Genomic DNA, 55597 nt, shown 5'->3' with positions numbered 1-55597 from the left:
GAACACCTCGTTGACGACCTCGGTGATGCGGGCGTCGGGCCGGTCGACCTTGTTGACCGCCACGATCGGGCGCAGGCCGATCTTGAGCGCCTTCGAGACCACGAACTTGGTCTGCGGCATCGGGCCCTCGGCCGCGTCGACCAGCACGATCACGCCGTCGACCATCGACAGGATGCGCTCGACCTCGCCGCCGAAATCGGCGTGGCCGGGGGTGTCGACGATGTTGATGCGGGTGTCCTTCCAGACCACCGAGGTGGCCTTGGCCAGGATGGTGATGCCGCGCTCCTTCTCGAGGTCGTTCGAGTCCATCGCCCGTTCCTCGACCCGCTGGTTCTCGCGGAAGGAGCCGGATTGCTGGAGCAGCTTGTCGACCAGGGTCGTCTTGCCGTGGTCGACGTGGGCGATGATGGCGATATTGCGCAGCTTCATGGGATGTCCGAAGCAAACAAAGCCCGGCACGCCGCGCGCCGCCAGAATGGCAGCCGGACGCATCGAGCCGGGGGAAATCTGTTGCGTTGCAATAGAAGGTGTGGCGCCACTTCGCAAGAGGCTCCCTAGGCAAGAGGGGGCCGTCTCCGAGTGGGTCACTCCGCCGCGGCGGAGAGCGGGTCCGGTCCGCGATCGACGGAATGGGCGTGCCGCTCCAGCAGGATGGCGCGGCGCTCCGCGATCGCCCGTCGCGCCTGATCGAGGCCGAGGGTGAAGGCCGCCACCCCGGCATTGTCGATGGCGCCGGTCCCGGCGCGGGCGAGCGCGGCGGCCAGGATCTCGTCGGCCTGCCGCTCGAGGTCGGCGAGTTCCAGCTCGTCCTCGACGTCGCGGCTCGCCCGCACGATGGCGAGCAGCTGGCGCAGGAGCGCCATGTCCCGGGCCCGCGACCGGTTGGCGGCCCGCGACACCAGCGTCGCGGCGGCCGAGCCCAGGATCGAGACGCACATGACCAGGAGATAGAACCAGTCGCCGTAGCGCTCGAAGAAGCTCTCGACCTCGCCCTCGTAATAGGCCTGGGCGCCGGGATGCACCGGCAGCGACGCGCTCTTCGAGGTGTCGGGCGCCTCGATCTGGTTGGCGAGCGGCACCTCGGCGGCGAGGCCCGGCCGGTTGACGAAGAGCAGCCGGGTCAGCTCGGAGACGGTCGAATCGGACAGGTGCGCCTGGGCCACGAGCCGGTGGCTGACCCCGACGGTGGTGAAGGCCTCGGCGGGCCGCGGCGGCGTGCCGCCGAAGGTGCCGCGGGCGATCTCGACGCTCTCCAGCGCCGGCCAGCGCCGGGCCAGCACCGCCGCCTCGCCGATCGGGATGAAGCTCGGGGTACTCCCCGCCGAGTTCCCGCTGCCCGAGTTCCCGCTTCCCTTGGCGATGCCCGCCACCACCTCGCTGGCGGTGCGGCCGGTGAGGGGGCTCACCACCATCACGGCGTCGACCCGGCCCTCCCGCAGGGCCTCGCCGGCCTCGCGCCCGTCGCCGAGGGGCACGGTCGTGACGGCGTCGGCCGGCACGTCGTAATGCTCCAGGATGCTGGCGAGCAGCCGGGTGTTGCCGGCCGGGTTGCGCACGATCCCGATCCGCTTTCCCCGCAGGTCCGGCACCGCAGCGAGGCTCGGGTCGGCGGCGAGCAGCAGCACCGCGTCGCGGTGCAGGATCGCCACCGTCTGGGTGCTCGCCGGGATGCCGACGTCGGAGCGCACCACCGCGAGGTCGGCCTTGCCGTGCTCGGCCGCTCCCGCGCTCTCGGCGACCCCGCTCGTCGTCACGGGGCGCAGGCGCACGTCCTCGTGGGTGCGGGCGAGGGCCTGGGCGACCGCCGCGACCAGGCGCGCATCCTCGCTCCCCGCCGGCCCGACGGCGACGCGCAGGGTCGTCGGCTGCCCGAGCCACTGATAGGCGAGGAGCGCCGTCGCCACGAGGGCGAGGAGAGCCGCGAGGACGATGGGAACGTGGCGCCGCATGGGGCATCACCTTGCGGCGGAAGGCCGGGGGCCGGCAATCCGGCCGATTGGCGCGGGGTGGCGCCGCGTCGCCGGGCGCCGCGTCAGAGCCCCGCCAGCCGGTCGATGGCGAATTTCGCGTTGGCGACGATCCTGTCGCGATGCTCGCCGGGCATCGCCGCCTCCGTCAGGAGCCGGATGCAGGCCCGGAGCGTCTCCAGAGGGCGCCCGGTCCACGAGGTCGCGACCGCGTATTCGTCGAGCAGGGCCCAGTCGTAGACGCTGCTCTCGATGTCCCGGCCGGCGGAAGGCCGCGCGACGGCGAGGCCGCGCGCGGCGAAGGCGCAGGCCTCCTCGTATCGCCCCTGGCACCGCGCGTACAGGGCGGCGCCATGCAGCGCCTCGGCCCGCGACGGCAGGGTGGCGGCGGCCTGCGCGAAGGCCCCGATGACGTCGTCCGGCGCAGCCCCGAGCGCCGCCTTCAGCCGGGCGGCGCCGGTGAGGGCCAGATAGACCTCCTCCCGGTCGGGCCCGCCATACTCGCCGCGTGCCGCATAGCGGTCGTGGGCGGCCGCCAGATCCCCGGCGGCCTCCAGGATCCGGCCGAGCTCGTAGCCGCAGGACGGGTCCCGGAGGTCCCGGGCGGTCGCCAGGCGTGCGGGGCGGAACGCCCCCTTGTCGCAGCGCTCGACCAGCTTCGGCCCCAGCATGTTGTAGACGCTGTGGCTCCCGGCACTGCCGGATCGCGCGAATTGTTCGAGCGCGGCCATGCCCGCGAAGGTCGAGCGCGACGTTCCGACGAAGGACCGGGAGGCGAGCGCGATCTCGAAATCCGCGAGGGACAGGTCGAGGAAGTTCGAGTGCCGGGCCTCGAACCGCTGCGACAGGTCGGATTTCCAGGTGATCTCGATCTCGTAGCCGTCCTCTGCCAGCCTGCGGATCCGGTCCTTCCCGACGGCGAGCGCCGCCTCGTCGCACAGGATGAAGGCCTTCAGCCGGCCGCCCGGGACGCTCGCGCGGAGCTTGCGCAGGATGGTCTCGGCCGATGGCCGGTTGTCCTCGTTGTGCCCGACCTCCGGGTCCAGCCGGTGGCTGACGTGGTAGTCCCAGTCCGGCTCGATGCGCATCTGCACGACATGGGTGATGCCGAGCTGATCGAAGACGACGTCCCGCAGCCTCAGCACGTCGTCCGACATCCGCACCCGCGGCACCAGGGCCCGGAAGAACCGGACGACGACGCTCTCGGAATCGAGCCGGTCGGAGACGGCCGCGCCCGCGATCCGGCTCTCGCCGTGATGGAAGAACTCCCAGCCGCCCTCGTCTCCCTGTGCGTCACCCGCGACGATGGTGACGCCGATCGTGTCCGCGAATTCCGCCAGGCGGGCCACGTCGAACGCCGTGGCAATCGGCACGCGTCGATGCACGAAGCTGATCTGATCGAAGATCACCAGATCGGGCAGGACGATGCGCGGCGGTCCTTCGGTCGCCGCCTTGAGGAACAGGCCGAGAAGGGCGATCTTCTGGTTGTTGATCCCGCCTCTGTTGTAAGCATAGCACAGTGCGAGCCCGGAGCCTGTGGAAGCACCAACCACGATCGATCCTCTCTCCGGGCGCAGACCATCTTTGCGAGACAGTCCGGCTCGAGGCCCGCGACGCATGCGGCCCCGACGGGACGGAGCGCCCGATTCACCATGGATCGGATCGATCGTCTATACTCTGCCGCGGGCGCGCCGCCGTTCTCCGTCGTGGCGGGGCCGGCACCGGTGGGGATGTCGCGCAGAGAACCGGATGTCGAAAAGTCGGGCCGCCCGGATTGTTCGATCGGTGCGGCCAGTCGAGCCGGTGCGCGGTCCGCCCGTTCCCTGCGTCATCCGGCGGGGAAGCCTGCCGGGCATCCGGTCTCCGCGATCGTCGGCTCGATCGGGCCGGCTGGACCGCGTCTTCGCCTCGTCCCGAATCGCCGGCCTTCCGGTGTACGGCCCGGTCGCCTCGCGACGGGGCGGTCCGGCCGCCCCTCAGGGAACGGATAGCCGCTCCGTCCCTCCCTCAGAGCGTGACCCGCACCCCCAGCGCGATCGCCGCCAGGATCCCCGCCAGGACCGCCGCCCCGACGGCCGGCCCCAGGGCTGCGATCACCAGCGCCCCCGGATGGTAGCCCGGGGCCGCGAGGTAGCGCTGATGCGCGAGCATGCCGTCCTGTTTCCGCTGCCGGAGCAGCGGCGCGGCACCGCGCGCCGCCGCTCCGGGCGTCCGACCCTGTTTCATGATGCCGTCCCCGCCCGCTTGTGCCGCCCTCTCGGGCGGCGCGAGACCTGTTGTGTGGGACCCATCAGGGCCTGCCCGGCGTGAAGAGGTGGTGAATCCGATCGCTCGGATTCTCCGTGTCGTGAATCGGGGGTTAGCGGGCCTTGATCGGGTCGAGCCCGGTTTCGGCGACCGTCGCGGCATGCTCCGGCGACGAGAGCCAGGCGATCAGGGCGCGGGCCGCCTCCGGGTGCTTGGCGCCCTTCGGGATGCCGGCCGAGAACACCGTCACCTTCTGCACCTCCGGCGGGATCGGCCCGACGATGGTGATGCCCTTGACCGGCTTCAGCTCGGCGATCTGCTGGAAGCCGAACTCGGCGTCGCCCCGGGCGACGACGTTGCCGACGCGCTCGGCGACGATCATCTTGCTCTTGGGCGCCAGCTCCTTCTCGAGCCCCAGCTTCCTGTACATCTCCTTCTCGATGTAGACGCCGCTGGCGCTGTCCGAATAGGCGATCGAGGTGGCGCCGAGCAGCGCCTTCTTGAAGGCGTCGAGGGTGGCGATGTCCGGCACCTTGGCCCCGGCCTTCACCGCCAGCGCGATGCGGGAATCGGCCAGCGCCACCTTGGTGCCGGGCTCGATCTTGCCCTCCTTGTCGAGGGCGTCGAGGGCGTAGCCGACCATGATGACCACGTCGGCCGGCTCGCCGCGGGCGAGGCGCACGGGGATCGCCTCCGGCGCCGTGCCCATCGAGGGGCCGTAGGCGGTCTCGACCTTGTCGCCGGTCTTCTTCTCGAAGCCCGGCACCAGGGCCTGGTAGGCGGCGGTGAAGCCGCCGGAGATCATCACCCGCACCTCCGCGGCCTTGGCCGGGGCGGCGAGGACGAGCCCTGCCACCAGGCCGGCGGCCATCCGGGCGAGGCGGCGGCGTGCTCCGCTGTAAGGGCGCGACGTCGTGGTCATGAATGCGATCCTCGTCATGATTCCTCCCGGGGGATGCCTCGTGCACTTGTCCCGGCGGCACCTCCCTGTTGGTAACCCGGGCGGAGTACAACCTCCACCGATTCTCGCGGGATGAAATTTTTGTATCAAACGTGTCTGGGATCGCTGTAGAGAGGGCCAGTCGAGGGAGCCCAAGGTAGGGGAATGAGCATGGCAGGTCCGGTCCACGGTCCGCAGGGGTCGAAGGTTGCCACGGTGTTGCGCGTCACGAGCGGCAACTTCCTGGAGATGTTCGACTTCTTCCTGTTCGGCATCTATGCGAGCCATATCGCGAAGGCGTTCTTCCCGGCCGAGAACGAGTTCGCCTCGCTGATGTTCACCTTCATGGCCTTCGGCGCCGGCTTCCTGATGCGGCCCCTCGGGGCGATCTTCCTCGGCGCCTATGTCGACCGGATCGGCCGGCGCCAGGGCCTCATCGTGACGCTCGGCATCATGGCGGCCGGCACCATCCTCATCGCCTTCGTGCCGTCCTACCAGACCATCGGCCTCGCGGCGCCGTTCCTGGTGCTGATCGGCCGCCTGCTCCAGGGCTTCTCGGCCGGCGTCGAGCTCGGCGGCGTGTCGGTCTACCTCGCCGAGATGGCGACCCCCGGCCGCAAGGGCTTCTACGTCTCCTGGCAATCCGGCAGCCAGCAGGTCGCCGTGATGGTGGCGGCCTTGATCGGCTTCGGCTTGAGCCGCGCCCTGATGCCGGCCCAGATGTCCGAGTGGGGCTGGCGCATCCCGTTCTTCATCGGTTGCCTGATCGTGCCGTTCCTGTTCTACATCCGGCGCTCGCTGGAGGAGACCCAGGAATTCCTGCACCGCAAGCACCGCCCGTCGCTGCCCGAGGTGTTGAAGTCGCTGGGCGAGAACTGGAAGATCGTCCTGCTCGGCATGCTGCTGGTGGTGATGACCACGGTGTCGTTCTACACCATCACGGTCTACACCCCGACCTTCGGCAAGAGCGTGCTCAAGCTGACCGAGACCGACAGCCTGATCGTCACCTTCTGCACCGCCCTGTCGAACCTGTTCTGGCTGCCGGTGATGGGCGCGCTGTCGGACAAGATCGGCCGCAAGCCGATCCTGCTGGCCTTCTCGGCGCTGACCCTGCTCACCGCCTATCCGGCGCTCGCCTGGCTGACCTCCAACATCTCGTTCACCAACATGCTGCTCACGCTGCTGTGGCTGTCCTTCCTGTATGGCAGCTACAACGGCGCGATGGTGGTGGCGCTGACCGAGATCGTCCCGGCCAACGTCCGCACCACCGGCTTCTCGCTCGCCTACTCGCTCGCCACCGCCTTGTTCGGCGGGTTCACCCCGGTCGTCTCGACCTGGCTGATCGAGAAGCTCGACAACAAGGCGGCGCCGGGCCTGTGGATGGCCTTCGCCGGCGCCTGCGGACTCCTCGCGACCCTGCTGATCTACCGCCGCGGCGCGGCCGCCGCCGCCGGGGTCCCGGGCTCCGCCCGCCCGGTGGCCGGCGAGTAGTCAGGTCAAGAGCCCGTCGAGGGAACGGATGACCCGGACCGGGGCGAGGTCCGGGTATTCGTCGGGCTGCCCCGTCCGATTGACCCAGACGGGGGTCAAGCCGTAGGCCGCCGCCCCGGCGATGTCCCAGCGGTTCGAGGACAGGAACACGATCCTCTCCCGCGCGACCCCGAGGGCGTCCGTCGCCAGGGCGTAGGCGGCCGGCGCCGTCTTGAAGGTGCCGGCGGGGTCGACCGACAGAACGGCGTCGAGGTGGCGGCCCAGATCCGCCGCCTTCACCGCCGCGTCGAGCATGCCGGTGTCGCCGTTCGACAGGATCGCGGTCTTCAGGCCGGCGCGGCGCAGATGTTCCAGGGTGGCGGGCACCTCCCGGTAGGCGTCGAGCGCGCGGTAGGCCTCGAGCAGGTCCGCCCGGACCTTGCTGCGGTCGACCTGTGAATGCCGGTCGACCTGCAGATGCTTGTCGAGGGCGTAGTCGAGGGCGCGCTCGGTCAGGGTCCAGAACGGCGCGTAGCGGCCGCTCAGTGACAGGACCCAGGAATATTCGAGCTGCTTCTGCCGCCAGGTCTCGGACAGCGACCGCGCCTCCGGACCGACGGCGCCGGCATGGCGCTGCACCGCGGAATGGACGTCGAGCAGGGTGCCGTAGGCGTCGAAGACCACGGCGTCGGCGCGGTCGAGCGGGGCGGGGAGGGGCATCGGAGCCTCGTGCGTCGTGGGCTGGATCGATGCCCGCTAACGCGCGTGGGGCTGCCCCGGCTTCACGATCGCACCCTGTTCGACCGGCCCCCGACGGAACGGACGGCCGTCCGGTTGTCCCGGGCCCCGCTTCGGCGGCCGCGGGACGACGCGGAGGGTCCCGGCGCCGCCGGGGTCGGCCGGAGAGGCACGAAGACTAGGCCCGCTTCCGGTCGCGCAAGGCTTGGATCGTGGTGGTCGGGGTGATCGCCTCGGGGTCGATCGGGCAGTGCAAGATCGCCGGCAGGCCGGAGGCCAGCGCCCGCGCCAGGGCCGCCGGGAAGTCCTCCGTCCGCTCGACCCGCTCGCCGTAGCCGCCGAAGGCCGTGGCGTAGGCGGCGAAGTCGGGATTCTTGAGCGCGGTGCCCGAGACGCGGCCGGGATATTCCCGCTCCTGGTGCATCCGGATCGTGCCGTACATGCCGTTATCGACCAGGATGACGAGCACCGGCAGCCCGTACTGGACGGCGGTGGCGAATTCCTGGCCGTTCATCAGGAAGTCGCCGTCGCCCGACACCACCACGACGGTGCGCTCGGGCAGCAGGCGCTTGGCGCCGATGGCGGCGGGTACGCCGTAGCCCATCGAGCCCGAGGTCGGGGCGAGCTGGCCGTCATGGGCCCGGAACGGCCAGAACCGGTGGATCCAGGTGGCGAAGTTGCCTGCGCCGTTGCACAGGATCGCGTCGGCCGGCAGCGTCTCGCGCAAGTGGGCCATCACGCCGCCCATCTGGAGGCTGCCCGGCGTGGTGATCCGGGTCGGGTCGCTCCAGGCGAGGTAATCGGCGTGCAGCGCCTCGGTGCCGGCGGCCCAGGGCAGGGCGCGGGGCGGCTGCACCGTCTCGATCGCCGCCGCGAAGGCGGTGGGGCTGGCGTTGATGGCGAGCGCCGGGCTGTAGACGCGGCCCAGCTCCTCGGGATCGGGATGGATGTGGACCAGGCGCTGGCGTGGACCTGGAATGTCCAGCAAGGTGTAGCCCTGCGACGGGATCTCCGACAGCCGCCCGCCGACGACGAGGAGCAGGTCGGATTCCTTGATCCGGGCGAGCAGCGTCGGGTTGACGCCGAGGCCGAGATCGCCGGCGTAGCAGCGATGGTCGGCCGGGAAATGTCCCTGGCGCCGGAACGAGCAGGCGACGGGGAGCGAGAACAGGTCGGCGAAGCGCGAGAAGCGCCGCACGGCTTCCGCCGTCCAGCGGCTGCCGCCGAGGATCGCGAAGGGCGTTTCGGCCTGCGCCAGCATGGTCTGGAGCGCGACCATCTGGGACAGGGCCGGATGGGTCTCGACCGGCCGGAAGGCGGGGGCGTCCGCGACCGTCGCGGTCTCGACCAGCATGTCCTCGGGCAGCGCGATCACCACCGGGCCGGGCCGGCCGGCGGTGGCGACGTGGAAGGCGCGGGCGATCAGCTCCGGCAGCCGGTCGGCGCTGTCGATCTCCGTCACCCACTTGGCGATGGTGCCGAACACCGCCCGATAATCGAGTTCCTGGAACGCCTCGCGCTCCCGCGCCGCCCGCTCGATCTGGCCGACGAACAGGATCATCGGGGTCGAGTCCTGCCGCGCGATGTGCAGGCCGGGGGCGGCGTTGGTGGCGCCGGGCCCGCGGGTCACGAAGCAGATGCCGGGCCGGCCCGTCAGCTTGCCGTGCGCCTCCGCCATCATGGCGGCCCCGCCCTCCTGCCGGCAGACGGTGAGGCGGATCTCGGCGTCGTGCAGCGCGTCGAGCACCGCGAGGTAGCTCTCGCCGGGCACGCAGAAGATGTCGCCGACGCCGTGGCGGGCGAGCTGGTCCACCAGGATCTGCCCGCCGGTGCGGGGGCGGGGGGCGTCGGTCATGGGTCTGTCCTCTGTCGGCATCTAAAAGCATCTGGCGGCGGCAGGAAAGGCGCAGGATCCTCCCGAATGGGAGAGGGGTCGAGGGGATCGGAGATCCCGCGTGAGGGTGCTACGCTTCAAGATTAAGCTCTGACCGTCCCGCTGACAGCGGGACGGTCAGAGTGCAATTCCGAGCCGCCTCCACCCTCGCCCCGATCCCTCTCCCACTCGGGAGCGGGGATCCCGCGCCATGTTCTTTCCCGATCTCAGCCAGCCTACATCACTATGAAAAACGTGATCACGGCGACGTTCACGACATATTGGACGATGACCAGACCGGCGGTCGTCAGGATGATGTCACGCTTGGTCGCGTCGATTCGACGTGTCGGGCGAGCTTCCATCTCGCGACAATCTGGTGCCCAGGATCCGGTATCCGCCGGACCCGTACTGGAAGGTGCGGCGGCGCCGCGGACAGTCTCGACGCCAGCCATCTCCATCCGTCACCCGCCCCAGGCCGGGTCCGCCAGCACGCTCTGCGTATGGTCCCCTACCTGCGGCGAGGCGGTTTCCGCCGCCATCGGCACGCCGTCGATGACGATCGGCGAACGCACGCTCGGGATCGTGCCGCCCTTCGCCCGCGGATCGGGCAGGTCGAGGCGCATCCCGCGATGGACCACCTGCGGATCGGAAAACACTTCGGCGAGGTCGTTGATCGGGCCGACCGGGACGTTGACGGCGCCGAGCCGTGCCAGAAGGTCGGCCTTGCTGTGGCGGCTTGTCTCGGCTGCGATGAGCGGGATCAGCACGTCGCGGCGGGTGACCCGGCCCGGATTGGTGGCATAGTCCGGGTCGAGGTGCCAGGCCGTGCCGAGCACGGTGCAGAACTTCTGGAACTGCCCGTCATTGCCGCAGGCGACGATGATGTGACCATCCGAGGTCGGGAAGACCTGGTAGGGCACGATGCTGGTATGCTCGTTGCCCATCCGGGGCGGCAGCATCCCGGAGACCAGATAGACCAGCGCCTGGTTGCCGAGCACCGAGACCTGCGTGTCGAGGAGCGCCATGTCGATGTGGCAGCCCTTGCCCGTGGCGTGCCGGCCCTGGAGCGCGGCGAGGATCGCCACGGTGCCGTAGACCCCGGTGAACACGTCCGCGAAGGCGACCGCGGTCTTGACCGGCTCGCCCTCGGGCTCGCCGGTGAGCGACATGATCCCGCCGAGGCCCTGGACCATGAAGTCGTAGCCGGCGCGCGGCGCGTAGGGGCCGTCCTGGCCGAAGCCGGTGACCGAGCAGGTGATGAGGCGCGGGTTGAGGGCGCTGAGCGCCTCGTGGTCGAGCCCGTACTTCTTCAGGCCGCCGACCTTGAAGTTCTCGATCACCACGTCGGCGTGGGAGGCGAGCTGGCGCACCACCGCCTGGCCTTCCGCCGTCTCGAAATCGGCCGCGATCGAGCGCTTGCCGCGATTGGTCGAGTGGAAATACGAGGCCGAGAGCGTGCCGCCCTCCGCCCCCTCGACGAAGGGCGGGCCCCAGGAGCGGGTGTCGTCGCCGACGCCCGGCCGCTCGACCTTGACCACGTCGGCGCCGAGATCCGCCAGGAGCTGGCCGATCCAGGGCCCTGCCAGGATGCGGGCGAGTTCGAGCACCTTGATGCCGGCGAGGGGTTTGTGCACGAAGACCGAGCCTCCCAGTGGCGCGCCTCCCGTTTGCGGGATGGCGCTCATGTCCATCGCCTGCTTACGACGCGGCTTGGCCGTCGGGAATGCCGCCGGCCTCCGGTCAGCCCTGCGCCAGCCGCCGCCCGGTGGCGGGGTCGAACAGGTGCAGGGCGGCCGGATCGATGGCGAGCCGCACCGTGTCGCCCTCCTGCGGGGCGGAGCCCGCCGGGACCTGCACCGCCACGTCGGTGCCGGCGAGCGGCCCGTGCAGCAGGCGGGTGGCGCCGAGCTCCTCCACGAAGGCGATGCGGAACGGCAGGCCGTCCCCGGCGATCCGCAGGTCCTCGGGGCGGATGCCGGCCTCGACGGCGGTGCCGGGGGCGAGGCCGGTCACCGGGATCACCGTCCCGTCGATCCGCACGCCCCCCGCCACGGCCTCGGCGGGCAGGATGTTCATCGGCGGCGAGCCCATGAAGGTCGCGACGTAGCGGGTGGCCGGGCGGCGATAGATCTCGATCGGCGTGCCGACCTGCTCGATCTCTCCGCCATTCATCACCACCAGCCGGTCGGCCATGGTCATCGCCTCGACCTGGTCGTGGGTGACGTAGACCGTGGTGACGCCGAGCTGGCGCTGCAGGCGGCGGATCTCGACCCGCATCTGCACGCGGAGCTTGGCGTCGAGGTTCGACAGGGGCTCGTCGAACAGGAACACCTGGGGCTTGCGCACGATCGCCCGCCCCATGGCGACGCGCTGGCGCTGGCCGCCGGAGAGCTGGCGCGGGTAGCGCGTCAGCATCGCGTCGAGGCCGAGCAGCCGCGCCGCCTCCCTCACCCGGGTCTCGATCTCGTCCTTGGGGGTGCCGCGGTTGCGCAGCCCGTAGGCCAGGTTGTCGTAGACGCGCATGTGGGGATAGAGCGCGTAGTTCTGGAACACCATCGCGATGTCGCGGTCGGCGGGCTCGACGTCGTTGACGTTTCGCGCGCCGATGGTGATCGCCCCCGAGGTCACGGTCTCGAGGCCGGCGATCATCCGCAGCACTGTGGACTTGCCGCAACCCGAGGGGCCGACGAGGACGCAGAAGGCGCCGTCCGGCACGTCGAGCGACACGCCGCGCACCGCGTCGACGCCGCCGGCATAGGTCTTGCGCAAGTTGTCGAGGGCGAGGCCGGCCATCAGACGCGTCCGATCGTACGGAAAGAGGTCACTTCTCGGTCTCCACCAGGCCGCGCACGAACAGCTTCTGCATCGCGAACACCACCACGACCGGCGGCAGCATCGCCAGCACGGCGGTCGCCATGACGATCTGCCACTCGGTGAGCTGGTCGGTGATCGAGGTCATCTTGCGCAGGCCGATCACCACCGTCTGCATGTCGTCGCGGGTGGTGACGAGGAGCGGCCAGAGATACTGGTTCCAGCCGTAGAGGAACTGGATCACGAACAGGGCCGCCATGGTGGTGCGCGAGAGCGGCAGCAGGGTGTCGAGGAAGAACCGCACCGGCCCGGCCCCGTCGATGCGGGAGGCCTCGACGAGTTCGTTCGGCACCGTGAGGAAGAACTGGCGGAACAGAAGCGTTGCCGTCGCCGAGGCGATCAGCGGCAGGGCGAGGCCCGCATAGGTATCGAGGAGCTGCAGGTCCGCCGCGACCTTGTAGGTCGGGTAGATGCGCACCTCGACCGGCAGCATCAGGGTGACGAAGATCGCCCAGAAGGCGGTCTGCCGGAACGGGAACTTGAAGTAGATCAGCGCGTAGGCCGAGAGCAGCGAGATCGAGATCTTTCCCAGCGCGATGGCGAGCGCCATGATCGTGCTGTTGAGGAGCATCAGCCCGACGGGAGCGCCGGCCATGCCGGATTCGGTCAGCGCCCGCCGGTAGGTCTCGAGGCCGTGGCCGCCCGGCCAGAGCGGCATCTGGCCGTTGGCGATTGTGGCGGCGTCGTGGGTCGAGCCGATCAGCGCCAGGTAGACCGGGAAGACCACGATGCCGACCCCGAGGCAGAGCACGAGGTGCGGGATCAGGTTGCCGAAGCGGCGGTTCTCGACCAACGGGGCCGCTCCCTGGCGGATGGTTTCTTGATCCCGGTGCCGCACGCGCGTGACGGGCGTGCGACGCTCGGGTTCCGGGGGCGCAGGCTTTCGTCGCGAAACCGGCGCCCAGTGTTGCGAAGCCGGCTTAGCACCCGTCAAGCTCTGACGGAAGCGCCGCCGATCTGTCAGGCCTTCAGGCCGGCCTGCGCGGCGAGCGCCGTGAGGTCGGCCTGCGGCCGGGCACCGAGATGGGAGATCACCTCGGCCGCCGCGACGGCGCCGAGGCGGGCGCAATCGGCATGGTCGAGGCCGCGGGCGAGGCCGGCGAGGAAGCCCGCCGCGAACAGGTCGCCGGCGCCGGTGGTGTCGACCACCTCGCGGACGGCCGAAGCCGGCACCGATCGGGTCTCGTCGCCCCAGACCACCAGGGCGCCCTCTTCCGAGCGGGTGACGACGCCGAGCAGCCCCGTCTCCCGGCGCAGCGCCGCCAGCGCCGTGTCGGCATCGGCGGTCTGGTACAGGCTCTTCAGCTCGTGGATGTTGGCGAACAGGATGTCGAGGCTGCCGTCGCGGATGAGCCCGAGGAACTCGTCGCGGTAGCGGTCGACGCAGAACGCGTCCGACAGGGTCAGCGCGACCTTGTTGCCGGCGCCGTGGGCGATCTGCGCGGCCTTGCGGAACGCCTCCTTGGCGGCCGGCGGGTCCCACAGGTAGCCCTCGAGATAGACGTGGCGGGCGCTCCTGACCGTCTCCTCGTCGACATCCGCGGCGGTGAGGCCCTGGCAGGCGCCGAGATAGGTGTTCATGGTGCGTTCGCCGTCCGGCGTCACCAGGATGAAGCAGCGGGCGGTGGCGGGACCCTCTTGCGCCAGGGCGACGCCGAACCGGACGCCGGTGGCGTTGAGGTCGTGGGAAAAGAGACGGCCGAGCTCGTCGTCGCGCACCTTGCCGATGAAGCCGGCGCGTGCGCCGAGCAGCGCCGCGCCGACCGCCGTGTTGGCGCCCGAGCCGCCCGAGATGATCGTGGCCGGTCCCATGACACCGAACAGGTGTTCGGCCCGCTCCTCGTCGATGAGCTGCATCGCGCCCTTGTGCACGCCCTCGCGGACCAGGAAGGCCTCGTCGGTGCGGGCCATCACGTCGACGATGGCGTTGCCGAGGACGAGGAGGTCGAGGGAGGCGGTCATGCAGGGGCTCGCGCGCAAGATGCTGGGCCGCCTGTCGCATCCGCTGCCCGGGGGGTCAAGCGCAGGGGCTCACGGCTCCTCGAACCGGGACGGGATGGCGGGTTCGATGCCCGGCGGATCGAGGACGAGGCCGCCGTCCTGCTGGAGGGCGGGCTCGACCTCGTCGCCGGCCCGGCGGTGATGGATGCCCGGGACACGGAAGGGGCGCCAGAGCTTCTCGCTCGCATCGGTTCGCCGGGTGCCGGGGGACAGAGCTTCGGCTTCGCTCCCGCATCGACGGGCCGCGTCCCGGGCGACGGCACGTCGACCGCGATGGCGGCAGGTCGGCCATGCGAGAGAGCCGGCCACGCCCCCGTCACTGCAGCGACTGCATCTCGCAATTCGCGTAGGCCACGCTGCCATCCGCATAGGCCTTGAGCTTGCGCGCATAGGCCTCGGCACCCGTGCGGTACGGCCCGAGCTGCGCGTTGTAGGCCTTGATCCCGTCATTGTAGGTGTAGGCCTCCCAGCCCGGGCAGCCGCCCTTGGCGTCGAGGCAGGCGGGCTTCGGCGGCGGGGCGGGCTTCGCCGGCTTCTCGCTCGCCGGCGGCGGCGTCGGCGCGGTGCAGGCGGCGTGGGCCGCGAGCGGCATCAGCATCAGGACGGCGGCGAGGGCGGTGCGGGGCACGGCGGATCTCCTCAAGGGGCGGGCTTCCGCGCCCGCGAAGGCCTCTCACGCCATCGTGTGGTCGGCGGCACGGGTCAAACCGCTGCTCGCGGCTTATCTGTGGCGCATTCCGCACCGCACCCGGTTCCCGCATGACCGTCCACTCCCGGATCGCCGCTCCCTCCGGCGCCACCCCGTCCGGACTCTCTCCCTCCAAGATCTCCACGTCCAAGATCTCCACTTCCAAGATCTCCTGGCCGTGGCTCGACCGGGCCGGCCGCCTGTCGCGGTTCAAGCTCGCGGTCTTCCTCCTCGCGCTGGCGCCCGGCCTGTGGTTCACCGGGGCCTACGCCCTCGACCAGCTCGGCGCCAAGCCGCTCACCGCCTACCTGCACGCCATGGGGGACTGGTCGGTGCGGTTCCTGATCCTCTCGCTCGCGGTCACGCCGATGCGGCGCATCGCCAACGCGCCGAAGCTGATCCTGGTGCGGCGGATGCTGGGGCTCACCGCGCTCGCCTATGCCGTGGTCCACTTCACGCTCTACGTCGCCGACCAGAAGTTCGATCTCGCCCGGGTGGCGAGCGAGATCGCGTTCCGCATCTATCTCACCATCGGCTTTGCGGGGCTGCTCGGGCTCGTCGTGCTCGGCGTCACCTCGACGGACGGGATGATCCGCCGCCTCGGCAAGGCCTGGCCGCGGCTGCACCGGCTGGTCTACCCGCTCACCGCCCTGGCGCTGCTGCACTTCTTCATCCAGTCGAAGATCGACGTCTCGAACCCGGTCTACTGGAGCGGGCTGTTCCTGGCTCTGATGGGCTGGCGGCTGATGCACCGGTTCAAGGTGCCGACCGCGCCGCTGCCGCTCCTGGGTCTCAGCGTGGCGTCCGGCCTCGCCACGGCGGGGCTGGAGGCTTTGTGGTACGCGCTCGCCACCAACGTGTCGGCGCAGGCGGTGCTGTCGGCCAATCTCGACTTCTCCTACGACGTGCGCCCGGCCTGGTGGGTGCTCGGCACGGTGCTCCTGACCGTGCCGCTCAACCTGTGGCAGGCGAGGGCGGCGTCGGCCGGCAAGGGGCCGGCGGCGAAGGGGCCGGCAGCGCGGCCCGCCCAGGCGGGCTGATCCTTCACGGCTGCAATGTTCTTGCAGCTGCCCGAGCGTGTTCCCGTTGTTCGGCAGCTCGGTTTGGATGATGCATCATTCGGCTGCTAGTCAGATCAAACCCCAGCCACCCTCGGCGTCATTCCTGGGTGTGCTGCGCGGCCTGGAACGCACGGAGGGCGTCAGGTCAGTTCGAAGAAAACGAATGGCGTCGATCCAACGTCGATCAAGCCGACGGATCAACCCGCGTCCAATCTTCCGACGATGTGAGCAAGTTACGCGAGTAGATAAATGGTGCCCGGGGACGGAGTCGAACCGCCGACACTGCGATTTTCAGTCGCATGCTCTACCAACTGAGCTACCCGGGCGCACCGGCCGCGCGAGGCGACGGTCCAAGCACCAGAGATCGTCCTCATGAGAAGGACGGCACCACCCTTACCGATGATAAGGAAGTGGTGCCCGGGGACGGAGTCGAACCGCCGACACTGCGATTTTCAGTCGCATGCTCTACCAACTGAGCTACCCGGGCCCGCCGGCTGCCTGGGGCAGCGGCGTTGAGCGGCGGTATAGAGACGCCCTGATCGCCTGTCCAGCCGTCTCGTGCGGGCGCGCGGGCGATTGTTTGCCGGCGCCGCCTCACGCCCCGCCGGCAGCGCGCCGACGGCGGGGGGCGCGGGCCGGGCCTGCCGGGTTGCGGGGGCGGCGGGTCTTCTTCGCCGGGGCCTCGCGGGCGGCAGCCGTCTTGCCCGCGCGCGCGCCGTCGCCGCCCGCATGGGCGTCGAGGAAGGCGCGGCAGGCCGCGAAGTCGGTCTCGATCTCGGGCGGCAGCGCCTCCATGCGCTTCTCGCGGGCGAGGGAGGCGGCGAAGCGCAGCATCGCCGGGGTCGGCGGACGGGTGGCGCCGTCGGCCGCCGGGGCCGATTCCGTTCCCGCGGGATGTCGGGGGCCCGCATGGGTGTTGAGGAAGACCCGGCAGGCGCCGGCCTCGCGGGTCGCCTCCGGGGGGAGGGGGATGCCTTTGCGGGCGGCCAGGGACTTCGCGAAGGACACCATGGCGGCGGTCGGCGCGCGGCCGCCGCCTCTGGCAGGCGCCTGGGCGTCCACCTCCAGGCGATCCGCGCCCGAGACCGCGCCGATCAGCGCCTCGACCCGCTCGCGGGTGCGCTGGCGAAAAACCTCGGCCCGGCGCACGGCTTCCGATCTCGTCGTCGCGCGGCCGATCTCGGCGAGTTCCGACTCGAACACCGCCCGCCCGACCGGGTCGCCATAGGCCGGAAACACCCGCCGCACCGCGGCCACGAAGGCGAGGCCCACCTCCGTCACGGTGATGGCCGGGTCCTTTCCCTTGAGCAGCGTGACGTAGTGGCTCTTCATCAGCTTCGGCAGCACCGCGTCGCGGGTGGCGGCGGTGCCGAGGCCCTTCGGCTCGGTCGGGTTGGCGGGGTTCTCCAGGGCGCGCTTCAGGGCCGGGTCCTCGACCTGGTCGATCAGCCGGCCCATCACCACCGGCAGCTCGCCCCGGGTGATGCGCCGGGGCGGCTCGGTCCGGGCGGTCTCGATCACCGGCTCGCCGCCCCGGCCGGCCTCGCCGTCGCGGACTGGCGGCAGGCGCCCGGTGGTCGGCTCGTCGTCGGCCCTGGCCTTGCCGGGCACGACCTCGTCCTCGTCGGCCTCGGTTCCGTAGAGGGCGCGCCAGCCCGGCACCTTCACCACGCTGCCGGTGATGGCGAAGCGCTTCTGTCCCAGGGGCGTCGCCACCTCGGCCGTGACCGTGGTGCGGGCGTCGATCCCGTCGGCCATGTGGGCGGCGAGGAAGGTCTTGGCGACGAGCAGCCACAGCCGCAACGCCTCGGGCGCCACGTCGCCCGGCCCCGGCACCTTGCGCAGGGGCACGATGGCGTGGTGCTCGCCCGGGTCCTTCACGTAATGGCCCTTGGGCCCGCGGCGGATCTGCGGCGTGTCGGGTGCGTGGGCGGCGATGTCCTTGTCGGCGGTCGCGATCGCGGCGATCACCGCGGCGGCGTCCTTGGCCTGCGACTCGGGGAGATGCACCGATTCGGTGCGGGGATAGGTGAGGTAGCCCTTGTCGTATAGCGCCTGCGCGTGGCGCGCCGTCACCTGCGGATCCCAGCCGAAGCGCTTGGCGCAGGCTCGCGCCAGGGTGTCCTTCGAGAAGAGCTTCGGGGGCGCCCGGCGCACGTCCTTCTGCACGACGGCGAGCGGGCCGGCCCAGCCCGTCGCGGCGTCGCGGATCGTCTCGGCCTCCTCGATCGCGAAGATCTTCTCCTTCGGCGCATGCCAGAGCGTCAGGCTCGCGCCGCTCTCCGTCGTCACCGGCAGGGCGATCTTGTAGAAGTCGCGCGGCACGAAATTGCGGATGCGCTCCTCGAGGTCGGCGAGGATCGCCAGCGTCGGCGTCTGCACGCCGCCGAAGCGCCAGGGCTCGCGGAAGGCCGGCGGGCGCAGGCGCAGGGACACCGCCCGGGTGCCGTTGAGGCCGAGATGCCAATCCTCGTATTGCCGGCACAGGGCCTCGAGATAGGCCGCATAGTCGCGCTCGCCCGAATCGTCTTCCCTCGCCAGGAGCCCGAAGGCGCGGCGGATCGAGATCTCGTCGAGGGCGCCGAGGCGCAGGCGATCGACCCGGCCGCGCCAGCCGAGATGCTCCAGGACCTCCCAGGCGATCATCGAGCCCTCGCGGCCCGGATCGGTGGCGATGATCACCCGCTCGACGCCGGTCAGCGCCTGGCGGATCGCCGCGAGCTTCGGCGCGTGCGACTGGCCCGAGCGGCCATGCCCCGGGGCGACCGGCAGGCGCTCCATGGCGATCGGCAGCGCATCGAAGCGCCAGGGCTTCCAGTCCGGCCGGATCTCCCCGGGCTCGGCCACCTCCAGGAGGTGCCCTTCCGCCGCGACGCAGACCGTGCTGGTCGAGCGGAAGAACCGCTGCACCTGGCGCATCGCCGAGGGCTTCTCGAAGAAGAACAGCGTCTTCCCCGAGGGGGCCTTGCCGGAAGAAGAGCCGGGGGAGGTGGCCTGCGCCATGGCAGCGGGACGCTCTTGAGCGGGCAGGGCGGCCCGAACGAAGCAAGAACATACCGGAGGCGCCCCGGCCCGGTCAACGCCGCTTTCGCGGCCTCCGCTTCGCGATCGATTCAGGCGGCCATGCCAGGATCGGGGTCCTTGGCGCCAGGGGAGAACGGCATGTCGCCCGGAAACAAGCGTAGCCGGGAAACGCCGCTTGCGCCGCCGCCGTGTCTCACATAAAGATATCTTTATGTTTCGCATCGGAGGTGAGGAGCTTCCAGGCATGACCGCCACCGTCCCCTTCGTCGACGCCCTGGGCGTGCTGCGGGCCGCCGCGGAGGAGACGCGCCTGCGCATCCTGGTGCTGCTCGGCGAGGGCGAGTTGTCGGTCTCCGACCTCACCGACATCCTCGGCCAGTCGCAGCCGCGCATCTCCCGTCACCTCAAGCTCCTGGTCGAGGCCGGGCTGGTGGTGCGCCATCGGGAGGGCGCCTGGGCGTTCTTCCGCCTGCGCGAGGGGGTGGCCGCTCTGGTGGCGCCGCTGATCTCCGCCCTCGATGCCGCCGAGCCGCCGCTCTCCGAGGACCGGGCCCGGCTCCAGGCGGTACGGGCGCAGCGCGCGGAGGCCGCCCAGAGCTTCTTCGCGCGGCTGGCGCCGCAATGGGACAGGGTGCGCTCGCTCCACGTGCCGGAGGCCACCGTCGAGGCGGCGGTGCTCGACGCGCTCGGCCCCGGCCCGATCGGCAGCGTCGTCGATCTCGGCACCGGCACCGGGCGGATGCTCGGCCTCCTGGCGCCGCGGGCCGCGCGGGCGACGGGGCTGGACGCCAACCACGCCATGCTGTCGGTGGCCCGCGCCAACCTGGAGCGCCAGGGCCTGACCCGGATCGACCTGCGTCAGGGCGACATCCACGCGCCCCCCTTCGGCCGGGCGAGCTTCGATCTCGTGCTGATCCACCAGGTGCTGCACTATCTCGACGACCCGGCGCGGGCCCTGCGCGAGGCCGCCCGCCTCGTCGCCCCGGGCGGTCGCCTCCTTGTGGTCGATTTCGCCCCCCACAGCCTGGAATTCCTGCGCGCGGACGAGGCGCATCGCCGCCTCGGCTTCGCCCCGGAGCAGGTCGCGGGCTGGCTCTCCGAAGCCGGCCTGACCGACGTGCGGCTGCGCCACCTCGCCCCGGCCGGGGGCGCGGAGCACCAGCTCACCGTCACGCTCTGGCTCGCCCATCACCCCGAAGCCGCGGCTGGTTTGCCCGACCGCGCCGTCGCCTGAATTCTCACCTCTCTCGATTGTCTGCCGAGGCCGCCGATGTTCGCCACCTCCTTCCGCCCGAGCCGCGAGAGCTGCCGCCCGATCCGCGTCTCGTTCGAGTTCTTCCCGCCGAAGACCGCCGAGATGGAGGCCACCCTGTGGTCGTCGATCGAGCGCCTGGCGCCGCTCGGCCCCAGCTTCGTCTCGGTGACCTACGGCGCCGGCGGCTCGACCCGCGAGCGCACCCACAACACCGTGGCGCGCCTGGTGCGCGAGACCGACCTGAAGCCCGCCGCCCACCTCACCTGCGTGGCGGCGACCAAGGGCGAGGTCGACGACGTGGTGCGCGCCTACCACGAGGCCGGCGTGCGCCACATCGTGGCCCTGCGCGGCGACCCGGCGGACGGTGTCGGCTCGGCCTACGCCCCGCATCCGGGCGGCTACGAGCGCTCCTGCGACCTCGTCGCCGGCATCAAGCGCGTCGGCGACTTCGAGGTCTCGGTCTCGGCCTATCCCGAGCGTCACCCCGAGGCCGGCTCCCTCGATCAGGATCTCGATGCGCTGAAGGCCAAGGTCGATTGTGGCGCCGACCGCGCCATCTCCCAGTTCTTCTTCGAGAACGACCTGTTCTTCCGCTACCTCGACCGGGTGCGGGCCCGGGGGATCACCATCCCGATCATCCCGGGCATCCTGCCGGTGCAGAACTTCAAGCAGGCCGCCAACTTCGCCCGCCGCACCGGCGCCTCGGTGCCGGACTGGCTCGCCGCCCGCTTCGAGGGGCTGGACGACGACGTCGCGACCCGCAAGCTGGTGGCCGCGGCGGTCGCCGCCGAGCAGGTGCTGGACCTCGTCGACCGCGGCATCACCGACTTCCACTTCTACACCATGAACCGCGCCGACCTCGTCTACGCGATCTGCCACCTCCTGGGCTTGCGCGCGGCGCCGGTGGCGGCGGAGAAGGCGGCGGCCTGATCTCCTCAAGTCGCTCCACTACCGAAAGTCTCCCGGGCCGCTCCGCGCGGCCCGGCCTGATTCTGCACCCTGTATCGACCCGATCCGCTGGAACCCCCTCCCGATGACCGATTTCCGCCCCGCCGACGGTGCCGACATCCTGACCGCCCTGCGCCGGCGCGCGGCGGAGAAAATCCTCGTCCTCGACGGAGCGATGGGCACGGTGATCCAGCGCCTCGGCCTGACCGAGGCGGATTTCCGCAGCGACCGCTTTCGCGAGCACGCCCACGACCAGAAGGGCAACAACGACCTCCTGATCCTCAGTCAGCCCGATGCGATCCGGCAGATCCACCTCGACTACTTCCTGGCCGGCGCCGACGTCGTCGAGACCAACACCTTCTCGGGCACCACGATCGCCCAGGCCGATTACGGGATGGAATCGGTCATCCACGAGCTGAACGCGCAAGGCGCGCGGCTCGCTCGCGAGGCGGCCGTGCTCGCCGAGAAGCAGGACGGACGCCGCCGCTTCGTCGCCGGTGCCATCGGCCCGACGAACCGCACCCTGTCGATCTCGCCGGACGTCAACAATCCGGGCTACCGCGCCGTGACCTTCGACCAGGTCCGCGAGGCCTATGCCGAGCAGGTCCGCGGCCTGATCGCCGGCGGCGCCGAGCTGATCCTGATCGAGACGATCTTCGATACGCTCAACGCCAAGGCGGCGGTGGCGGCGGCTTGGCAGGTGTTCGAGGAGACCGGCACCCGCCTGCCGACCATGATCTCGGGCACCATCACCGACCTCTCGGGCCGCACTCTCTCGGGCCAGACCCCGACCGCCTTCTGGCATTCCTTGCGCCACGCCGACCCGCTGACCTTCGGCCTCAACTGCGCGCTCGGCGCCCGCGAGATGCGCGCCCATATCGACGAGCTGTCGCGCACCTGCGACACGCTGATCTGCGCCTATCCGAATGCCGGCCTGCCGAACGAGTTCGGCCTCTACGACGAGAGCCCGGAGGCGATGGCCGGGCTCGTCGGCGAGTTCGCCGAGAGCGGCCTCGTCAACATGGTCGGCGGCTGCTGCGGCACCACGCCGGACCACATCCGCGCCATCGCCGGGGCCGTCGCCGGCAAGGCGCCGCGCCGGGTGCCCACCGTGAAGCCCCTGATGCGGCTCTCAGGGCTAGAGCCCTTCACCCTGACGCCCGAGATCCCGTTCGTGAACGTGGGCGAGCGCACCAACGTCACCGGCTCGGCGCGCTTCCGCAAGCTCGTCACCAATGGCGACTACGCCGCCGCCCTCGACGTCGCCCGCGATCAGGTCGCGGCCGGCGCCCAGATCATCGACGTCAACATGGACGAGGGCCTGCTCGATTCGCAGAAGGCGATGGTCGAGTTCCTGAACCTCGTCGCCGCCGAGCCCGACATCGCCCGCGTCCCGGTGATGATCGATTCCTCGAAGTTCCCGGTCATCGAGGCCGGCCTGAAATGCGTGCAGGGCAAGGCGATCGTGAACTCGATCTCCCTCAAGGAGGGCGAGGAGAAGTTCGTCGCGGAGGCGAAGATCTGCCGGTCCTACGGCGCCGCCGTGGTGGTGATGGCCTTCGACGAGCAGGGCCAGGCCGATTCGCTCGAGCGCAAGGTCGCGATCTGCACCCGCGCCTACAAGGTTCTCACCGAGCAGGTCGGCTTCCCGCCCGAGGACATCATCTTCGATCCCAACGTCTTCGCGGTGGCGACGGGCATCGAGGAGCATAACGGCTACGGCGTCGCCTTCATCGAGGCGGCCCGGATCATCCGCGAGACCCTGCCCCACGCCCATATCTCGGGCGGCATCTCGAACCTGTCCTTCGCCTTCCGCGGCAACGAGCCGGTGCGCGAGGCGATGCACGCGGTGTTCCTGTACCATGCGATCAAGGTCGGCATGGATATGGGCATCGTGAATGCCGGCCAGCTCGCGGTCTACGACGAGCTGCCCGCGGAACTCCGCGAACTGTGCGAGGACGTGGTCCTCAACCGCCGCGAGGACGCGACCGAGCGGCTGCTCGACGCCGCCGCCCGCTTCAAGGAAGGCGGCCAGGCCCGCGACAAGACCGCCGACCTCGCCTGGCGCGAGGCCCCGGTCGAGAAGCGCCTGGAGCACGCGCTCGTCAACGGCATCACCGAGTACATCGAGGCCGATACCGAGGAGGCCCGGGCCAAGGCCGAGCGCCCGCTCCACGTCATCGAGGGCCCGCTGATGGCCGGCATGAACGTGGTCGGCGACCTGTTCGGGGCCGGAAAGATGTTCCTGCCGCAGGTGGTGAAGTCGGCCCGGGTGATGAAGCAGGCGGTGGCCTACCTGATGCCGTACATGGAGGCGGAGAAAGCCGCCAATGGCGGCGTCGGCGGCCGGCAGGCGGCCGGCAAGGTGCTGATGGCGACCGTGAAGGGCGATGTCCACGACATCGGCAAGAACATCGTCGGCGTCGTGCTGGCCTGCAACAACTACGAGATCATCGATCTCGGCGTGATGGTGCCGGCGGCCAAGATCCTCGACACCGCGCGGCGCGAGAACGTCGACATCGTCGGTCTCTCGGGTCTCATCACCCCGTCGCTGGACGAGATGGTCCATGTCGCGGCCGAGATGGAGCGCGAGGGCTTCGACGTGCCGCTCCTCATCGGCGGCGCGACGACGAGCCGGGTCCACACCGCGGTGAAGATCCACCCGGCCTACGCCAAGGGCCAGGCGGTCTACGTGACCGATGCCAGCCGCGCCGTCGGCGTGGTCTCGAACCTGCTCTCGCCCGACACCAAGGCGCAGACCATCGAGACGGTCCGGGCCGAGTACAAGCGCGTCGCCGAGGCCCATGCCCGCTCGGAGGCCGACAAGCAGCGCTTAGCCCTGGCGCGTGCCCGCGCCAACGCCTTCAAGGCCGACTGGGCGGCCTACAAGCCCGTCAAGCCGACCTTCACCGGCACGCGGGTGTTCCGCAGCTACGAGGTGGCGGAACTCGTTCCTTACATCGACTGGACGCCGTTCCTGCAGACCTACGAGTTCAAGGGCCGCTATCCGGCGATCCTCGACGACCCCGAGCAGGGGCCGGCCGCCCGCGCCCTGTTCGAGGATGCACAAGCGATGCTGCGCCAGATCGTCGAGGAGCGCTGGTTCAACCCGAAGGCGGTGATCGGCTTCTGGCCTGCCAACGCGGTCGGCGACGACATCCGGCTGTTCACCGGCGAGAGCCGGACCGACACGCTCGCCACCTTCCACGGCCTGCGCCAGCAGCTCTCGAAGCGCGACGGCCGGCCCAATACCTGCCTGTCGGACTTCGTCGCCCCGGCCGGGAGCGGGCTGCCCGACTATGTCGGCGGCTTCGTGGTCACGGCGGGCCTGGAGGAGGTGCGGATCGCCGAGCGGTTCGAGCGCCAGAACGACGATTACCGCTCGATCCTGGTCAAGGCGCTGGCCGACCGCATCGCCGAGGCCTTCGCCGAGCGGATGCACGAGCGGGTGCGCCGGGAGTTCTGGGCCTACGCCGCCGACGAGACCTATGCTCCGGCCGACCTCGTCACCGAGCCCTATGCCGGCATCCGCCCGGCCCCGGGCTATCCGGCCCAGCCCGACCACACCGAGAAGGTCACCCTGTTCGACCTGCTCCAGGCCGAGCCGCGGATCGGCGTCAAGCTGACCGAGTCCTACGCGATGTGGCCGGGTTCCTCGGTCTCGGGCCTCTACATCGCCCATCCGGACGCGCATTACTTCGGCGTCGCCAAGGTGGAGCGGGATCAGGTCGAGGATTACGCCGCCCGCAAGGGGATGGACGTGATCGAGGTCGAGCGCTGGCTCGGCCCGATCCTGAACTATGATCCGGCGCGGTATCGCGCGGCGGCGGAGTAGGGCGCTTGCCTCCGGGGACAGCCCGTCGTCATGATGGGCGCAACCCCGGGGGGGCGCATGGACGAGATCGACAAGCCGGTACCGGGACGCTGGGACTGGCTTCAGGAGCGGGTGCAACCGCTCGATGCCGATGTCGAGGCGGTCCTGAAAGAGCCGGTCGAGACGTCGGCGGACATCCCGGAGAACGGGGATCGGCTCCGTCGTCTCGTCGGCCCGCTGGACGACGACATCGTGCAAGTTGCGATCGAGCAGCCGCTTATGCCTGTCGACGGGGCAGTGGAGGAGGACGAACCCACCATCTGACCCGGGCTTGACCGCCGCGCCCGCCCCGGCTCAAAGCTGGGCTTGAGGATGCGGGAAGGATCGGGGATGCGGACAGGACCAGGGAGGCTCGCCCTCGTCGCCGTGGCGGGCGCCGTCGCGGCGGTGGCCGGCTGCACCGAATTCTCCTACATCTCGAAGACCTATGTCGGCCTCCAGCCGCAGGTGGTCACGATCGGCTGCAACGACCCCTACGAGGTCTATGACCAGCGCCAGCAGCGCAAGGTCCTGATCGTCTCGAACAACCTGCGGGAGATTGCCGGCTGCGGCCTCGACGGCCGGGATCCGGCGCTGACCCGCCGCCGCCGCTTCTCCGAGGCTGCCACGACCTACCTCAAGGAGACGGCGCGGGAGACTTGCACCATCGTCGGCGAGACGGTGTTCACCGATCTCCAGACCGAGTTCGTCTATTCCTGCGCCGAGCCGGTCGAGAAGCCCGGCACCAAGGTGCCGCGCCTGCCGGGGCGGTACTGAGCCCTTACTCTCCCTCGTGCATCGGCGGATGCGGGAAGGTCCGCTCGGCCGCGTCGCCGGCCGCCGCCAGCATCGCCCGGGCGAAGCGGCGTGCCTCGGCCCGATCGAGGGCGATCGCCGCCGTGACCGGCGTGCCGTCGAGGTCGGCGAGGTCCAGTTCGAGCCGCACGCCCGCCTCGGTCGGCGTCACCCTCAGGGTCCAGTCGCGATCGCTCATCCGTCCGCATCAGTTCTTCGGGGCGAAACACCCCGGCCCCCGGCCCTATAGACCAATTTCCGGACAGGTCGATGGGTTCGCGGCGGTTGACGCTGCGACGGTCGCCGTGGTCGACCCGCGCCGGGATGTGAACCGAGGGAATCGGACCATGAGCGAGATCGTCTTCCGCACCGGCGAGGCCACCGTGCTGGCGGCCGAGGGCCAGTACACCGACGCGATGCCCGAGGTGCTGATCGGCTCGGTACGCGGGCCGGTGGGACAGGCCTTCGCCTCGATGATGGGGCAGGTCCAGGGCCATACCCGGATGTTCGTGGTGCGCGACCTCAACCAGCTGGTGCGCCCGGCCACGATGATGACCACCAAGGCGACGATCCACACCGCCGAATACGTCGAACTCCTCGGCGGCGTGGTCCAGGCCGCGACCGGCGACGCGATCGTCGACTGCATCATCGAGGGCATCCTGCCCCGCGACGGGCTCGACGAGCTGTGCATGATCATCATGATCTGGCTCGACCCGCGCTGCCCCGAGGACCCGAACCTCGACCGCAAGGACCTCTACCGCACCAATTACGAGGCGACGAAGCTCGCCATCGCCCGGGCGCTGAAGGGCGAGCCGACGGTCGACGAGCTGATCGCCAACCGCCATACCGTGCGCCACTACGCCCTCGACGGCGTGCTCGACGACGAGGCCTGAGGGGGCTTGCCGGCGGGCGTCTGCGCAGTTGACCGCAGCTTGACAGCGCCGCAAGGTGCGGCGCCCGCCACCACGACTCCGCGCGCGGGCTCCTCCGTCACGCCTTGAGGCTGAACGATGCGTCCATTCCGCGCCGCGTTGATCCTGTCTGCGGCCCTGTCCGCCGGTGCAGCCCTGTCCGGTCCGGGCCTCGCTCAGGCGCCCCAGAGACTCGCGCAGCAGGCGCCGGCGGGCGGGCGTGCCGCCGCCCCGGCGCAAGCCGCCATCACGGTCTGGGACGCCCGGATCGAGGCCGGCGACCTCACGGTGTCGGGCAGCGTCGGCAAGGCCGGCGTGGTCGTCACCCTCGACGACGACATCCCGGTCACCTCGGACAAGCGCGGGCGCTTCACCCTGAAGGTGCCCTACGTGCCGCAGAACTGCGTCGCGACCCTCAAGGCCGGCGAGGCCTCCCGCGAGATCGCGATCGCCAATTGCGGCGCCACCGGCGCCCCGGGCGCCAAGGGCGAGCCGGGCCCGACCGGGCCGCAAGGACAGGCCGGACTCGCCGGGCCGGCCGGACCCAAGGGCGACGCAGGCCCCAAGGGCGAGGCCGGGCTCAAGGGCGAGCCGGGGCCGGCGGGTCCGCGCGGCGAGGCGGGCCCCAAGGGCGATCCCGGTCCCAAAGGCGAAGCGGGTCCCAAGGGCGAAGCAGGTGCGAAGGGCGAAGCGGGTCCCCCCGGGCCGCAGGGTCCGGCCGGATCGGTGGGAACCGCGGCGGCGGCGAGCACCGCCCTGCCGTTCCGGATGCTGCGCACCGACGGTTGCAGCACGCCGCATTGCGAACTCGCCTGCGACGAGGGCGAGACCTTCGTCTCGGCCTATTGCCTGCGCGGCGGCACGCCGAACTTCACCCGCCGGGAGAGCGGCCAGGCAGTGGCGCTCTGCCCGCCGGACAGTTCCGGCATGGTCGGGTTCTGCGCCAAGCTGTGAGGTTCTGGAGCGGCGTCCGAGCGCGTTGCACCATGGGACACGACACAGCAGGTTGAGCGGTGCGGGAAGCGATGGCCGCCACGCAAGAACCCCTCCCCCTCTGCGGGGGAGGGTGCCCCGCGGATGCGGGGCGGGAGAGGGGCAGCGCGACGATGAAGGATGTGGCATCCTTCACAACGGCTCCGCTTTATCCGGAAGCGTGGTTCCCCTCTCCCGGCCTGCTCCGCAGGCTATCTTCCCTCGCAGAGGAGGGGAGGATTGGACGGGGAGCTTTACGATACAGGAAGTATCGATGCCGTTAGGTTAAGTCGGACAAGCTTCGGTCGATCGAACTTGGCCGCAAATCAGTCATGCACCGCGGCGTTGGCGTCGGGTGTCGCTCGATATCTTCGATTGTGATGCATGTTCTGCGACGAGCCGGTCCCCGCTTGATCGGAAAATGCTCTATCGCTCCCCGAGCCAGTCCAGCACCCCCTTCGCCGCCGCCCGGCCGCTGGCGAAGCTCGCCTGGAGCAGGTAGCCGCCGGTCGGCGCCTCCCAGTCGAGCATCTCGCCGGCGAGGAAGGTGCCGGGGCGGGACCGCAGCATGAAGCGCTCGTCGAGGCCCGAGAAGGCGACGCCGCCGGCCGTGGAGATCGCCCGCTCGATCGGCCGCAGGCCGGTGAGCCGCAAGGGCACCGCCTTGATCAGCGCCGCCAGGGACGCCGGGTCGGCCGGCAGGTCGCGCAAGGCCTCGCGCAGCAGGCCGGCGGCCGGCGGGTTCAGGCCTGCCGCCTTGCGTAGAACCGTGGCGCGGGACTCCTTCGGCCGCGCTCCGGCGAGGCGGCGGGCGAGGGTGGCGTCGTCGAGGTCGGGCCGCAGGTCGAGCGTCACTCGCGCTTCGCCCCGCGCCTCGATCGCCTCGCGGATCGGGCGCGAGAGCGCATAGACCGCGCCACCCTCGATGCCCTCGCGGGTGATGACGGCCTCGCCCCGCACCTGGGCAGGCCCGAGGCGGAGCGCGATGCGCTTGAGCGGGGCACCGGCGAAGCGCTCGGCGAAGACCGGCGACCAGGCGGCGGTGAAGCCCGCATTGGCCGGCCGCAGGGGGCTCACCGACACGCCCCCTTCCTCCAGCACCGGCACCCAGGTGCCGTCCGAGCCGAGCCGCGGCCAGCTCGCCCCGCCGAGCGCCAGCACCGTCGCGTCGGCCCTCAGGGTATCGGCGCCGTCCTCGCCGGTCAGCGTCAGCGAGCCCTGCGCATCCCAACCGGTCCAGCGGGTGCGGGTGCGCAGGGCGACCCCGAGGCGATCGAGCCGGGCGAGCCAGGCGCGCAGCAGCGGCGACGCCTTGAAGGCTTGCGGAAACACCCGGCCGCTCGAACCGACGAAAGTCGGCTGGCCGAGGGCCTCGCACCAGTCGCGCAGGGCCTGCGGCGAAAATTCCCGGATCGCTGCGTCAAGGCGTCGCTCCACGGGAGCGTAGCGGGCAAGGAAGCGCTCCAGCGGCTCGCTGTGGGTGAGGTTGAGGCCGCCGCGCCCGGCGATCAGCAGCTTGCGGGCCGGCGAGGGCATCCGCTCGATCACGGTGACCTGCAGGCCGGCTGTCGCCAGGATCTCGGCGGCGGAGAGGCCCGCGGGCCCACCCCCGATCACCGCCACGTGCATGCGCGCTGTCGTCATCCGCCGCCAAGGCCGCGACGCGGGCCGCCCTGTCAACCTGCCGCGCGGGCAGGGCGCAAAAATAAGAGCGTGGCCGTGACCGCCCGCTGCCCTTGATCCGCCGCCATCCGGGACATAAGTCGCTCCCATCGGCTGCGGGCCCCTCTGGCGAGTGACGCAACGCGCGCTCGTGATGTCGGAGCCGATGCTTTCTTCCTCGAAGCATCACGGTCCCGCGATGGTCGATTTCCTGTATATGTCGTGGCTCGGCAAGCCGATCTGGATGTGGCTCGGCTTCCACGCCGTCATCTTCATCCTGCTCGCCCTCGATCTCGGTCTCCTGCACCGCGACAAGAGCCGCGAGATCGGCGTGAAGGAGAGCCTGCTCCTCACTGCCTTCTACCTCACCCTCGGCCTCATCTTCGGCGGCTGGGTCTGGTGGTATATCGGCCCGCAGGCGGGCCAGGAATACCTGGCCGGCCTCGTGGTCGAGAAGTCGCTGTCGATGGACAACGTCTTCGTCATCGCGGTGATCTTCGGGTATCTCGGCATTCCCCGCAACGCCCAGCACAGGGTATTGCTCTGGGGCATCCTGGCGGCGATCGTGCTGCGCGGCCTGATGATCGGGCTCGGCGCCGCCCTCGTCCACCAGGCCGAGTGGGTGCTGACGATCTTCGCCGCCTTCCTGATCTATGCTGGCATCAAGATGCTGGTGTCCGGTGACGAGGAGGAGGGCGAGAACAAGTCCGCCGACCGTTTCACCGGCTTCATGCGCCGGCACATGCGGGTGACGGACGAGCTCGACGGCCAGAACTTCACCACCCGTCGGCCCGATCCGAAGACCGGCAAGCCGGTGCGCTGGCTCACCCCGCTCGCCCTGGCCCTGGTGCTGGTGAACGGCGCCGACGTGATCTTCGCGGTCGACAGCGTGCCGGCGATCTTCGCCATCACCACCGACACCTACGTGGTCTACACCTCGAACATCTTCGCGATCCTTGGCCTGCGTGCGCTCTACTTCGCGCTCGCCGCGATGGTCGACCGATTCGCCTATCTCAAGACCGCGCTCGCCCTGATCCTGATCTTCATCGGCCTGAAGATCGTGGTGGCGGATACGTTCGAGCTGATCGAGATCCAGCCCTGGGTCGCCCTGGTGGTGACCGTGGTCCTGCTCGCCGGCGGCATCGTCTACAGCCTGTGGCGGACCCGTGGCGCGGTCGAGGCGCCGGCCGAGACCCCGCCCCAAGCCGAGGCGCCACGCGAACGGCTCGGCAGCAGCCACGGGTGAGGAAAGGGGGGGGGCGCAGCGGCCCCCCTTCTCTTACGCCCGCTTGCCTGCCAGCAGGTCCCGCAGCGTCGTGATGGTCGAGGCATCCGCCACGCCGTCGATCCGGGTCGGCCGGAAGTGGCGCTGGAACGCCGTCACCACCGCCTTCGTCCGGGCGTCGAAGATGCCGGTCACCGGCACGTCGTAGCCGTAGAGCGCGAACATCGATTGCAGCGCCTCGATCGGCTGGCCGGCATCGCCCTCGGCGAAGAACCGCCCGTCTCGGATCGGGGCCGGGGGCACCCAATGGCCGATCCCGTCCCGGTGGAGGGGACCCCACGGGAAGCTCTCGCCGGGGTCGATCTTGCGCTCGGGCGCGATGTCGGAATGGCCGAGCACCCGGTCGGGGCGGATCGGCCAGCGCCCGAGGATGTCGCGGCACAAGGCCGACACCGCCGCCATCTGCGCCTCGGTGTAGGGCGCCACGGTGCCGTCCTCGGCGTGGCCCGGATGCGCGATCTCGATCCCGATCGAGCGCGAGTTCATGTCGCGCACGCCCTCCCAGGCCGATATGCCGGCGTGCCAGGCGCGGCGGGCCTCCGGCACCATCTGCACCACCCGGCCCTCCTCGAAGACGAGGTAGTGCGACGAGACCTTGGACAGCGGGTTGCAGAGCCGCAGCAGCGCCTCGGCGGCGCTCGCCATGCCGGTATAGTGCAGGATCAGGACGTCGACCGGCAGGGTCCGCTCGTCGTGGTTGGGGGAGGGCACCACCTGGGTGGCGACGGGACTGTCGGGGGAGAGGCTCATCGGCTCAGCTCAGGTGCCGCTCGGCGGCGATGCGGTCGTAGGCGGCGTTGATGGCCGCGAGGCGCCGGGTCGCGATGGCCACTGCCGCGGGCGGCAGGCCGCGGGCGATCGCCCGGTCGGGATGGTTCTCGGAGACGAGCGCCCGGTAGCGCGCCTTCAACTCGGCGTCGGTGAGGGTGCGGGGCGCGCCCAGGACCTCATAGGGGTCGTCGGCGAGGCGCACGTGCCGGGCGGTGATGGCGGCGAAGCGCGCCGCGTCGAAGCCGAAGATCTCCGCCACCGCGGCGAGGTAGCGCGCCTCGCTCTCGTGGATCGCGCCGTCCGCCTTGGCAATGTGGAACAGGCCGTCGAGCACGTCCTCGAGCAGGGCCGGCTCGTCGCGGAAGGCTTCGGCGACCTGGCGGGCATAGCCCTCGAAGCCGCTGGTGGTGCGCTTGGCGAGGTCGAACAGCCGCTCGACGCCGGCGCGCTCGTGCTCGGGCACCTGCACGATGTCGGCGAAGGCCGCGACCTCGGAGGGTGTCACCACCCCGTCCGACTTCGCCATCTTGGCGGCGAGCGCCACGAGCCCGGTGGTGAACACCACCTCGCGGGGCGTGGGCCCGAGCAGCGAGCCCTCGCGGTCGAGGAGGAAATGGCCGGCGACGGCCCCGATCAGCGCGCCGAGCGGACCGCCGGCGGCGAGACCGATACCGGCACCGCCGAGCTTGCCCCAGACACCCTGGCTCACGCGCGCCTCCGGGCCTGGGGCAGGGAGGGCGTTGGCGGGACGAAGGATGGTGGGATTCGGGCGCGCGTCATGCCGCCCTTGTAGCGCCCCGGACGCCGCCGCGGAATGTGGAAGCGCACCCGGCGAAGCATCCCGTCGGGCGGACGACCCCGGCGGGCGCGCCGCCGGGGTCGTCACGCGATGGCGCTCAGCGGCAGTAGACGTTGCCGTAGGGGTCGCGGTAGGTGCCGTAGGGGCACTGGGGGGCGGTGGCCGCACCGACCACGGCGCCGCCGGCCGCGCCGATCAGGCCGCCCGCGAGGGCGCCGCCGGCCCGGCCCGTGGCCGCCGCGCCGATCGCCGCGCCGGTCAGGCCGCCGAGGGCGGCACCGCCGGCCGCGCGGTCGCCGGGGGTGTTGCAGGCGCCGACCGAGAGCGCCAGGGCGCCGGCGAGCGTGGCGGCGATGAGCTTCTTCATGGTGTTGTCCCCTCGTGCATGTCGCGGTCTCTGGCCCCGGGCCTCATGCCCGCGCCGCTGCCACCCAGCTTAGCCGTACCGCAGCCGAACGCCAAATGAGCTTGGCCGTGCGATGGTTCCCGACACCCGGGCCGGTTGGGACACGAACCGTTCAGGTGCGGCGCCGAGGTCACACGGGGCGGGCCCTGCCGCCGGTCCGCCAAATGCTCTACAGGAAGCCGGACAATCCGGCCCGAATGCCCGCGAGGACCCGATGCAGCGCGCCACCACCATCGTCCGCAAAGCCGCCGTGCGCCCCGACGCCGTCGCCGACGAGGTCGCCCTCGACCACGCCGCCCGCTCGCGCCGCCACGCCGAGCTGACCGCGCAGGGCGGCCTCGCCTTTCGCCTCGACCTCGACCGCGAGACCACCCTCGAGGACGGCGACGCGGTGCGCCTGGAGGACGGGCGCCTGGTGCGCATCCTCGCCGCCCCGCAGGCCCTGCTCGCGGTCAAGGCCGAGAATCCGGTCCGCCTGACCCGCCTCGCCTGGCAGCTCGGCAGCAACCACGTCCAGGCCGAGGTGACGGCCGACGCGCTCTACGTCCTCGACGATCCCGTGGTGGCCGAGCTGATCCGCAGCCAGGGCTGCACCGCGGGCGCGCTCCTGCGCCCGTTCCGCCCGGAGAAGGAGGCGGCGGCCCACGACCACAGCACCTGCGGGCACGACCACGGCCACGCCCATCACGGCCACGACCATGCCCACGAGGGCCACGATCGCAAGGACCACGATCACGGGCATCACGACCATGCCCATCACGACCACGGCCACCGGCACGGACACGCGCACGACCACCCTGCGCATGAGCACGGCCACGAGCATGTCCACGGCCCGGACTGCAAGCACGGGCATTGACGCGCTTCCCACCTCCGACGGGGCCCGGCATGGACAAGGCCGGGCGGATCACCACCTCACGGCCATGATCGACACTGCCTCTCCCTCGCCCTGGCGCTTCTCCGTCGCCCCCATGATGGATGGGACGGACGGAGAGGCTTTTGCCTAGGGAAATCGCCGGTGCTGTCCCTTCATGCTGTACGAAATGCTGTAGTCGACCCCACGTATCCGCCCGACCCCGCAGGGGTTCCACCCGCCGTCCTCGCCTGGTCCCGCGGCCTCGCCAGCCTGTCGCCGGGCGTCGTCCCGTGCCGCGGCCTGCGCCCCGACGAGTGGCGCGACACGCACGCACGCCTCTGCGGCTTCATCGATCGGTGGGGCGTCCAGGCGCATGAGACCGGGTGGGACACCCTGAGGCTGTTCGGCGTGGGCCCGGACACCGGGACGCTGCGCGGCGACTTCTGCGGGATCCTGATCCCGCTGTCGGTGGACGTGCACGAGGTCACGCCCGAGTGGATCAAGCTCGGGAAGTGGACAGCCTACCGGCACGAGCCGGTGAAGATGCCGGGCATGGTGCCGATCTGGGATTTCGGGGGCCGCTCGCTGTGAACTAAGTTGAATGCGGGGACGCGCCACGAGTGGCAAGCCTGACACCATAGAGGTCTGGTTGGATCTCACGACCCGGTGAGGGGTGGAACCCGACCCATCTAGTTAGGTTGGGACCAACCTGCATCGTGGCTGGCACGGTGGAGGAAGACATGCTACCGACGCGCGATGACCATGGTAAACGCCGGGCGAGGAAAGCCATGACGGACCGCCAAGCGAGCCTTCAAGCCCTCGGCATATCGCTTGTTGAGGCTCCGATCCCGCAAGTCGATTTCAGCCGTTCCTCCTCATCGTATTCGACCCCGGTCTTTCCTTCGCTCTCCGGGTATGGGGAGTTCACGCCGGTGACTATCCGGTCTAATACGGTGCAGAACAAACATGCCGACATGGAACGAGATCAACTTAGAGATTGACTCGCTCCAGGGTCAGGGCTTTCACGACGCGCAGAATGCGGTCCGTCAAAAGTATATAGGCCAGCTCGCCGGAAGGCTAAAGCGGCCTGTTATAGCATATTATTCAGGGTTTTTACTCAGACGGGATGCATCCGGCCGGATGCATCCCGAGTGTGCGGTCAGCGACCTCGACATGAACGGTCTTATGGCCGTTGTTCACGGCCTTGATAGATCGCAGGGTCTTGACCTTGTCCTGCATACGCCCGGCGGAGGAATTGAGGCCGGCCGCGCCATGGTAGAATACCTTTACAAGATGTTTGGTACCGACCTGCGGGTGTTCATACCGCATATGGCAATGAGTGTCGGCACTATGATTGCCTGTGCCGCCAAGCAAATATTCATGGCCAAGCACTCATGCTTGGGACCAACCGATCCGCAGGTCAATGGTCTGCCGGCTATGGGCATATTGGCTGAAGTCGATAAAGCAATCGAAGACATCAAGAAAGATCCCATGCGCCAGATCGTCTGGCAGGCTGTTTTTGCTAAATACCCGCCAGCATTTATTCTTGACTGCGAGCGCTCAGTAAAGGGCGCTCGTGCAATGGTCAAAGGATGGCTGGCCGGCAACATGTTTGCACATTTGCAGAATCCTGAAATCGCAGCCGAAGCTGTCATTTCAGGTTTGATGAACTACAGTGAAAATACAGAGCATGGCGAGCATTATTTAATTGATAAGTGTAGGGCGATTGGCCTAAATGTCGCCGCCATCGAAGATGACCAAGATCTGCAAGAAAGTCTTCTTAGTGTCCATCATTCCTATATGGCGACATTTGCGCGGACCCAATCGGTGAAGATAATCGAAAACTCAGCCGGCAATGCCTGGGTGATTGGTTAATTAATCAGCAAGAACTGGGTACCTCATGACCGCCGGCGAGGCCTACAAGGCAAAGCTCCTGACTGAGGACGCCCTCGAGGCGGCGACGGCAGCCTATCTCGCCGACCCTTCGAAGCCGGTGGTGCTGGAGATCGGCGACAAGCGCCTCGACGTCGCCGCGGCCGTCATGGCTCACCAGTGGTCGGCCGACGAACTGGCGGTCGAGGATGCGACACCGGCCCGGCGGCGGAATGCGGTGAGGACGGCGGTGCTGTTGGCGCCGTTGGCATGAACGAGTTCGCCGGCCATGGAAGCGAATGAGTGCCGGGGGTTCTGTGTCGTCACACCCTCCAGCTTCGCGCGAGTGGAGATCTGCTCGAGCGCCGCGTCGAGGTGCCGAATGGGCCTGCGCCTCGAGCGATCGGCAGGACGAAGGGCGAGCCCTTCGTCCTCTCCAGCCCCCAGGAACGCCATCGGGCCCAACCTCCGCCCGATCGCATCAGTCCGCCGCTGCACGCCTTGCGTCTCGATGCCGACGTCGGCACATCCCGGCTGCCGCGTGCTCAACGCGAGACAGGGAACCGAGCTTGTACAAGGTAACAGGAACCGACCCAACCGGCCGCGCGCTGACGTTTGCCTGCGGCACGGATTTGCAGGCGCTCGACAAGGTCCGGGAGCTGATGGGGCGAGGCTTCCGCGACATCTTGGTTGCTGATCCAAAAGGGCAGCAGACGAGCGGGACTGCCTTCGAGCGCTCGGTCGGCCTGGAATACGACTGAAACCATTCATGCCCAAAGATGCCCGAAGCGGATCACACAGCGGCCACCCTTGCCGGTCATAGCTGCGCTTCGATCAATCCTGGGCCGAACCCATGCAGAACCTGCGCGCCTCGTTCCTGACTGCCGTTGGCATCGGCCTGATTGTCCTCGCCATGGCTGGCGTAGCTGAGCGGGACATGCAGGCGCGCGTGGAGCGCGCACTGCTGCCCGCCGCCGTGGTCCAGACGGTGAGCAGCGCGTCTGCGACGCGGTAGAAGCCATTAGCGAGAACCGCAGAGCCGAATGGGGCGCGCGAGCGCGGGAGTTCACCACTGCCGACGACAGGCCGCCTGACCCTCAGACCCCGTCCCGCCGCTCGCCCCGCGCCACCTCGGCCATCATCTCGTCCGGCAGCGGCCGCTGCAGCTGCAGAGCCTCCTCGGCCGGCGCTTCGAGCCAGGTGCGCCATTCCTCCGCGGTGGTGAGCAGCACGGGCATCGCCTTCGGGTGTACCGGTCCGACCACGCCGTTCGCCTCGGTCGTCAGGAATGAGAACAGGCGGTGCTCCTCCTCGACGGGCTCGTCCCGCTTCGGGCCGCGCACGCCTGTCCAGGGCCGCCAGATCCCCGCGAAGGCGAAGAGCGGCCGGCTCTCATTGAGGGCGAACCACACCGGCGTCTTCCGGGGCTTCGTGTCAGCGTACTCGCTGAACGAGGTCACGGGCACGAGGCACCGATTCGCCGGCTTGAGCCAGGGCCGCCAGTAGGGCGAGGCGACGTTGCGCACGTTGGTGACCGGCTGGGTGCCAACCTTCGGCGGCGGTGGGAAGCCCCAGCGCATCATCGTCAGCACCCGCTCGCCGTCAGCGGCGTGCACGACGGGCGCCATCTGGTCGGGGAAGATCCCGGGCAGCGGCGGCAGATTGCCGGTCTCATCGCGGTCGACCGCGAAGGTGCGCCGGATCTCATCCTGAGAGCGGGCGGAGCTGTAGAGATTGCACATGGCCGGGATCGTAGCGGATCGGGCCCTGCCGGTCTCTTGATGCAGCGTGAGCGGCCTGTGACAACAGCCAAGGTGAGCGGACGGCGCGGGCGATCGGCATGAACGAGCAGGATGGGGCCGAGGAGCGATTTCAGGCCTGGGCCGCGCAGCAGGCGCTCGGCCCCCAGCCGCGGAAGTACGATCGGCCTGGCCGATGGGAGAACCGGATCTCTACCGCTATCGCAGTCGCGGTTTCAGCCTTGTTCTGGGCGGCCGTCCTGTTCGGCATGGTCCGCTGCGTCGGACAGGCGATGGCGCAGCCGGCCGGGCAGCCGTCGGTCCAGAACCCGTTCGAGCGCGGCGGGCCGCCGCGATCTGCGCCGGCGCCCGAGCGGCCGCGCAAGGTGCCTACCGGACCGGCCGACTCCGAGATCGTCAAGCGCCTGATCGCCGAATCGATCGCCGGCTATCATGGCCCCTGCGCCTGCCCTTACCAGCACGACCGCGCCGGCCGCTCGTGCGGCCGGCGCAGCGCCTACAACCGGCCGCGCGGGGCCAGGCCGCTGTGTTTCGAGGCGGACGTCACACCGGAGATGCTGGCGGCAGCTCGGTCTCGGCGGTGATTTCGTTTGTCAGCCCCGGACCACTCGGATGATTGACCACACCCGCTTCATCGCGGTGTCGGAGGATCGTCCGGCCGGGACCATTCCTCCGGCGCTCCAGCCCCTCATGCATGAGGCTGCGCGAGTGCTCGATGAGGGCGTAACCGACATCGTTCATCGCGTCGGCGGTCTGCTCGGACAGATTGGTTGCTTGGCAGGCGAGCTCCATAAGGGGCTCCATCTGCTCGACAATGATCCCGAGCGCCTGCACGAGCGAGGGCAGGATCGCCGCCACCTCATCGATCGTTGGGGGAGGCTTGGGGGGCATGGGGCGCCCCTCACTCCCGACAAACGGCGAGCGGTTTCGTTGGTGGATCGTCATCGCCGCCTACTCCTCTCGCCGCCGGTAGGGTTCGTTGCCGGGCGCACGCTCGATCGGTCCAGGACGCCGGGCAAGTGCCACCGGCCTTCCGGACGGATGATGACGAGAGGGTCTGCGCCGACGGCTATGGCGTCCGGATCCCGCGGAAGCTCGGCCAGCATCTCCGTGTATTCGTGATCCGAGAAAGCGAAGTCCTGGCCGCCGTCGAACGTCCGTGCTCCCGCCCGACGCCAGAACGGCATGAGGCGCTTTTGCGCGTGCCCGTAGACTTTCACATACCCCTTTTTGCGGCATAGCTCATGGGCCGCCCGGACGATCACGAATGCCATCCGTGAATTGCGGTACTCCGGCCTCACCGCCAGTCGTTCGACCTTCGCAAAATCTGCGAAGCACCGGATGCGCAACGAGGCCGCCGGCTCGTCACCCACGTAGCCGAGGAGATGCGTCGACGAGAGGTCGTTGCCGTCGAACTCCTCCTCCAGCGGACAGGCCTGTTCGGCCAGGAAGGCGACGGACCTGATCGCCATCACCTTGGTGAGATCGTCCAGCGATCGAACCACGGTGACCGTGTTCGCTTCGGTCGTGCTCGGATAGGTATCGTAGGCTGGGCGAACGGTGTCCTGCGGGCTCCGCCTGTAGATGTGGAACCCGCGCTGACCGGCTTCGTCGGCATCGAGCGGCTCGAACCCAACGGTATCGATCAGGCGGCGACCGGCCGCCGTCGGCCCCCAGGCGAGCAGATCCACATCGCTGTAGAGCGGCGTTGACATCTGTTGGAAGGCGAGCGCGACGCCGCCGGCAAGACGCCCAGGCGCATAGATCGCCCACACGTACAGTGCTGCAGGCTTTTCATGCTGGGCTGCGATGTAGTTTGGTGAAGGATTGGCACCGTCGAATTGACCGCCGAGCAGGGCTTTCCTGCCTTCGGATGTGAGCGGCAGCCACGCAATGAACCCTTCCGCACGAGGGTTGGCGCAGTCGTACTTATCGCGTCTTGCGAATGCGCTGAACGTTGAAGGATTGGCTGACATGACCCGTCTGACGACGTCAAGACTGGCTTGCGACCCTAGTTCTCTGCGGCAGACGTCGAACAAACGCTCGACCTCATCGATGCTGGGGGTGTAGATGACCACGTGACGCGAAATCCGCGTCACATCCATGTCGGCGAGCGCGCGGCGCGGGCGTGGAAGCCGCGTCGCCTGCTGATGGGCAAGAGAACCCGATCTTGCTAGATGAGATGACACCAGGAAGCCCCAAGTAGATCTAGGCGGAAACCTCCCGTTTGATTGCAGAAACAGAGGATCGTGTATGCGCAAGCCACAAGAACGGGGTGTTCTGAAAACGGAACACCCACCAGCCGATCGGCAGTACACGATGCCCGACTGGCATTCGCTCTGGATGCTGCTGGAGATCCACCGTTGTGGCTCGTTCCGGGCGGCCGCCCCACGGGTCGGGCTGTCGTTCAACGCACTGCGCAGCCGCATCAGCGAGTTGGAAACTACCTTGGGGGTGTCCCTCCTGACGAGAGGCGTGACCGGCATCAGGCCGACCCCGGAAGGCGCTAAGATCTTAGCTGAAGCGCAAAAAATGGAGGCTTCGGCCTATCAGATACTACGCGCAGGAGATTACTATTCGAGCGTCATCGACGGAGAAGTCAAGATTGCCGTCACAGAGGGCCTCGGATCTGCTTGGCTCGTACCCCGCATCATCGAGTTTCAGCGTCGGCATCCACGACTACGTATCGACCTTAGCTGCGGCATGACCTCGGCCGACGTGCTGAGAATGGAAGCCGATGTCGCAGTGCAGCTCACACGCCCGCAGGAAGCCGACTTGAAAGTGGTGCGGTTGGGATATCTCCACACGATGCCATTTGCATCCAATTCATACGCCAATAAATTTGGACTACCAACTCGCATTGAAGAAATTAGCGATCACACACTTGTATTTCAAATTTCCGAGGAAACATCCACGCTCTCGACATATGGGAAGACGCTTCCGGCGCTCCCCCGCGCACCTGCGATTGCAATCAAAACAAATGCGAGCAGCGCCCATACTCTGGCTGTCGCAAACGGGGCGGGCATCGGATGGCTTCCAACTTACGTCTATCCGTTGGGTATGGACCTAATCCCGATCGATTGCGGCCTCAACTTCCGCCTCGATGTGTGGCTGACATATCATCCCGATGTGGACCGCGTCCCTCGAATTCGCACTGCCATCGACTGGCTGCGCGCCTGTTTCGACGTCCGCATATTCCCGTTTTTTGGTGAAGAGTATATCCATCCCAGAGATCTGGCAGCACTCAGCGATCACAATGATATTTTCAAAATATTCCAGGGATTTGTGAATGATCAGGCGGAATGAACTCATGAGTGCGGCCGAATAGCCCGAACAGTCGGCACCTCGCTCAACCGGGTCGTGAAGCGCGGCGAGCGCATCTCAAACTTCGTCGACCAAGTGCGCTTCTCGACCAGCCCCGCCCGCGCCGGCACCACGGCGCCGCGCCCGAACCGGCTGTTGCAGGCGTCCATCGCCGCCATTAGCTTCCCTGACTTCTCCCGGTCGAGGGCGCCGAACAGGGGGCGGGGTGCCCCGTCGAGCGGCACGAGATCCTTCGTGACCAGCCCCGCCTTGCTGTAGCGCCACGGCGTCGGGCCCTGCTCCTTCCAGGTCTTCGCGACACCGTGAAGTGCCGCGTCGATCAAGTGCCGGGTGTCGTTCGTCGCCTCCGGCAGATGCACCACCGTCGAGACCGAGCGCATCGGGTCGCCGCGGTCGTGCTCGCTCGTGTGGTAGAAGACCGTGACGGCCGAGACGGCGAGCCCGTCGCGCCGCAGCTTCTCGCCGAGGCGCGTCGCGTGTGCCGCCACCGCCTGCTCGAGCACGCTCCGCTCGGTGATCCGGGACGAGAACGAGCGCGTCACCGCGCAGCCCTTTCGCCGGGCCGGCACGATGTCGAGCGGCAGGCATGGGCGGCCGCGCAGCTCGTGGATGATCCGCTCGCCGACGACCGTCAGCGATTGCCGCGCCGGCCGGGGATCGAGGTCGCGCAGGTCCGCCACCGTGTCGACGCCCATGGCCTCCAGGCGCGCCCGGGACGCGCGCCCGATGCCCCACACCTCGCCAACCGAGATCCCGACCATCCAGGCGGCGCGCTCTGCCTCGTCGGACAGGTCGCACACGCCCCCGAGCTCGGGAATGCTCTTCGCGATGTGGTTGGCGAGCTTCGCGAGCGTCTTCGTCGGCCCGATCCCGACGCAGGTGGGCAGGCCAGTCCATTGCCGGACGGTCGAGCGCAGGTCCCGGGCGAGCGCCACCCGGTCGCGGTCGCGCACGTCGGAGAGGTCGAGGAAGCTCTCGTCGATCGAGTAGATCTCCACGTCAGGCGCGAACTGCCGGTAGACCGTGTTCGCCCTCGCGCTCATGTCGCCGTAGAGCGCATAGTTCGAGGAGAACACGCGCACCTTCTGCCGCCGGCACAGATCGCGGATCTTGAAATAGGGCTCGCCCATCCGGATCCCGAGCGCCTTGGCCTCGGCGGTTCGGGCGATGGCGCAGCCGTCGTTGTTCGAGAGCACGATCACCGGCACGCCGGCGAGCTTCGGGTCGAACACGCGCTCGCAGGAGCAATAGAACGAGTTGCCGTCGATGAGCGCGATCGCCCGGCTCATCGCACGAGGCTCGCGCGAGCCTTCACATGGTGCCAGCGCACCGAGAACAGCAGCACGCCCCAGAGCAGGCCCTCCTCCAGATCCTCGAGGGCGAATTCCTGATCCATCTCCGGATTGTCGAACGTCAGCGCGAGCCGGTTGCCGGTCATCACCAGGCGCTTGAGGCTCATCTCGCCATTGACCACCGCGACCACGACCGCGCCGGAGGCAGGCGAGAGCGACCGGTCGACCACGGCCAGATCCTCGTCGTGGATGCCGGCCCCCTTCATGCACCAGCCGCGCACGCGCCAGATGAAGGTGGCGGGCGGGTTCGGCACGAGCCAGCGCGGCAGCTCCAGGGCGCCCTCGATGAAGTCTTCAGCAGGGCTCGGGAATCCGGCGCACAGGGTCGGGAGCATGAACGGGATCCGCACAAGCCCGCCTGCGTCCGCCGCCTCTGCACCGACCCGATAGAGACTCACGCGCGCCCTCCGTGTTAGAACACAAAGAGAACAAACAGGCTTGAGGTTCCCGGTCAAGGTCGCGCTTCAGGCCTGTGCGAAGTGGGGATGGGCGGATCGGGAGGCAGTAGCGGGATGCGCCCTCGGCCGGAACGTGCCGTGGCCGGAGGAGTGGAGAAGCAGGACGAAACAAGCTCGCCTTCAGGTCGGCTAATGCTGGCCATCGGAGTTCGAATCCCGAGCGCATGGTAACCGGCTACATCTTCGCTCCTGCTGACTTGCGCTTGGGATGGCTACATCATATCCAGAGGCTTCTTGTGTTCCAAGTGAATGCAGGTTATCCATCGCCAAATTTAATCAAAGGTCAAATATCGCCATGATGCATATGTTTTTTGGAGATTCGCATTCAAGGCAATTTGTGGGCACATCATGGGGAATATTTTGTCATTATGTGTTCTCTGGAGCAACGATCAAAGGACTTGGCAACAAGAACTCGACGACGGGGCACAATGAAATCATAATAGATGCTGTTTCAGCGCGAGCCCCAAAAACGCTGTTTTTTATGTTTGGAAGTGTCGACCTCGATTTTACATACGTAAAAATGTGTCACTCTAAATCAATAGATAAAGAAAATTTTATTGAAGAGCGAATCAAGATTTATTCTGAATTTTTGCAAAATGTAATAAAGACTGGAAAAAATATTGATAACATTTTTATTTTGGGACCACAACTATCTCCATTGAAGGGTGAGAATTTCTTTAGACAATCGTATAAACACGTCGAGATCGCAGAGGAGGAAATCAGAAAAACCGCTGCATTGTACCCATTGAGCGATCACGACAGATCATCTCTGGTTGTTGAATTTAATGATAAATTGGAAGTCAATCTGAAAGAAGAATTAAATATAAGAATGCTGCGCATAGATAAAGCCATGATGGGAGAGGATGGGTTAATCAGAGACGAATTTATTCCGGATGATATAAGTGATCATCACGCACGAACAGATAAGACTCAAGCAATATGGAGAACGATAATAAACGAACATGTAAAAATTCACACAATTACAGGATGATTTCAAGTTGTGAAAATCGTTTGGCTAAAATAATTGTTATCTGACCGATAAAATCCAATAAAGATTTGCATAACGGTCTGAAAGATAGACAATTACCCCGCTCGGCGGCTGCCGGCGGGGCTGAGGGCGGGCCTCGGGGGTCCGAAAGATCCGCCGGCTAACGGGCCGGCGGCGGGGCGAGTTCCGGGCGGTCAGTCGTGGCCGTGGTGGCGGACCTGCTCCCGGTCGATGCTGCGGAGCAGGTCGGTTTGCGCCGTCAGCTGCTCGCGCGCGGCTCGCTGACATTCCGCGATTCGCGCCAGGTGCTCGACCTGCTGGCGGCCGATCTCCCGCAGGTCCCGCATGATGTTCAGGTACTCGGCCGGGCCCTGCAGATGCACCATGGCATCGCCCACCGAACCGGGCGCGGGAGGCGGCACCTCGTGCTTGTCCTTGTTGGCCCGCAGCACCATGGCGACGCAGGTGACCGCCACGGCACCGCCGACGAAGACCTGCAGCGCCGGCATGGACGACAGCAGGGGCAGCAATGCGATCAGGTGCTCCATGCTATTTCATGCGCTCCAGCGCTGTGAGGGCCCTGCCCAGGCGGGAGCGGCGATCGACTGCGTCGAGGCGCGCCACGTAGCAGGAGATCGCCTCGAAAATGGTCAGGGTCCCGAAGACCGGGATGACGAAGCTGGGCGCCTCGGCGGTGAAGGCGTCGACCACCAGGGCGAGGGTCAGCTGCGCCATCACCAGGGCGCCGAGCCCGGAGCACACGGCCCGGATGTTGGCGCCGTTCGGCTTCGTCACCCCGTTGTTGATGTGGCCGTTGAGCCAGAGGGCGGTGACGCGCAGCACGCCCACCGCCCCGAAGAAAAAGGCCATGTTGCCCTCGCTGAACCCAAGATCGGCGATCGGCTTGAGCGAGGCGCGCTCCATGGTGTCGCCCGGCATCGCGAGCGTCACGGCGATCAGCAGCATCATGACCGCCATGGCCCATTCGAACAGGCGGTTGAAGCTGTAGGCGCCCGCCGGGTGGGCGGGCGTGCTCGGGCCGACCGGGAACAGCATGGCGGCGCCTCTACTGCGCCGTGACCTTGGGGCTCGGCACGGCGTCCGCCAGCGGAGCCGCCGAGGGTGCGACGGTGATCCGGTCCACCTCCGGCAGCGACGCCGCCGCCTTCAGCAGGCCGGCCGGGCGCCGGGTCCAGAAGCCGTAGGCGAAGCTGCCGATCGCCATGACGGCGCCGACGGCGGCGGTCAGGGTGCTGGCGTCGGTCAGGTACGAGACCTGTTCGGCGGTCAGCCACCCCTTCGCGACGAGGGCGCCGCCGACGAAGATGAGGAGCGCGCGGAAGGCGCTGGCGATCTGGATCGCGTTCATAGCCATGTCCTGATTGGGGGTGCTCGGCGGACCCGGCCGGCGCGGGTCGAACTGCCGCAGAATCTGCGGAGGTTGGTCAGGCCGTCAGCGGCTTGCCGCAGGTCGGGCAGGTCGGCACCGCCGGCGCCGCGGCGATCATCGCTAGCGCCTCCTTCCGGATGCCAGCGACGCGGCTCGACCAGCCCTTGCCGAAGATCGGCCAGGTCGACAGCGCCTTCAGGAAGGCCAGCCGGGCGTCGCAGAGCGAGCCGATCAGCTTCTGCCGATCCTGGCCCGCGACGGCCTTGAGGGTGATCGGGCCGATGTGCCCGTCATCCGCCACGCCGACGAGGCGCTGGAGCGCGATGGCGGCGCGGGCGGGCCCGCTGTTCACGGCCCAGTCGAAGACGGCGTAGTCGAGCCCGGCCGGGAGGTCGTCGCCCTCGATGACGTCCCAGTAGCGCTGCCGGTAGACGGGGGCGACCTTCGCAGGCGTCAGCGCCTTCACGTCGACCTTGGTCGCCGGGCGGCCCAGGACGGCCGACAGCGTGCCGATCGTCACGCCCAGGTTGGTCGGCCCACCAGGATCGGACGGATGATCGACGTACCCACCCTCGTGCTTTAGGACGAGCGTCAGCGCCCGCTCGAATGTGCTCGCGGTCATCAGGATCTCCGAATTATAAGGGGTGTCGCGGACCGGGCCGGGTGGCGCAGCGGTCGGGTCGAAGTCAGAGCGCCGCGGCGGCGGCCCACAGCGCGTCCAGCGCCTTATCGTCGTAGCCGAGCGCCGCGCCGAGCTGCGCCACCATCGGGTGGCCGCGCTCGAACGCCGTGGCGCCCGACAGCAGCATCCGGGCGGCAAACTGCTCGGCCGACGGAAGGGCCGCCACCGCCACCTCGATCCGCGCCGGCAGCGTGCCCGTCATCACCGCCGCCAGCGCCTCGCCCGGGTCGATCGCGCCGCCTTCCGCCAGCGCCTGGAAAAACTGCCGGTCCGACACCGCCGGCAGGCCTGCGGCCGGCGCGCGCGCGGCGAGCTGCGCCGCCAGGTCGTCGCGTTCCGCCACCGCCGCGTCCCGCTCCTCTCGGGCGGCCTCGGCCTCCGCCACGGCCGCGTCCCGCCCCGCCAGCGCCGCCGCGTCGATCCCCGCCAGCACCGCCGCGAGCGGGAACCCCGCGGCTTCCGCCTGCGCCGGGGTCAGCGCCGCGCTCGCCACGAACTGCGCCGCGCTCGCCCCCGGCGGCGTCACGTGCTGGCCCAGCACCACGTGCCAGGCCGGCGCCTCGGCCGAGCCCGCCGGCCGGCCGCGATACAGGAACTCGTAGAGAAAAGGTTCGCTCATGGGGTCCTCACGCTGCGATAGCACTGTCATCCGACAGCCGCCGCCAGTTTCCGTTGGAGTAGTACGAAATTACGCCCGTTCCAGCCCCCGCCGACTCGCCGACTTTTCGAGCATTTGAAACATAGATCAGCTCTCCCACCACACCAGCGGGAACGGTGCTTACCGTGTAAGATCCCGCGCGGATCTTTCCTGCCACCACTAGGCCATTGTTGAGGGTTGTCGTTCCGCTGATCGTCAGCCCGTTAGTTATAGTAATGGCACCGGTTGACCTGAGAATTCGAAAAGGTGTTGCTCTATAGCTTCCATCGTTGCCGTAGCTGTTAAGGAAGAAATCGCTTCCGTCTGCCTCGCCGCTATCGGCACCATTCCCGGACCCCCACGCCCAACGCGGGGAGCCGTTCGTGGAGGCCCTGTAAATTTTCGGGAGACCCGAGATGCCGTCCAGGGTAAACTCGCCCGATCGACTAGCCCCTCCAATGGTGCCAACGCCCGAGCACTTAAAATCACCCGCTACGTCCAGCCTGACCTGTGGAGCGTTAGTGCCGATGCCGACATTGCCGCCCATAAGGTACGAGAGGCCGGAGGATGTGATGACGCTAAGTTTGCTTCCATCTCCGGAGCGCAGCGCCATCTGTACGCTTAGGTCGGACTGCGTATAGAAACCCGATGCGTTGGCCCCATTCGGCGCAGATTGGGTAAGAATGCTCCAAGAGTTGTTTTGACTACTCACGACGTCGAGTGTTGCGCCAGGGGTAAGATTACCGATCCCGACCCGCCCGGAACCGGCTTGCATCGTGATGAGCGGGGTGGCTCGCATCCCGCCGGGCACGTAGAGCCAAGCCGTATCCTGGCCGTTGGCGAAGCCGGTCTTGGCAAAGAAGGATGTCCCGTTGGCCCAGGTCCCGTCGCCACCCTCGGAGATCGGGCCGGCGAAAGCATTGACCCGGATGCTTCCTCCGTAGGGGAATTCGAGGAAGCCGTTGGCCCGGATGTTCTGGTGCGCGACGTTATCCGCCGTGCCGAGCCCTATGGCAGTGGCCGCCGCCGCCGGAGTTGCGGCGGCGAGAACCGCTTTGCCGGTGGCGGCGGCGCTACCGATCAGCGCCGCTGTGTTGAGAGGAAGTCCATTGCCGCCGATCACGGGAGCCTCGCCATGTTGGCGGCGTTGGCCGCATAGTCGGCGGCAACGAGCGCCAGGGCGGCGCCAGGAGCTGAGCCGATGTCGTCCAGGCGCGCAGCGAAGCCCCGGCCATAGACGGTGCTCACGAAGCCCTTGGCGCCCATCTGCGCGAGGGCGTTAGCCCCCGGGGCTGCAAAAGCCTTGGTGTTCACGTATCCCGTCTCGTAGAAGGGCGCTCCGTCGAGATACACGACGAGCTTCTGTTGAGTGCCGTCGGGAGAGGTGACCAGCTCGTAAGCGTGCTGGTGCACCTGCTGATCAAACAACCGAGCGTGCAGGTTCGTGAAGCCCAAGTCTATGTCCACCCCGCCGAAACACACTTCCATCCGCACAGGATATGTCGGGCTGGCCGAGCTGCCGTGTGGCGCCAGGAAGAACTGACTGACGCCGCCGACGGTAATATCAACGATGCGGTTGTTGTAGTCCGCGCCCTGTATGCCGCTCTGGCGTGTCCAGAATGTATAGAGCGGTCGGGCCAGTCCGAAGGGGAAGAACTTCGCCGGAAACTCGATATATCGAGCCAGATAGTTCCCGTAGAAACGGATACCAGGGCCATTGTCCGGGTCTGCCGGGGCATCTCGAATGATAGCCGGAGAACCGCCATCCACGAAGTTCTTGCACAAAGCCCCGTTGAGGGGAGGTATCGTTGGCGGTTTACCGTAGGGGTCCGTAAAATCGAAGAAGGCCACGGTCTTAGCCGACATCGTGCCATCCCGGTAGAGTACGGGCATGGATGCCGCGTAGGCGTCGCCGTCAGCATCGAGCATTTCGTAAGGACCGGGCATCTCAGATCCATCCCTTGTTCTGCATGAACGTCACCATGGCTTGGGCGATGATGTCTTGCCCGCAGCCTGCCAAGTCGCGCGTGATGTGTATGGGGTCGTTTGGCTGTCGCAAGTAGGGACCGATCACATCGTTAGCCGTGAAAGAAACCTCGTCGGATCGGTTCTTCGAGACGAGCAGTTGCCTGAGGTCCTGGTTATTATTCTGAATATATTGATCCGGAAACTCGGCCTTGAGCATGGCATTGTACTCAGCGACTGCGATGTAACCGCTTGAGCCTTTAATCTCATTCGACGAGCCGAACATCGGCATCACCATGAAGCGCCGCGAGCGCGACTTGAGGTTGCGGCAGATGGCCCGCATATTGGTGAAGGCAGCCACGTGCTGGCTCATGTCGTTCGTGCCGCCGCCGATGATGGCGATGCAGTCCGCGTGGTAGGGGACCAGCACGCCGGTGTCGGACGTGATCGGATCGACTACCATGGGCACCGCGTCGGGCACCGCCACCGCCGAGCCAGCGGCAGACCGGGTGAAGGTCGCCGTCGTGCCATTCCAGCTCATCGTCCCGGGCACGCCCGCCAGCCGGCACCCCGTCTGGTCGGCCGCCCCGTTGGCGTAGGCCGAGCACGGGCCGGCGACGGAAGGCGTGAGCTGCACCGATCCACTGGCCGGGATGGTGCCTCCCACGGGTCGATAGCTGAAGACGAGCGCGCCCTGCCGGGCCGCGATCCCCGTTGTGGTTCGCCCGGACTTGCCCAGGTTGTAGACCGGAAAGTTGCAGCCGATGGCGCGCAAGGCCAGCGCCAGCCAGTTGTTGGCCTGTTCCGTGAGGCTGTCGCCCCACCGCACGATGGCTTGCAGCGGTAGCACCGAATGCTCGTCGGCCCGGTCGGGTGGCGAGAAATAGGCACCTCCGATCGCATCGGCCCCACCACCGGTCAGCCCCCGGGTCCGATCCGAGACCCACGTCACCATCCCGTCCGAGGTCCAGGAGGGGAACATCTCGTTGGCCCCGGGCGTCGAGAGGCGGAGCCGCCGACCCGTCGCCCTCTCCTCCGAGAAGATGCTCGGGCGCCCGCCGTTACCCGGATCGGGGGCGGCATAGATCACGTACCGCTGATCCGCGGGGACGATGATGGCCGGCGCCGGCTTCGAGGGCACGCCTTGAAGTATGCGCCTGTTGCGATCGACCTTGGCACTCAGGTAGCCAGAGCGCCGATATTCGACGGGCGGCAGCGACCGCGCGCCCGGCACGATCAGCGGGACGCCGAACTCCCACTCCATGCCCTTCGTCAGGCCGTGAACCAGCCTGTAGTTGCGGACCACGAGGGCTGCGGCATACTTCGAGCGAGCCAATTCGGATGGCCGCAGTGCTCGCATCCCCGGCACCGATACGGGGACGTTGAACTCGAAGGAGTAGTCCTTCTTCAGCCCGTAGAAGATGCGCTTCTTGGTATCGGCAGAGGCCGAGATGTATCCGGAGCGACCGTACTCCACGGGTGCCAAAAACTTGGCGCTCGCAAGCAGCGGCAGAACCGGCGCCACCGACTGATCGAACACGTCTCTCGTTGTCGCCTCGGCATCGATCCTGACACCGAGCGCAGTGTCCGCCGCCACCCGTGCCGCAGTTTCAGCGTCGATCCGCTGTCCGACCTGCGTGTCGCCATTTGCTCGGAGACCGGCCTCGGTATCGATCCGCTGGCTGAGTGTGGCATCACCCGCCACGCGAGAGCCCGCCTCGGCCGTGAGATCGGTGCGCAGGCTTCCGATCTGGCTGTCGTGCTGGCTGTCCTTTGCCGTGGATCGGGCGATCTCGGCATTCAGGTCGGGGCGGACGTTCGGGTCGGTCCCGGCCGTGATGTCGTCGATGCGCTTGCCCAGCGCCGCGTCGGCCTGGATCCGCTGGGTTCGCTCCTGGTCGAGCGCCTGCTGGAATTCCACCTGCCCGCCGGAGCCGATGTAGATCGGGAAGGACCAGTCCGAAGCCGAATTCGCGTTCGCCAGCTTGATGTACATCCGGACCGGGATCTGGTCCGTGGCGACGTAGACGAAACCGCGCGGCTGGTTGTTGTAGCCGTCGCGCTCGGCGAGCGTACCGGCGGCGTCGAATTTGAACGGACTGACCACCTCCCATTTCGACAGCAGATCCGCGAACCGCTTGTTGATGCTGATCGCCGAGCGCCAATACTCGCCCAGCGATAGGACGTTGAACGCTTGTTCCCCGGAGAGGGAGGCCGCCGGCCACGGCTGCTTGAGAGTGATCTGCGTCGGGCTCTGCCGGCTCGCGATCGGGACGGTCTGACCGCGGGCGCAGAACAGGTCGTTCTCCGCCGCGATAAAGTTCGTGGCAGAGCCAGTCACGACGAGAGACCCCGTCGCGACTGCGACGGAGGGAATGGGGTCGGCCATGTCGGTGGTCACTCTCCGGAGACGTGGGTCTCGACGGTCTCAGGCCGGGCTTTGGCGCCCGGCGCGGGGATCAAGCCTTCGCGTCCTCGGTGGGCGCGGCCTCATAGCTGATGTCGACGTCGGCGACGGTGAGCGCGAGGTTCATCACCCCGATGCCGACGACGGGCCCGGCATGCTGCACTGCGATCGGATCGCTGCCGCCGATGCGGACGGCGACCACCGCGCCGGCCGCGTTCTGGATCAGGGTGACGGGGGTCTTGGTGCTCTTGGCCATGACGGCTCCTGGGAGGCGGGACTTACTGCCCCGGGGGGAAGGAAGAATTCGAGGCCGGCCCCCCGCAGCGCGGCGACGACCTCGCTCTCGGTGGCGGCGCGGGCGATGGCGCCGGTGACCCGGGTTCGCTCCCGCTCGCGGGTGATGGTCTTGGTGCTCTCGGCGACGATGGCCTCGGCCAAGTCACGTGCCGTGGTGCCGCGCTCGGCGGCCTCCTCGGCGATCCACTCGCTGTTCTCGCCCGCGAGCACCTTCTCGGCTTCCTGCGCCTTGAGTAGGTCGGCCGGCTGCAAACCGGCAGGCCGGGACGTCAGGGCGAGGTTGGCGTAGTGGAGGGTGGCGATCTCTTTAGCCCGGGCTCGCACGGCATCGAGGTCCGGCCCGATCACCACGGCGCCGGCGGGCGCTTCCGGCACCGGCCCGGCGGTTTCCGGGACCGTCAGGGTCTCGACCGCGGGGCGCCGCGGCCATGCCTCCATGGTCACCGTGTAGGTGCCGGGCACCCTCATCACCAGATCGACCGCACCACCGGCGGTCGCAATCCCGGTGACCGGTCCCGTCACGGTGATGACCGTGTCCGCCGGCAGCGCGACGCGGGCCGGCGCGCCCGGGACCGGCGTCCGTGTATCGAGTTCGACCACCAGGTTGCGGCGGACCCGCAGAAGCGGTGCGGGTCCGGACAGGTCGACGTAATGGGTGTCCGGGCGCCCCTCGCCGGGGACGATGCCGCCGCGCTCGTAGCCCTCGGCGGCGATGTAGGTCGCCTCCATGCGACCCCACTCGGTGATCCGGCCATCGGCATCGTAGCGCACGAAGGGCATCGGCAGAGGCAGGAACGGGATGCTCACTTGCTCTCCTGCACGCTGATGAACACGCCGCCGATCCCGCGACTGTTGTCATCGACGACCATGTACGTGTGGCCGCCTACACCTGGGACGTCGAGGATCGGGTAGGCGGTAGGTCCGAGCCGGAAATAAGATGCGTTGACCTGAGGACTGGGGTCGAAGTCCATTGTGAAATTAGCGGGGATTGCACCGATCAGGTTCCCGTCTCGGTATATCTTAAGCGCGCCGGTATTCGTGCCGACCTGTGTAAAGCGCTGGCTTAGATCACCTGTGCGACTGGCAATGATGGAGACAGCGCCGGCTGTGCGAACGTTGATGCTGACGCTCGCTTGCTGTCCGCTGGACTGGGCCGAAACCACCGACGAGATACCACCGTCTTTGACGTTGATGTTGTCGACGGTCAGCGTTCCAATCTGCGCCGTCGTTGTAATCAGCGACGTCGTCGACACCATCCGGCTCGTAATCCCACCATCTACGAACAGGTCCGCCGCCAGCTTGAACGAGAACTTTGCGGAACCATCCAGGCCGCGGAAGCCAGTCAGAACGAAGCCGCCAACCTGATCGTCAATCTCGATCGTCACCCCATATTGCGCCTCGATGCCGTTGATCGACGTGCCGTAGGTGGTCAGGGTCGCCGTATGGCCGTCCTGGGTGGTCCGCAGGGCCTGGATGGATGAAGCCTGCGTCGAGAGCTGCCCGTCGACAACGTCGGCGCGGGTCGCGAGCGTGCTGGTTGCCTGGGCATTCGCCAGGATCTGTCCGCCCTGCCCCTTGATCGTGCTTTGCAGGCTGGTCACCTGCTGGGACAAGGTCTGGATACCGCTCTCGGTCAGGGCGACCCGGGAGGTGAGCCCCTGCACCGCCGTGGCCTGCCCGGAGAGGCCCAGGTCGGTGCTGTCGATCCGGCTGCGCAGCGCCTCGATCGACTGCGACTGCGCGGTGACGCGCCCGTCGACCACAGCGACGCTCGTGGAAAGCCCCTGGATCGCGGTGGCGTTGCCGACGATGTCGCCCTCGCCCAGGGTGAGCCGGGAGGAGAGCGCCGTGGTGATCTCGGCAAAGGCCTCCTTGTCGGACAGGCGCAGGGTCTCGGTGCGCTCGATCGCGGCGAAGTTGGCGCTGTTGCCGATCTTCAGCACGTCCCGCTTCTCGTATTCCGAGAGCTGCATCGTCGCCATGGCGTCGGCCAGGCGCTCGTGGGCGGCGGTCAGCTGCTGGATCGCCCCGCGGATCGTGTCATGGGCGGTGTCGAGGATCGCGTTGCCAGTCGCGGTGTCGAGGTTGAGCAGCCCGCTACCGAGATCGGCGATGGACTGGATCTGCTGCTGCGTCTCGGCCGAGAGCTTCTCGATCGTGACGGACAGGTCCTCGATCAGCCCGCCCTGGACGATCGGCGCCACGGTCGTGAACGTCGTCGTGATCCAGTCGCCGTGCAGACCGGTCCGGCCATAGGCCCGGGCCCGCACCGTCACGGGCTGATCGGTCTGCCGCATCTGGGCGCGGCCGCTTGAGGCGGGACCGAGCGGCGACAGCACCTCCCAGGTGGCGCCGCCGTCATAGCTGATCTCGACCTCGTAGGCCCGGGCGCCGAGGGTGACGGAGACGCCCCACACGACCTCGATGCCGGTCTCCACCCGCTGGCAGCGGGCGTGCAGGACCGAAATCTGCGGCATCAGCGGCTCGGCCATCGGATCGGCGTTCACCGGCGCCGGCGCGATGACCTGCTCGTCGAGCAGCTGCCAGACCCGGGCATCGTCCTTGACCATCTCGATCTGGACGTGGTCCGGGTCGCTCGGGATCGCCGAGCGGGCGACATAGGTCTCCTGGAGCTCGACGAGATCGCCGAGCACCACCGTGGTTGGGTCCTGCGTGTCGCGGGCGAGCACGTCGGCGAGGCCGAGGCCGGTCTGCGTCGAGAGCGCCGCGACGTCGTCGGGGTGCAGCTCGAGCCCCCGGGCGCCGACGCCGCGCATGCGCAGGATGCCCCACTCCCGGCCCTGGCGGGTGCGGATGGAGCCGTAGCCGTAGGCGGCCGGGACGTTGGCGGTTACGTCGAGCGTGAGGACGTTCCCGTTAGCCGACGCGACGCCATAGGCCTGCTTCCCGCGCAGGAACCACAGGTCGGACAGGATGTGGTCGCCCGGGTAGACGAGGCGGCCGTCCCACTCCGTCTGGATCTTGCGCTCGGCGCCGCGGAACACGGCGATGGCGGCAAGCCACGTTGCGTGCTTGAGCGCGTGGAGGCCGTCCACGATGCCGGCGACCTTGTAGCGCTTCGGGGTGCGGGTCGGCGCGCCGTAGCTGAAGCGGACCTCGTCCGGCCGCTTCGGGTCGCCATCGCGGTCGAACTCCACGATGACGTCGCCGCCCTCCACCTTCGTCTTGTAGGTGGCGCCGGAGGAATCACGCACGATCTGCCGGCGGGTGAGGATGTGGCGCGGCTCGGCCCGGCTCTCGTCACGGACGAACGAGTGCACCGCGCCCACCTTCACCGGGTCGGCGCGCAGCGGCAGCAGCAGCTGGCCGGCGGCTTCCCAGAACGAGGACACCTCCGGCAACGGGCCGTCGTAGGTGTCGTTGTCCGCCAGCAGGTTGGCGTAATAGAGCGCCTTCGCCGCATCCACGCTGTTCGGCTGGGCCAGGCCGTACGTGGACCGGACGAGGTCGCAGAACGCCCACACGGCCTTCGACGTCGCCTGCTCCACCCAGGCGCTACCGTTCCAGACCGGCACGATGCGAGTCGCGTCGACCATGATGTCGGAGTAGGCCGTGACCGTCAGGCCCTTCCCGGCCCTGATCCGCAGCACGATCTCGGTGGTCTCGGGCCGGATCCGGTAATCGTCCCGGTAGGCGGACATACCATCCCAGGTGGCACGGTTCTGCTGCTCGAACCCGACCGGGTCCGGGTAGGCGTTCTGCGCGCAGATCTCGTAGGTGGTGCCGGGCTCGGGCAGGCGGAAATAGGCCGAGCGGCGCAGCGGGGTCGGGCTCAACGTGTCCGGCTTCTCGGTGCTGCGCTGGATCTCGAATTCCGGGCCGAGCACTTGGCCGGTGCGCGGGTCGATCTTCCGACCGTAGAACACGACCCCGGCGACCGTGCCGACCTGGCGCTGAGAGGACGACACCCGGAAGATCGCCGGGTAGGTCCAGGACAGCAGCGCGGCATCGGCGGTCACGCCCTGCGGGGTGAGCCGAAACCACGGCGTGCGATCTGGATTTCCGCCCGGCCGCGGCATCTCCTGGCCGGACACGCTGTTCGAGGTGATGACGTCGCCCGACGCGAGCTGCGAGACCTGCTCGTACAGGATCTCGACCGCGGTCCCGAGATTGCCGGCGGCGGTGCTGCTGAACGGCGCCTGCAAGCCGCCGTCCTCGCTCCAGAACAGCGCGTCGCCGACCCGGATCCGATGGACCCGGAACTTGCCGATGCCGAGCGTCATGCGCTTGGTCAGCACCATCGTGTCGCCGTCGTAGAGGAAATAGTCCCCCTGCGAGAGCGGCGGCGCGGACCAGCAGCGGCCGTAGAGCAGCGGCCGGCGCGAGCCCGGCTTCGGCACGTTGCCGCCGCCCGAGAGGCTGTAGAGCTCGGCCTGCTTGTTGCTCTTGCCGGCGCCCTTGGCCGCCTGCGCGGCGTAGCCGAGGGCGATGCCGCCGATCACGAGCCCGGCCTGGACGGCGAAGGTCGCGGTCGTGGTCGAGATCGCGAGTGCGCCCGCAACCGCCGGCGCGATGGCCGGCGCGGCATACGGTGCGATGGCGATGAGCGCGATCGACGCGATGGCCAGCCCGATCGACAGGAAGCTCTTGCCGAGCGGCACCACCGTGATCAGCACCACGTCGTCGGCGCCGACGAGCGTGCTCTTCCACTGCGCGCGCAGGCGCACGCTCCGGTCCGTCGGCTTGACGGCCTCGGCGCCGCGCCGGTGAACCGACACGATGAACTGCCGGCCCGCCGCCGGCCGATGCCGGGCGACGATCGTGGAGAGCCGACGGCGCCGGTTCGGCAGCCGGACGGGCTCGCCGCGGACCTGGCCGACGACGTTGGCGGTGACGACGAGGGTCATGCGTGGATCAGACCGGAATCAGGTAGGTGAGCCGCCACCGGTGCGCCTGCGCCAGTTCTAGCGGCGGATCGAGAGCCACGCCGTGCGGCTCGTCGGTGTGCAGGATCAGACCGCCATCCTCGGTGAGCCACGTGCCGGCATGTGTCTCGGCGCCGACGACCTTGCCCATCAGAACGAGGGCGCCGTCGACCGGCGCGGCGATTGGCT

The 55597-nt window shown here is 68.5% G+C and carries 55 protein-coding genes and 2 tRNA genes (2 of these 57 only partly in view); 19 read left to right on the top strand and 38 right to left on the bottom strand.

Annotated elements, in window-relative coordinates; genetic code table 11:
* The 5 genes from typA to G4G93_RS08310 form a co-directional block, all read right to left on the bottom strand.
* Window positions 1–429, bottom strand: partial view of a translational GTPase TypA gene (typA, locus tag G4G93_RS08330; protein ID WP_165083033.1) — the 5' end (the start) only. It extends 1398 nt beyond the left edge of the window; 429 of the gene's 1827 nt are visible here — the first part of the coding sequence; it begins with the start codon at window positions 427–429; its stop codon lies off the left edge, out of view.
* Window positions 430–584: 155 nt separating this feature from the next.
* On the bottom strand, window positions 585–1949 hold the full coding sequence (locus G4G93_RS08325; protein ID WP_165083031.1) for a TAXI family TRAP transporter solute-binding subunit: 1365 nt from the start codon (window positions 1947–1949) through the stop codon (window positions 585–587).
* A gap of 83 nt (window positions 1950–2032) precedes the next feature.
* The gene (locus G4G93_RS08320; RefSeq protein ID WP_165083029.1) at window positions 2033–3520 is read right to left on the bottom strand and encodes an O-fucosyltransferase family protein; all 1488 of its coding nucleotides are present in this window, start codon (window positions 3518–3520) and stop codon (window positions 2033–2035) included.
* A 454-nt stretch (window positions 3521–3974) separates the two neighbouring features.
* A complete protein-coding gene (locus tag G4G93_RS08315) occupies window positions 3975–4118 on the bottom strand; it encodes a hypothetical protein (RefSeq protein WP_246736615.1) in 144 nt (47 codons plus the stop codon).
* A 208-nt stretch (window positions 4119–4326) separates the two neighbouring features.
* Complete coding sequence (locus tag G4G93_RS08310) at window positions 4327–5154, bottom strand: molybdate ABC transporter substrate-binding protein (protein WP_409513821.1); 828 nt, start codon at window positions 5152–5154, stop codon at window positions 4327–4329.
* Between the two features lie 171 nt (window positions 5155–5325).
* Between G4G93_RS08310 and G4G93_RS08305 the strand changes: the two genes are divergently transcribed.
* Window positions 5326–6645, top strand: coding sequence for an MFS transporter (locus tag G4G93_RS08305; protein ID WP_165083025.1), 1320 nt, complete (start codon window positions 5326–5328; stop codon window positions 6643–6645).
* Here G4G93_RS08305 and G4G93_RS08300 read toward each other — a convergent pair whose 3' ends face one another.
* From G4G93_RS08300 to G4G93_RS08265, 8 genes are all read right to left on the bottom strand, one after another.
* Window positions 6646–7344 (bottom strand): haloacid dehalogenase type II, encoded by a 699-nt coding sequence (locus G4G93_RS08300; RefSeq protein WP_165083023.1) that lies wholly within the window; start codon window positions 7342–7344, stop codon window positions 6646–6648.
* A 196-nt stretch (window positions 7345–7540) separates the two neighbouring features.
* Window positions 7541–9217: a thiamine pyrophosphate-binding protein gene (locus G4G93_RS08295; RefSeq protein ID WP_165083021.1), complete on the bottom strand. Its 1677-nt coding sequence runs from the start codon at window positions 9215–9217 to the stop codon at window positions 7541–7543.
* A gap of 254 nt (window positions 9218–9471) precedes the next feature.
* Window positions 9472–9687: a hypothetical protein gene (locus G4G93_RS08290; RefSeq protein WP_165083019.1), complete on the bottom strand. Its 216-nt coding sequence runs from the start codon at window positions 9685–9687 to the stop codon at window positions 9472–9474.
* A 9-nt stretch (window positions 9688–9696) separates the two neighbouring features.
* Window positions 9697–10869, bottom strand: a complete 1173-nt coding sequence (locus tag G4G93_RS08285) for a CaiB/BaiF CoA transferase family protein (protein ID WP_165083016.1) — start codon at window positions 10867–10869, stop codon at window positions 9697–9699.
* A 106-nt stretch (window positions 10870–10975) separates the two neighbouring features.
* Window positions 10976–12028, bottom strand: a complete 1053-nt coding sequence (locus tag G4G93_RS08280; protein ID WP_165083014.1) for an ABC transporter ATP-binding protein — start codon at window positions 12026–12028, stop codon at window positions 10976–10978.
* Window positions 12029–12056: 28 nt separating this feature from the next.
* Window positions 12057–12899, bottom strand: coding sequence for a sn-glycerol-3-phosphate ABC transporter permease UgpE (ugpE, locus tag G4G93_RS08275; RefSeq protein WP_165083012.1), 843 nt, complete (start codon window positions 12897–12899; stop codon window positions 12057–12059).
* 167 nt (window positions 12900–13066) lie between these two features.
* Window positions 13067–14068 carry an adenosine kinase gene (locus G4G93_RS08270; protein WP_165083010.1) on the bottom strand — a complete coding sequence of 334 codons (1002 nt, stop codon included), beginning with the start codon at window positions 14066–14068 and terminating at the stop codon, window positions 13067–13069.
* 355 nt (window positions 14069–14423) lie between these two features.
* A complete protein-coding gene (locus G4G93_RS08265; protein ID WP_165083234.1) occupies window positions 14424–14705 on the bottom strand; it encodes a hypothetical protein in 282 nt (93 codons plus the stop codon).
* Window positions 14706–14866: 161 nt separating this feature from the next.
* On the opposite strand from G4G93_RS08265, the gene G4G93_RS08260 reads away from it, so the two are divergent.
* Complete coding sequence (locus tag G4G93_RS08260; protein ID WP_165083008.1) at window positions 14867–15835, top strand: sulfite oxidase heme-binding subunit YedZ; 969 nt, start codon at window positions 14867–14869, stop codon at window positions 15833–15835.
* 271 nt (window positions 15836–16106) lie between these two features.
* On the opposite strand, the gene G4G93_RS08255 is transcribed toward G4G93_RS08260, so the two are convergent.
* The 3 genes from G4G93_RS08255 to G4G93_RS08245 form a co-directional block, all read right to left on the bottom strand.
* Window positions 16107–16182: transfer RNA gene (locus G4G93_RS08255), tRNA-Phe, on the bottom strand.
* Between the two features lie 85 nt (window positions 16183–16267).
* Window positions 16268–16343 (bottom strand) — tRNA-Phe (locus tag G4G93_RS08250).
* Window positions 16344–16450: 107 nt separating this feature from the next.
* A complete protein-coding gene (locus G4G93_RS08245) occupies window positions 16451–18859 on the bottom strand; it encodes a type IA DNA topoisomerase (protein ID WP_206289619.1) in 2409 nt (802 codons plus the stop codon).
* A 265-nt stretch (window positions 18860–19124) separates the two neighbouring features.
* On the opposite strand from G4G93_RS08245, the gene G4G93_RS08240 reads away from it, so the two are divergent.
* The 5 genes from G4G93_RS08240 to G4G93_RS08220 all read left to right on the top strand — a co-directional run bounded on the left by G4G93_RS08240 (window position 19125) and on the right by G4G93_RS08220 (window position 25713).
* Window positions 19125–20114 (top strand): metalloregulator ArsR/SmtB family transcription factor, encoded by a 990-nt coding sequence (locus tag G4G93_RS08240; protein ID WP_165083006.1) that lies wholly within the window; start codon window positions 19125–19127, stop codon window positions 20112–20114.
* Window positions 20115–20150: 36 nt separating this feature from the next.
* Complete coding sequence (gene metF, locus G4G93_RS08235; protein ID WP_165083004.1) at window positions 20151–21065, top strand: methylenetetrahydrofolate reductase [NAD(P)H]; 915 nt, start codon at window positions 20151–20153, stop codon at window positions 21063–21065.
* Window positions 21066–21168: 103 nt separating this feature from the next.
* Entirely contained in the window at window positions 21169–24918 is a 3750-nt protein-coding gene (gene metH, locus G4G93_RS08230; RefSeq protein ID WP_165083001.1) for a methionine synthase, read from the top strand.
* Window positions 24919–24975: 57 nt separating this feature from the next.
* Window positions 24976–25221: a hypothetical protein gene (locus tag G4G93_RS08225; RefSeq protein WP_165082999.1), complete on the top strand. Its 246-nt coding sequence runs from the start codon at window positions 24976–24978 to the stop codon at window positions 25219–25221.
* A 66-nt stretch (window positions 25222–25287) separates the two neighbouring features.
* A complete protein-coding gene (locus G4G93_RS08220) occupies window positions 25288–25713 on the top strand; it encodes a hypothetical protein (RefSeq protein WP_165082997.1) in 426 nt (141 codons plus the stop codon).
* Window positions 25714–25717: 4 nt separating this feature from the next.
* Here the strand turns inward: G4G93_RS08220 and G4G93_RS08215 are convergent, their stop codons facing one another.
* Complete coding sequence (locus tag G4G93_RS08215) at window positions 25718–25930, bottom strand: hypothetical protein (protein WP_165082995.1); 213 nt, start codon at window positions 25928–25930, stop codon at window positions 25718–25720.
* A 148-nt stretch (window positions 25931–26078) separates the two neighbouring features.
* On the opposite strand from G4G93_RS08215, the gene G4G93_RS08210 reads away from it, so the two are divergent.
* A complete protein-coding gene (locus G4G93_RS08210) occupies window positions 26079–26624 on the top strand; it encodes a formaldehyde-activating enzyme (protein WP_165082993.1) in 546 nt (181 codons plus the stop codon).
* 117 nt (window positions 26625–26741) lie between these two features.
* Entirely contained in the window at window positions 26742–27596 is an 855-nt protein-coding gene (locus tag G4G93_RS08205) for a collagen-like protein (RefSeq protein ID WP_165082991.1), read from the top strand.
* A 444-nt stretch (window positions 27597–28040) separates the two neighbouring features.
* On the opposite strand, the gene G4G93_RS08200 is transcribed toward G4G93_RS08205, so the two are convergent.
* Complete coding sequence (locus tag G4G93_RS08200) at window positions 28041–29258, bottom strand: TIGR03862 family flavoprotein (protein ID WP_165082989.1); 1218 nt, start codon at window positions 29256–29258, stop codon at window positions 28041–28043.
* A gap of 217 nt (window positions 29259–29475) precedes the next feature.
* Between G4G93_RS08200 and G4G93_RS08195 the strand changes: the two genes are divergently transcribed.
* Window positions 29476–30522, top strand: a complete 1047-nt coding sequence (locus tag G4G93_RS08195) for a TerC family protein (RefSeq protein WP_165083232.1) — start codon at window positions 29476–29478, stop codon at window positions 30520–30522.
* 33 nt (window positions 30523–30555) lie between these two features.
* Here the strand turns inward: G4G93_RS08195 and G4G93_RS08190 are convergent, their stop codons facing one another.
* From G4G93_RS08190 to G4G93_RS08180, 3 genes are all read right to left on the bottom strand, one after another.
* On the bottom strand, window positions 30556–31311 hold the full coding sequence (locus tag G4G93_RS08190; RefSeq protein WP_165082987.1) for an N-acetylmuramoyl-L-alanine amidase: 756 nt from the start codon (window positions 31309–31311) through the stop codon (window positions 30556–30558).
* 4 nt (window positions 31312–31315) lie between these two features.
* Window positions 31316–32041, bottom strand: coding sequence for a DnaJ family molecular chaperone (locus G4G93_RS08185; RefSeq protein WP_165082985.1), 726 nt, complete (start codon window positions 32039–32041; stop codon window positions 31316–31318).
* 187 nt (window positions 32042–32228) lie between these two features.
* Entirely contained in the window at window positions 32229–32498 is a 270-nt protein-coding gene (locus G4G93_RS08180) for a hypothetical protein (protein ID WP_109957573.1), read from the bottom strand.
* A gap of 253 nt (window positions 32499–32751) precedes the next feature.
* Between G4G93_RS08180 and G4G93_RS08175 the strand changes: the two genes are divergently transcribed.
* The 6 genes from G4G93_RS08175 to G4G93_RS08150 all read left to right on the top strand — a co-directional run bounded on the left by G4G93_RS08175 (window position 32752) and on the right by G4G93_RS08150 (window position 36277).
* Window positions 32752–33393 carry an urease accessory protein UreE gene (locus tag G4G93_RS08175; RefSeq protein ID WP_165082983.1) on the top strand — a complete coding sequence of 214 codons (642 nt, stop codon included), beginning with the start codon at window positions 32752–32754 and terminating at the stop codon, window positions 33391–33393.
* 159 nt (window positions 33394–33552) lie between these two features.
* A complete protein-coding gene (locus G4G93_RS35505) occupies window positions 33553–33981 on the top strand; it encodes a hypothetical protein (RefSeq protein WP_206289618.1) in 429 nt (142 codons plus the stop codon).
* Window positions 33982–34356: 375 nt separating this feature from the next.
* Entirely contained in the window at window positions 34357–35265 is a 909-nt protein-coding gene (locus G4G93_RS08165) for an SDH family Clp fold serine proteinase (protein ID WP_206289617.1), read from the top strand.
* A 25-nt stretch (window positions 35266–35290) separates the two neighbouring features.
* On the top strand, window positions 35291–35536 hold the full coding sequence (locus G4G93_RS08160) for a hypothetical protein (RefSeq protein WP_165082981.1): 246 nt from the start codon (window positions 35291–35293) through the stop codon (window positions 35534–35536).
* Between the two features lie 295 nt (window positions 35537–35831).
* Window positions 35832–36023, top strand: a complete 192-nt coding sequence (locus tag G4G93_RS08155; protein WP_165082979.1) for a hypothetical protein — start codon at window positions 35832–35834, stop codon at window positions 36021–36023.
* A gap of 92 nt (window positions 36024–36115) precedes the next feature.
* Entirely contained in the window at window positions 36116–36277 is a 162-nt protein-coding gene (locus G4G93_RS08150) for a hypothetical protein (protein ID WP_165082976.1), read from the top strand.
* Between the two features lie 82 nt (window positions 36278–36359).
* Here G4G93_RS08150 and G4G93_RS08145 read toward each other — a convergent pair whose 3' ends face one another.
* Window positions 36360–37004 carry an SOS response-associated peptidase gene (locus G4G93_RS08145; protein WP_165082974.1) on the bottom strand — a complete coding sequence of 215 codons (645 nt, stop codon included), beginning with the start codon at window positions 37002–37004 and terminating at the stop codon, window positions 36360–36362.
* Between the two features lie 98 nt (window positions 37005–37102).
* On the opposite strand from G4G93_RS08145, the gene G4G93_RS35500 reads away from it, so the two are divergent.
* Entirely contained in the window at window positions 37103–37606 is a 504-nt protein-coding gene (locus G4G93_RS35500; RefSeq protein ID WP_206289616.1) for a hypothetical protein, read from the top strand.
* Here the strand turns inward: G4G93_RS35500 and G4G93_RS08135 are convergent.
* Together G4G93_RS08135 and G4G93_RS08130 are read right to left on the bottom strand one after the other, a co-directional pair.
* The gene (locus G4G93_RS08135) at window positions 37566–37967 is read right to left on the bottom strand and encodes a hypothetical protein (protein ID WP_165082972.1); all 402 of its coding nucleotides are present in this window, start codon (window positions 37965–37967) and stop codon (window positions 37566–37568) included. The two genes, G4G93_RS35500 and G4G93_RS08135, sit on opposite strands and share 41 nt — an antisense overlap.
* Entirely contained in the window at window positions 37964–39100 is a 1137-nt protein-coding gene (locus G4G93_RS08130; RefSeq protein WP_312891801.1) for a GNAT family N-acetyltransferase, read from the bottom strand. Before G4G93_RS08130 ends, G4G93_RS08135 begins: the two co-directional genes overlap by 4 nt.
* Before the next feature lie 175 nt (window positions 39101–39275).
* Here G4G93_RS08130 and G4G93_RS08125 point away from each other — a divergent pair, with 175 nt between their 5' ends.
* Complete coding sequence (locus tag G4G93_RS08125) at window positions 39276–40328, top strand: LysR family transcriptional regulator (protein WP_246736614.1); 1053 nt, start codon at window positions 39276–39278, stop codon at window positions 40326–40328.
* Window positions 40329–40330: 2 nt separating this feature from the next.
* On the opposite strand, the gene G4G93_RS08120 is transcribed toward G4G93_RS08125, so the two are convergent.
* Window positions 40331–41635: a Y-family DNA polymerase gene (locus tag G4G93_RS08120; RefSeq protein WP_165082968.1), complete on the bottom strand. Its 1305-nt coding sequence runs from the start codon at window positions 41633–41635 to the stop codon at window positions 40331–40333.
* The gene (locus G4G93_RS08115) at window positions 41632–42096 is read right to left on the bottom strand and encodes a S24 family peptidase (protein ID WP_312891800.1); all 465 of its coding nucleotides are present in this window, start codon (window positions 42094–42096) and stop codon (window positions 41632–41634) included. Before G4G93_RS08115 ends, G4G93_RS08120 begins: the two co-directional genes overlap by 4 nt.
* A gap of 268 nt (window positions 42097–42364) precedes the next feature.
* On the opposite strand from G4G93_RS08115, the gene G4G93_RS08110 reads away from it, so the two are divergent.
* A complete protein-coding gene (locus G4G93_RS08110; protein ID WP_165082964.1) occupies window positions 42365–43147 on the top strand; it encodes a hypothetical protein in 783 nt (260 codons plus the stop codon).
* A gap of 191 nt (window positions 43148–43338) precedes the next feature.
* Here the strand turns inward: G4G93_RS08110 and G4G93_RS08105 are convergent, their stop codons facing one another.
* From G4G93_RS08105 to G4G93_RS08050, 12 genes are all read right to left on the bottom strand, one after another.
* Window positions 43339–43692 carry a hypothetical protein gene (locus tag G4G93_RS08105; protein ID WP_165082962.1) on the bottom strand — a complete coding sequence of 118 codons (354 nt, stop codon included), beginning with the start codon at window positions 43690–43692 and terminating at the stop codon, window positions 43339–43341.
* A 1-nt stretch (window position 43693) separates the two neighbouring features.
* Complete coding sequence (locus G4G93_RS08100; protein WP_165082960.1) at window positions 43694–44200, bottom strand: hypothetical protein; 507 nt, start codon at window positions 44198–44200, stop codon at window positions 43694–43696.
* 10 nt (window positions 44201–44210) lie between these two features.
* Window positions 44211–44513, bottom strand: coding sequence for a penicillin-insensitive murein endopeptidase (locus tag G4G93_RS08095; protein ID WP_165082958.1), 303 nt, complete (start codon window positions 44511–44513; stop codon window positions 44211–44213).
* Between the two features lie 76 nt (window positions 44514–44589).
* Window positions 44590–45156, bottom strand: a complete 567-nt coding sequence (locus tag G4G93_RS08090) for a glycoside hydrolase family 108 protein (protein ID WP_165082956.1) — start codon at window positions 45154–45156, stop codon at window positions 44590–44592.
* Window positions 45157–45220: 64 nt separating this feature from the next.
* On the bottom strand, window positions 45221–45835 hold the full coding sequence (locus G4G93_RS08085) for a hypothetical protein (RefSeq protein WP_165082954.1): 615 nt from the start codon (window positions 45833–45835) through the stop codon (window positions 45221–45223).
* Between the two features lie 7 nt (window positions 45836–45842).
* Window positions 45843–46976, bottom strand: coding sequence for a hypothetical protein (locus tag G4G93_RS08080; protein WP_165082952.1), 1134 nt, complete (start codon window positions 46974–46976; stop codon window positions 45843–45845).
* Window positions 46973–47800, bottom strand: a complete 828-nt coding sequence (locus G4G93_RS08075) for a hypothetical protein (protein ID WP_165082950.1) — start codon at window positions 47798–47800, stop codon at window positions 46973–46975. The genes G4G93_RS08080 and G4G93_RS08075 overlap by 4 nt, the downstream gene beginning before the upstream one ends.
* 1 nt (window position 47801) lies before the next feature.
* Window positions 47802–50207, bottom strand: coding sequence for a hypothetical protein (locus G4G93_RS08070; RefSeq protein WP_165082947.1), 2406 nt, complete (start codon window positions 50205–50207; stop codon window positions 47802–47804).
* Window positions 50208–50277: 70 nt separating this feature from the next.
* A complete protein-coding gene (locus G4G93_RS08065) occupies window positions 50278–50481 on the bottom strand; it encodes a hypothetical protein (protein WP_165082945.1) in 204 nt (67 codons plus the stop codon).
* Window positions 50448–51329 (bottom strand): hypothetical protein, encoded by an 882-nt coding sequence (locus G4G93_RS08060; RefSeq protein ID WP_165082943.1) that lies wholly within the window; start codon window positions 51327–51329, stop codon window positions 50448–50450. Before G4G93_RS08060 ends, G4G93_RS08065 begins: the two co-directional genes overlap by 34 nt.
* Entirely contained in the window at window positions 51326–55390 is a 4065-nt protein-coding gene (locus G4G93_RS08055; protein WP_206289615.1) for a host specificity factor TipJ family phage tail protein, read from the bottom strand. The genes G4G93_RS08060 and G4G93_RS08055 overlap by 4 nt, the downstream gene beginning before the upstream one ends.
* A 7-nt stretch (window positions 55391–55397) precedes the next feature.
* Window positions 55398–55597: the 3' portion of a glycoside hydrolase gene (locus G4G93_RS08050; protein ID WP_165082941.1), read on the bottom strand. Its footprint extends 196 nt past the window's final position; the window shows 200 of its 396 coding nt (coding positions 197–396); its start codon lies off the right edge, out of view; it ends in the stop codon at window positions 55398–55400.

It is taken from the genome of Methylobacterium sp. DB0501, from assembly GCF_011043735.1.
GTDB lineage: Bacteria > Pseudomonadota > Alphaproteobacteria > Rhizobiales > Beijerinckiaceae > Methylobacterium > Methylobacterium alsaeris.
This window is presented reverse-complemented; position numbering and strand designations above follow the sequence as displayed.

Excerpts from the sequence above, each read along its gene's own strand:
- G4G93_RS08165 (WP_206289617.1), top strand. The coding sequence starts at position 34,357 with ATGCCGACATGGAACGAGATCAACTTAGAGATTGACTCGCTCCAGGGT.
- G4G93_RS08205 (WP_165082991.1), top strand. The coding sequence starts at position 26,742 with ATGCGTCCATTCCGCGCCGCGTTGATCCTGTCTGCGGCCCTGTCCGCC.
- G4G93_RS08145 (WP_165082974.1), bottom strand. The coding sequence starts at position 37,004 with ATGTGCAATCTCTACAGCTCCGCCCGCTCTCAGGATGAGATCCGGCGC.
- G4G93_RS08175 (WP_165082983.1), top strand. The coding sequence starts at position 32,752 with ATGCAGCGCGCCACCACCATCGTCCGCAAAGCCGCCGTGCGCCCCGAC.
- G4G93_RS08265 (WP_165083234.1), bottom strand. The coding sequence starts at position 14,705 with ATGCTGATGCCGCTCGCGGCCCACGCCGCCTGCACCGCGCCGACGCCG.
- G4G93_RS35500 (WP_206289616.1), top strand. The coding sequence starts at position 37,103 with ATGAACGAGCAGGATGGGGCCGAGGAGCGATTTCAGGCCTGGGCCGCG.
- G4G93_RS08100 (WP_165082960.1), bottom strand. The coding sequence starts at position 44,200 with ATGCTGTTCCCGGTCGGCCCGAGCACGCCCGCCCACCCGGCGGGCGCC.
- G4G93_RS08270 (WP_165083010.1), bottom strand. The coding sequence starts at position 14,068 with ATGACCGCCTCCCTCGACCTCCTCGTCCTCGGCAACGCCATCGTCGAC.
- G4G93_RS08150 (WP_165082976.1), top strand. The coding sequence starts at position 36,116 with ATGCAGAACCTGCGCGCCTCGTTCCTGACTGCCGTTGGCATCGGCCTG.
- G4G93_RS08055 (WP_206289615.1), bottom strand. The coding sequence starts at position 55,390 with ATGACCCTCGTCGTCACCGCCAACGTCGTCGGCCAGGTCCGCGGCGAG.
- G4G93_RS08135 (WP_165082972.1), bottom strand. The coding sequence starts at position 37,967 with ATGACGATCCACCAACGAAACCGCTCGCCGTTTGTCGGGAGTGAGGGG.
- G4G93_RS08295 (WP_165083021.1), bottom strand. The coding sequence starts at position 9,217 with ATGACCGACGCCCCCCGCCCCCGCACCGGCGGGCAGATCCTGGTGGAC.
- G4G93_RS08220 (WP_165082997.1), top strand. The coding sequence starts at position 25,288 with ATGCGGACAGGACCAGGGAGGCTCGCCCTCGTCGCCGTGGCGGGCGCC.
- G4G93_RS08120 (WP_165082968.1), bottom strand. The coding sequence starts at position 41,635 with ATGAGCCGGGCGATCGCGCTCATCGACGGCAACTCGTTCTATTGCTCC.
- G4G93_RS08315 (WP_246736615.1), bottom strand. The coding sequence starts at position 4,118 with ATGCTCGCGCATCAGCGCTACCTCGCGGCCCCGGGCTACCATCCGGGG.
- G4G93_RS08280 (WP_165083014.1), bottom strand. The coding sequence starts at position 12,028 with ATGGCCGGCCTCGCCCTCGACAACTTGCGCAAGACCTATGCCGGCGGC.
- metF (WP_165083004.1), top strand. The coding sequence starts at position 20,151 with ATGTTCGCCACCTCCTTCCGCCCGAGCCGCGAGAGCTGCCGCCCGATC.
- G4G93_RS08310 (WP_409513821.1), bottom strand. The coding sequence starts at position 5,154 with ATGACGAGGATCGCATTCATGACCACGACGTCGCGCCCTTACAGCGGA.
- G4G93_RS08215 (WP_165082995.1), bottom strand. The coding sequence starts at position 25,930 with ATGAGCGATCGCGACTGGACCCTGAGGGTGACGCCGACCGAGGCGGGC.
- G4G93_RS08180 (WP_109957573.1), bottom strand. The coding sequence starts at position 32,498 with ATGAAGAAGCTCATCGCCGCCACGCTCGCCGGCGCCCTGGCGCTCTCG.
- G4G93_RS08125 (WP_246736614.1), top strand. The coding sequence starts at position 39,276 with ATGCGCAAGCCACAAGAACGGGGTGTTCTGAAAACGGAACACCCACCA.
- G4G93_RS08245 (WP_206289619.1), bottom strand. The coding sequence starts at position 18,859 with ATGGCGCAGGCCACCTCCCCCGGCTCTTCTTCCGGCAAGGCCCCCTCG.
- G4G93_RS08305 (WP_165083025.1), top strand. The coding sequence starts at position 5,326 with ATGGCAGGTCCGGTCCACGGTCCGCAGGGGTCGAAGGTTGCCACGGTG.
- G4G93_RS08210 (WP_165082993.1), top strand. The coding sequence starts at position 26,079 with ATGAGCGAGATCGTCTTCCGCACCGGCGAGGCCACCGTGCTGGCGGCC.
- metH (WP_165083001.1), top strand. The coding sequence starts at position 21,169 with ATGACCGATTTCCGCCCCGCCGACGGTGCCGACATCCTGACCGCCCTG.
- G4G93_RS08195 (WP_165083232.1), top strand. The coding sequence starts at position 29,476 with ATGGTCGATTTCCTGTATATGTCGTGGCTCGGCAAGCCGATCTGGATG.
- G4G93_RS08095 (WP_165082958.1), bottom strand. The coding sequence starts at position 44,513 with ATGAACGCGATCCAGATCGCCAGCGCCTTCCGCGCGCTCCTCATCTTC.
- G4G93_RS08260 (WP_165083008.1), top strand. The coding sequence starts at position 14,867 with ATGACCGTCCACTCCCGGATCGCCGCTCCCTCCGGCGCCACCCCGTCC.
- G4G93_RS08085 (WP_165082954.1), bottom strand. The coding sequence starts at position 45,835 with ATGAGCGAACCTTTTCTCTACGAGTTCCTGTATCGCGGCCGGCCGGCG.
- G4G93_RS08290 (WP_165083019.1), bottom strand. The coding sequence starts at position 9,687 with ATGGCTGGCGTCGAGACTGTCCGCGGCGCCGCCGCACCTTCCAGTACG.
- G4G93_RS08065 (WP_165082945.1), bottom strand. The coding sequence starts at position 50,481 with ATGGCCAAGAGCACCAAGACCCCCGTCACCCTGATCCAGAACGCGGCC.
- G4G93_RS08240 (WP_165083006.1), top strand. The coding sequence starts at position 19,125 with ATGACCGCCACCGTCCCCTTCGTCGACGCCCTGGGCGTGCTGCGGGCC.
- G4G93_RS08325 (WP_165083031.1), bottom strand. The coding sequence starts at position 1,949 with ATGCGGCGCCACGTTCCCATCGTCCTCGCGGCTCTCCTCGCCCTCGTG.
- G4G93_RS08300 (WP_165083023.1), bottom strand. The coding sequence starts at position 7,344 with ATGCCCCTCCCCGCCCCGCTCGACCGCGCCGACGCCGTGGTCTTCGAC.
- G4G93_RS08110 (WP_165082964.1), top strand. The coding sequence starts at position 42,365 with ATGGCTACATCATATCCAGAGGCTTCTTGTGTTCCAAGTGAATGCAGG.
- G4G93_RS08200 (WP_165082989.1), bottom strand. The coding sequence starts at position 29,258 with ATGACGACAGCGCGCATGCACGTGGCGGTGATCGGGGGTGGGCCCGCG.
- G4G93_RS08160 (WP_165082981.1), top strand. The coding sequence starts at position 35,291 with ATGACCGCCGGCGAGGCCTACAAGGCAAAGCTCCTGACTGAGGACGCC.
- G4G93_RS08070 (WP_165082947.1), bottom strand. The coding sequence starts at position 50,207 with ATGGCCGACCCCATTCCCTCCGTCGCAGTCGCGACGGGGTCTCTCGTC.
- G4G93_RS08105 (WP_165082962.1), bottom strand. The coding sequence starts at position 43,692 with ATGGAGCACCTGATCGCATTGCTGCCCCTGCTGTCGTCCATGCCGGCG.
- G4G93_RS08225 (WP_165082999.1), top strand. The coding sequence starts at position 24,976 with ATGGACGAGATCGACAAGCCGGTACCGGGACGCTGGGACTGGCTTCAG.
- G4G93_RS08075 (WP_165082950.1), bottom strand. The coding sequence starts at position 47,800 with ATGCCCGGTCCTTACGAAATGCTCGATGCTGACGGCGACGCCTACGCG.
- G4G93_RS08090 (WP_165082956.1), bottom strand. The coding sequence starts at position 45,156 with ATGACCGCGAGCACATTCGAGCGGGCGCTGACGCTCGTCCTAAAGCAC.
- G4G93_RS08190 (WP_165082987.1), bottom strand. The coding sequence starts at position 31,311 with ATGAGCCTCTCCCCCGACAGTCCCGTCGCCACCCAGGTGGTGCCCTCC.